Source organism: Lacibacter luteus (assembly GCF_004118265.1).
Lineage (GTDB): Bacteria > Bacteroidota > Bacteroidia > Chitinophagales > Chitinophagaceae > Lacibacter > Lacibacter luteus.
In genome coordinates this window covers 346,029-403,699 of sequence record NZ_SDHW01000001.1, presented here as the reverse complement: position 1 = coordinate 403,699, position 57,671 = coordinate 346,029, and the positions used below count along the sequence as shown (strand labels likewise).

The window sequence follows — 57,671 nt, the reverse complement described above, 5'->3', positions numbered from 1 at the left end:
GTTCAACGAAAATTACAGGCGTTGTTGTTTCCGATCATGCAGAAGGAAATATGCCTGCCGGTTTATTGGTAATGCAGGATCGCCGTCGTTTATCGGAGTTGCGTGGAATTTCAATTGCATTAGGTGCTGCGGCTGCAAACTATGTTCCGGGCGATTCAATTATAGTTGATGTGGAAGGAGCTGTGTTAAAAAGAGAGAACGGTATTTTACAGATTGCAGGAGTAAAAGAACCAGCAGTTACAAAAGTAGCATCCGGAAAAGCAATTGCTGTAAACAGAGTGCCTTCTAATCTTGTACTTGCAAATCCGGATAAATATGAAAGTACATTGATCGTTGTGGTGAAAGGTGGATTTAATCCTGCACCTGCACCAACAGATGTTTTGAGCGGTGATAAATTACTCAACGATGGTTTTGGTGAGTTGAAACTGCACACAGCCTCCACTGCAGCCTTTGCAAATAATGCAGTTCCTTTTCTTGCAAACTTTTATGGCATTGTCTTTAATCAGCAAACAGCTGATAAGGTTTTAGTACCGCAATTGAACATGCGTAAAGCAAGCGATGTGGTTATATTAAGCTCAACCATTGATGTTGCACCGGTTTTAATTACAGGTTTCATCAGCGATGTTGCAGGTGGCGACGGCAACTATGAGTACATGCAGTTTATGGCTACCCGTGATATTGATTTTGCAGCAACACCGTTCTCAGTTGTTGTTACCAACAATGCCAATGCATCCACACCAACCGGTTATCCCGGAAACGGATGGGCTACGGGCAGCATGCGTACCTATAAGATCAATCTTACTTCGGGCACGGCAGCAAAAGGAACCTTCTTTTATGTAGGAGGTACAACTAAAATGATCAATGGTCCATCGTCAACCAGCATCAGCAACGTAAACTGGATCCGTGCATTTGATTATACTGTAAACAATGGCGATGGCTTTGGTACAAAAACAGGTGGATTGTTTGCCAATAGCGGTAACGCATCAGGCCTTGCAGTGTTTGCAGGCACAACTGTTACAGCAGCATCTGTTCCTGTTGATGTATTGTTTGTTGCTACAGGTGGAAGTTTGTATACGCCAACACCTTCTCCTATGGGCTATCGTATTGCTAACACTGATTGGTACGATATAAAAAATCCGATTACACTGGAAGAGCAACCTTTTTACAGAAGCGGATCGAATACGCTTAACATGGCCTACACAACAGCAGACCGTGGTTATTTTTATAAGATGGGTGGGGAGTATAATGTTGCATTAGGCCGTTGGATGAAAGCAAGAGCACAAAATAATATTCTGCTTACAAAAACATCTGTGTTGAGTGAAATAGAAGGCGAAGGAGCAACTAAACTGCAATAACCTGTAAGTGAAAACAATAAAAAAACCGGTTGTATTTCAACCGGTTTTTCTTTTTGTATACTTATTTTGCCAAGAGGAAATTTCGCCACCAGTAACCACTGTCTTTAATGGTTCGTAGTTGTGTGTTGAAATCAACATGCACTAATCCGAACCGTGCATTAAAGCCTTCGTTCCATTCAAAATTATCCATCAACGTCCAGGCAAAATAGCCTTGCACTTTAACTCCTTCCTGTTTTGCTTTGTGTACGGCTGCCAGGTATTGTTTAAAATAGGCAATACGTTCATTGTCGTTAATCGCTCCGTTCTTCACAACATCTTTAAAACTGGCGCCGTTTTCCGAAACAATGATCGATTTTACCGAACCGTAATTCCAGTAACGCTTCAGCATGCGGTAAAACGAATCGGAATTGATTTCCCAACCCAAAGCCGTATGGGGAACCTTTCTTGTTTTTGCGGTTACTTCAGTTCCCTGTATATAGGGTACAAGTGCATTGTGTTTTACCGTTACGGAGAAATAATTCTGTATACCAATGAAATCAAAATCAAACTGCATGCGATCGGTATAGCGCCATGCTTTTGTTTGCATGTGCAGTTTATCCATCAATGGAAAATCATCATGCGGATAATTGCGGCCAAGCGTTGGTTCAATAAACAAGCGGTTCAGCAAAATGTCCAAACGTTTTGCTGCTTCAATATCTTCTTTCTTATTTGTAAAGGGCATAACCTCGCTGCAGGAAAAACTGGTGCCGATCACTGCATTGCGCACATGTTTTCGAACAATACGTCCACCTTCGGCTTGTGCAAGCACAGCGTTATGAATAGCCGGAAAAAAGTTTTCCAATCCTGTTTTGCCCGGTGCATGTTTGCCCAGCATATATCCAAGCGAAGTAAAACCCATCGGCTCATTCAATACGATCCAGTGTTTTACTTTGCTGCCAAATTCTTCTGCTAAAAAAGTTGCATAACGGGTAAACCATTTCAGCATGTGTACACTTGTCCAGCCGCCTTCTTTCTGTAATGCCTGCGGCAGATCCCAATGATAGATCGTAACAAAAGGAATTAAGTCGAGTTGCAAACATTCATCGATCAACTTATGATAAAATGCAACGCCTTCTTTATTTACTTTGCCAATGCCATCGGGAAAAATGCGGCTCCACGAGAACGAAAAGCGAAATACGTTGAAGCCTAAAGCTTTTACGAGCAGAAGATCATCTTTGTAACGGTGATAAAAATCGCAGTTGTCGGTTGGTTTGCCGCCTCCTTTTATTTTACCCTGACGGCGTGCAAATACATCCCAGATAGAAGGGCCACGGCCATCGGTATTCCAGGCGCCTTCGTTTTGTGCAGCAGCAATGGCTACACCCCATAAAAAATCCTTACCAAACGCTGATGCTGTGTGCTGCAAGAAAATATTTTAGCGAAGTTGCCGATTCTATGTCATTGCTATGTTAACGAATTAATATCTTTTACGAACTGCAATTGTTGTTTTGCAGGTTTGTACAAATTGCAGCAAATTTTAAAACAGCAGTAAGCAGTCACACTGCAGTTTAATGCACACAACATTCATCCGGCTTTCATAATGTTTACTACCTTTCGGTTGACATTGAGGTCGGGAATATTCAGGTTCTAAATAATCTTTTATCATGCGATCAGTTAAATTTCTTTTCAGTCTTCTTATTATCGGTCAAACGCTTTTTGCCCAGCAAAGTTCAACGCTTGAGCAGCAATTAAATAAATCGAGAGTGCGTTTGCCGAATGGCTGGCATTTGTCTCCTGCAGGAAGAATGTTGCCGCTGGGTGATCTGCCGTTGAATATTGCCGTTTCAAAAACGCAGAAGTATATAGCTGTTACAAACAATGGACAAAGCGTACAGAGTATTCAATTGATTGATCCGAAATCGGAAAAAATATTGCACAGTATCATTATTCCAAAATCGTGGTACGGTCTTGCATTCAGTGCCGATGAAAAATTTTTGTATGCATCGGGCGGAAACGATAACTGGATACTACAATACAGCATTAATAATAATAAACTGAAACTGACAGACAGTATTGTCTTAGGTAAAAAGTGGCCGGTAAAAATTTCGCCTGCAGGTATCTCGCTGGACGATAAAGCAGGACTGCTGTATGTTGTAACAAAAGAAAATAATGCGTTGTATGTAGTAGATCTGACAACAAAGAAAATTCTGCATCAACAAAATTTGGAGAACGAAGCGTATGCATGTATCCTGTCGCCAGATAAGAAAGAGCTTTACATTTCCTCGTGGGGCGGTGATGCTGTAATTGTTTTTAATACAGTTAACCGCAGCATCGATACAAGGATTCCGGTAGGAGATAACCCGAACGAATTATTGCTGAACAAGAAAGGTTCGTTGCTGTTTGTTGCCAATGCAAACGATAACAGTGTTTCCGTTATTGATGTTAAGCAACGCAAAGTATTGGAAGTACTCAATACAGCATTGTACCCTGATGCGCCTGCAGGATCAACGGCGAATGGCCTTGCACTGTCTGCAAATGAAAAAAGTTTATATGTAGCAAATGCTGATAATAACTGCCTGGCTGTATTTGATGTAGCGAATGCTGGTAAGAGCCGTTCAAAAGGATTTATCCCGGTTGGATGGTATCCTTCCAATATTAAAGTGATCGGTAAGAAATTGTTTGTTGCAAACGGAAAAGGTTTTTCATCTTTTGCAAATCCAACAGGGCCTAATCCAACAAAACCTGAACAGACAGTTGAACACCATGTTGGCGATACGACTGTACGGGTTCGTTCGGGATATATTGGTGGTTTAATGAAAGGAACACTTTTGATAGTTGATGAGCCCAACGATGCAACACTGGCTGTTTATTCAAAAGCAGTTTATACCAATACGCCTTACAGCAAGGAAAAAGAAATGAATGCTGCAGGTGAGGCTGGCAATCCTATACCAATGAAGGTTGGTGGTGTATCGCCGATTAAGTATGTGTTTTATCTTATTAAAGAAAACAGAACATACGATCAGGTTTTGAGCGATGTGCCCGGCGGTAACGGCGATACAAGTCTGTTGCTGTTTGGTAAGCACGTAACACCCAATCAACACAAGTTGGTGAATGAATTTGTATTGCTTGATAATTTTTATGCAGATGGAGAGGTCAGTGCAGATGGACATAACTGGAGTACATCGGCAAATGCAACTGATTATCTTGAAAAGAACTGGGTAACCAGTTATGGTGGCAGAGGCGGTACTTATCCCGGCGAAGGCAACCGTGCTGTTGCAAATCCGAAAAAAGGATTTATCTGGGATTATTGCAAGCGTGCCGGTGTAAGCTATCGTACCTATGGAGAATTTGCAGATGATGGTAAACCCAATATTCCTGTATTGGAGAATCATGTGTGTCCCTATTTTGCAAGCTATGATCTCGCCATACGGGATACAACCCGGTTTTATCAATGGAAACGTGAGTTTGATTCGCTGATTGCAGTTAATGCTGTTCCGCAGTTTAATACCGTTCGTTTTGGTAACGATCATACAGAAGGGCAACGCACCGGAAGACCAACGCCATTTGCACATGTTGCAGATAATGATCTTGCTGTTGGTTTATTTGTTGAGTATTTATCAAACAGTCCTGTCTGGAAAGAATGTGCAGTGTTTATTGTTGAAGATGATGCACAGAATGGCCCCGATCATGTAGATGCGCATAGGACCACCGCTTATGTTGCCGGGCCTTTTGTAAAACGTGGATATGTAGATCATACCATGTATTCCACATCGTCCATGCTGCGTACAATGGAATTGATACTTGGTTTGCCGCCAATGAGCCAGTACGATGCTGCTGCAATGCCTATGTGGAATTCATTTACAGCAAAAGCCGATTACAAACCGTTTGTTGCATTGCCTGCGAACATTAACTTCAATGACCGCAATACAAAAAATACAGCTACTGCTCGTCTCAGCAATAGTTTCGACTTTAAAAAAGAAGACAGCATTCCCGATTTGATCTTCAGTGAAATTGTTTGGAAAACGGTAAAAGGAGAAGATTCGCCGATGCCCGCACCAAGACGCAGCGCTTTTTTAAAAGTGAAAGAAGAGGATGATGAGGAGGAGGAGGAAGAAGAAAAAGAGAAGCGGGGACGAAAAAATAATTAATGCTATAACCGAAATAACCCGTTGAAATTTCAACGGGTTATTTTTTTCAGAATGAGTTTACGGGCACTCTTTTGAAAAGCAGGACGATGTTTTCTGCAAGGATGGATTATCTTATGTTTCTTAACTTGCCTTTACATGGCAAGAAATCAACCAAAACAAGTTAAAAAACAGGAAGGCTTTGAAGGTCAGCGGATGATTGTATTACCCAAAAAAATTGAGCGTGATATTTTGTTACGTGATGCAATTATCCGTCCGTTGTTTATAACAGATATTGGTTATTATCCTAAAGCCCGGCATCATTATGTGCACAGGAAGAATGGATGCGATCAATACATTTTCATCTATTGTACAAAGGGCAAAGGATGGATTGAATATAACCGTAAGCATATGCTGTTGTTGCCCTCACAATTTGTAATCATCCCCGCAAATGCAGCACATAAATACGGAGCGGATGAAAACGATCCATGGAGTATTTATTGGTTTCATTTTAAAGGAAAACTGGCGACAGCAATTGTTGATCTTCTCGTTCAAAAAATAAAAACACAACAACCGCATATTGTACACGCAGAAGAAATGATCAGGTTGTTTGATCTGATGTACGGCAATCTCGAAAAAGGGTATAGCGTTGATAATCTTCGGTTCATTAATATGACGCTGTATCATTTCCTGGCTTCCTTATTATACGAAGATCAGTTCAGGATCGAAAGTCCGAACCGTGAAAACAATATGATCGCCGCAGTAATTGCACATATGCAAAAAAACATCGACAGCGTGTTTACATTGCAGGAGCTGGCCGGGTTTGCCAATCTTTCTTCCTCTCATTTTTCTGCTTTGTTCAGAACGGCAACCGGCTATCCGCCCATGGAATATTTCAACCAGTTGAAAATTCAGAAAGCCTGTCAGTTGCTATTGTTTACAGATCGGTCGGTAAAAGAAATTGCACATGAACTGGGCATAAACGATCCTTATTACTTTTCAAGAATGTTTACCAAGCTGATGGAAATGTCGCCATCCATTTATAGAAGCAGGAAAAGACAACTGGAAGTACTCGTTCATCACAGGTAAGCAACTTTCCGGTTTTGCAATCAGAAGATTGTCCATCATAATCATCAGGAAATGCATGGCTTCTATCATTGAAATCAGGATATTTGAATACAAACGGAATGCTGGCTGAAGAGCCGGTTCTGTTATTACTGATCAACCAACGTTTGCTTTTGTCGTCATGAAAAGTCTTTTAAGTAAAAAATACTTATTGATCACTGCCGCATTGGTAGTGTTGATTGCTGCTGCAGCTTTTCTGTTCAAAGACAATCGACATATTGATTACAACGCCGATGTAAAACCTATCCTCAACAAAAAATGTATTTCTTGCCACGGCGGTGTAAAGAAGCAGGGCGGTTTCAGTTTGCTGTTTAGAGAAGAAGCATTAGCCGATACAAAAAGCGGTAAACCTGCTATTATTCCCGGCGATCCGGATGCAAGTGAAATGATCCGTCGGTTATCGTTGAAAGATGAAGAAGAACGTATGCCGTATAAAGAGCATCCGCTTTCTGAAAATGAAATTGATGTGTTGCGTACATGGATCAAGCAAGGAGCAAAATGGGGAACACATTGGGCCTATGCAACGGTTGAAGAACAGGAAGTGCCCAAAGGAGAAAAACGTTTCTTTGGATTGTTGCCTGCTAAGAAACCGGAGTGGGTACGCAACAATGTTGACTTATTCATCAACGAAAAACTTACTGAACAAAAACTCACAGCTTCACCAGAGGCAGATAAGGCAACATTATTACGTCGTGCAAGTTTGGATATCACAGGTGTTCCTCCTTCGGAAAAACTGGCGCAACAATTTTTGAATGATAACAGTGTTGGTGCATATGAACGCTTAGTTGATAGTTTGCTTGCTTCTCCGCAATATGGCGAACGCTGGACGGCCATGTGGCTCGATATGGCACGCTATTCTGATACCAAAGGATATGAACGTGATGGCTATCGTTCTATCTGGCGTTATCGTGATTGGTTGATACAATCGTTCAATGACGACAAACCTTACAATACTTTTTTAATTGAACAGGTTGCAGGTGATCTCTTGCCCAATCCAACCGATGCGCAATACATTGCCACAGCATTTCATCGAAACACTATGACCAATGATGAAGGTGGTACCGATAATGAAGAGTATCGTACAGCCGCAGTAATGGATCGTGTAAACACAACATGGGAAACACTTATGGGCACAACGTTTGCATGTGTTCAATGTCATAGTCATCCCTACGATCCGTTCAGGCACGAAGAGTATTATCAATTTCTTGCGTTCTTCAATAACACACGTGATGAAGACACATATGAAGATTATCCTGTTTTGCGGGAATATAAAAATGAGGACAGTGTAAAGTTTGAAAAACTCAGTGCATGGTTAACAAAGCATGTATCGAAAGAGAAAAAAACAGAGATCATTCGGTTTGTCAAAACAGGTCAGCCTGCCATTAACTCTGTTGTGTGCGATGAATTTACCAACAGTGCATTAGCCGATACCAAATGGCTTTCACTTCGCAATAACGGAAGTACAAGAATCAAACATGTTGATCTGCGTACAAAAAATCAACTCATGTTTCGTTATGCAACAGGTGTGGAAGGAGGATTGTGGAGTGTTCATCTCGACAGCATCAATGGGCCATTACTTACAAGCATATCGTTGAAAACAACAAAGGGGTGGAATGTTGCAACAGCATCAATCCCTGTTACAGATGGCATACATGATCTGTGGTTAACGTATAAAAATCCCAACCTGAAAAAGCCGGAACAGAACGGTGCAAACTTCAGTTGGTTTTACTTTACACAAACATTTCCGGGCAATGATCGACCTGGTTATGATTCAGCAAAACAACAATATGTCGATCTCATCAGTTCAACACAATATACTTCTACACCCATACTGTTAGATGGTGCAAATGATCTTGCACGTTCTTCAAATGTGTTTGAAAGAGGCAATTGGATGGTGAAGGGAAATGAAGTGAAGCCGGGAGTACCCGGATCGCTCAATTCAATGTCGTCGAATGCTCCAAACAATCGATTAGGATTAGCAATGTGGCTAACCGATAAAAAAAATCCGTTGGTCTCACGCACTATTGTTAACCGCATCTGGGAACAATTGTTTGGTCATGGTCTTGCAGAAACATTGGAAGATATGGGTACGCAGGGTATTCCACCTACGCATCAACAGTTGCTCGATCATTTATCCTGGCAGTTGATGTATAAGTATAACTGGAGTTTGAAAACACTCATCAAAGAAATTGTATTGTCAGCAACATACAGGCAAACTTCCATTGCATCAAAGGAGTTAATTGAAAAAGATCCGTCGAACAAATGGTATGCAAGAGGGCCACGTGTGCGACTGTCTGCAGAGCAATTGCGTGACCAGGCATTAGCGGTGAGTGGTTTGTTAAGTCCGAAAATGTTTGGCAGCAGCGTAATGCCTTATCAGCCCGAAGGCATCTGGCTTACGCCTTACAACGGAGAAAAATGGAAGATAAGTGAAGGAGAAGATAAGTATCGCCGTGCAGTATATACTTTCTGGAAACGAAGTGCGCCTTATCCGTTTATGATGATGTTTGATGGAGTTGCACGCAATGTTTGTGTTGCACGACGCATCAATACCAATACGCCGTTGCAGGCATTGGTAACATTAAACGATTCATCTTATCTCGATATGGCGAGAAACTTTGCTTATACGTTAAAGCAAGAAGGAGTGAAGGATGCAACACAACAGATCAGCAAGGGATATGAACAGATGATGTACAAACCCATCAGCAAAGAGAAATTAAAAGCACTTACCGATCTGTATACTCAATCGCTCAACACATTCAATACAGATAAACTGAAAGCATGTGAAGTGATTGGCATGGATAGTAAACACAACAATCCTGAAACAGCGGCATTGGTGGTGGTGATCAATGCTATGCTGAATTTGGATGAATGGATAACGAAAAACTAAACCATGAAGAGGTGAACCACGAAGACAGAAAGACACTAAGATTCACGAAGAATTTCTTTGTGAGCCTTTGTGGCATCGGGTCTTAGTGGTTCAAAAAATAATTGCTATGACGCAAAAAGAATTAAACAATCAACGTTTAGCTGTGGAAGCAAAACAAAAAGAACTGCAGTTCTTTACCCGCAGGCATTTCTTAAAAGAAAGCGCCATGGGCTTTGGTGCGTTGGCGCTTGGTTCATTGCTGGGAAGTTGCGGCAACAACATGGGAATGGCTTCATCGCCTGTGTTCGATGCAGCACATCCACTTGCACCACGCATGCCGTTCTTTCCTGCAAAAGCAAGATCAATTATATACCTGCACATGGCAGGCGCACCGTCGCAACTGGAATTGTTTGATTATAAACCGGAGCTGGCAAAACTGAATGGACAGGATTGTCCGCCTTCATTACTCGAGGGAAAAAAGTTCGCCTTCATTCGTGGTGTACCAAAGATGTTGGGGCCGCAGGCAAATTTTAAACAGCATGGCAAGAGTGGTTTGTGGGTGAGTGATTACTTACCGCATTTTTCTACAATAGTTGATGATGTGTCGATCATCAAATCAGTAACAACCGATCAATTCAATCATGCACCTGCACAATTGCTGATGCATACAGGCAGTGCAAGATTAGGAAGGCCAAGTATCGGCAGTTGGGTGACCTATGGTTTGGGAACAGAGAATCAAAATCTGCCCGGCTTTGTGGTGTTAACATCAGGCGGTAATAATCCCGATGCAGGTAAAAGTGTGTGGGGTAGTGGATTTTTACCGAGTGTTTATCAAGGTGTGCAATGCAGAAGTGAAGGCGATCCTGTTTTGTTCATCAACGATCCGCAAGGTATTGACAGAGATTTGCGCAAAGCTTCTATTGATGCGATCAATAAAGTAAACCAGGAACAATACAAAGAGTTTAATGATCCGGAGATTCTTTCACGCATTTCGCAATACGAAATGGCGTATAAGATGCAGATCTCTATTCCTGAAGTAATGAACATCAACGATGAGCCGGAATACATTCGTGAAATGTATGGCGCACAACCCGGCAAAGGAAGTTTTGCCAACAATGTTTTGCTTGCACGCAAACTGGTGGAGAAAGGTGTTCGTTTTGTACAACTGTTCGATTGGGGATGGGATACGCATGGCACAAGTGCCGATGGTGCTGTTGATATTGGTTTGATCAATAAATGCAGACAGGTGGACAAAGCCATGACTGCATTAATACTTGATTTAAAACAACGGGGACTGTTAGACGAAACACTGGTTGTTTGGGGAGGAGAGTTTGGTCGTACACCGATGCAGGAAAACCGAGACGGAAAAGAAATGCCGTTTAAAGGAAGAGATCATCATGCAGAAGCATTCAGTATGTGGATGGCTGGTGGCGGTATTAAAGGCGGCACTACTTATGGTGAAACAGATGAGATCGGTTACAGCATTGCAAGTGGTAAAACAGAAGCATTCGATATACAGGCAACCATTTTAAACCAGCTTGGTTTCGATCATGAAAAATTTACCTATGAATTTCAGGGGCGACCGTTCCGTTTAACAGATGTAAGCGGTAAAGTGATCACCGATATTCTTGCATAACAACACACAAGTACAACCAATCATTACAATGAATCAAGACCGACGCAATTTTATTAAATCAACTTCATCAGCAACAGCAGCCGCCATGTTGGCTCCATTTGCATCAATGGCTGAAATGGAAAAGCCATTGTTTCCATCGAACGATAAATTTAAGTTGCTGTTTATGCAAACAAGCTGGGGCTTCAATGGAAACATTGATTCGTTTTGTGCAGCAGCAAAAAAAGAAGGCTACGATGGTATTGAAGTGTGGTGGCCAGCAGATGATAAAAAAGCACAGGACGATCTTTTCGCAGCGTTGAAGAAACACAATTTGCAAATTGGATTTTTATGTGGCGGTTCACAAAGCAACTGGCAGGAACATCTTGCAACATTCAAAAAAAATCTTGATGCTGCCACAAGTAACAGAATTCAAAAGCCAGTGTACATTAACTGCCATTCAGGTAGAGATTATTTTACGTTTGAGCAAAATCAGGAATTCATTTCATACACTACGCAAAAGAAAAAAGAAACGGGCATTCCTATTTATCATGAAACACATCGTGGACGCATGCTATTTGCCGCACATATCACACGACAATTCATCGAAAAAAATCCAGAGCTGCATTTAACACTCGATATTTCGCATTGGTGTAATGTACATGAAAGTTTATTGGCCGATCAGAAAGAAACGGTTGATCTGGCGCTGACGAGAGTAGGGCACATCCATTCACGTGTTGGTCACCAGGAAGGGCCGCAGGTAAATGATCCACGTGCACCAGAATGGGAAGCAACGGTAAAACAACATCTTGCATGGTGGGACAAAGTTGTTGAACGTAAAAAAGCAAACGGCGAACAACTGACGATCTTAACTGAGTTTGGTCCGCCGAATTATATGCCGGTGTTGCCTTATACAAGACAGGTGGTAGCCGATCAATGGGCGATCAATGTGTACATGATGCAAATGTTGCGGAAGAGATATGAATGACGGTGATGAGTAATGAGTGGGTTCTCATCTGACGGGCATCCTTCGAAGAATAAAATAACAATCAGCTTTAGTTAAAGTAAAATATTCGCAGCTTTCTATCATGCTTTTAACTATATCAGAATTTCTTGGTCGTTTTCATCCGGTGCTTGTGCATTTGCCAATTGGTATTTTGTTGATTGCAGCAGTATTTTATTTTTTGTCGTTAAGGGAAAAATACAAAGCATTGCAACAGGCAACAAGCGTTGCGTTGTTACTTGGTATGTTGAGTGCGGTTGGTTCCAGCATCAGCGGTTACTTATTATCCATTAGTGGCGATTATGAAGCCGATATAGTGAGCATACATAAATGGATGGGCTTTGCGGTTGCTGCAATTGCCATTGTATCTTATTTTCTTTACACACGAAAAAGCAATGCTGTAAAATGGACGATCGGTTTAATGACCATACTCATTTTTATTACAGGTCATTCAGGCGGTTCGCTCACTCATGGTTCTGATTATCTTACAAAATCAATTGCTGTTACAGCAACTAAAAAAGAACAGAAACGAATTGCCAATGTTCAGGAAGCTGTGTTGTACAGCGATGTGGTGCAACCAATACTTGAAGAAAAATGTTATAGCTGCCACAATGCTGCCAAACAAAAAGGAAAATTGCGTCTTGATGGCCCTGAATGGATCAGCAAAGGAGGGAAGCAGGGCGAAGTTGTGATTACAGGCAAGGCCGATGAAAGCGAACTCATCAAACGGTTATTGTTGACCAAGCAACACGAAGACCACATGCCACCAAAAGAAAAACCACAGCTAAGTGAAAAAGAAATTGCCTTGTTGCATTGGTGGATCAATTCGGGTTTGTCGTTCGATAAAAAAGTAAAAGACCTTGCACAAACAGAAAAAATAAAACCCTTACTGTTGAGCCTGCAAACCGCAGCAGGCAATGAAGTAAAAGCAAAACCACAGCTGCCGGAAGCTTCTGTTGAACAGGCCGATGTTGCAGCTATCAAAAAACTTACAGACAGGGGAGTGGTTGTGTTGCCTGTTGCACAAAACAGTAATTATTTGTTGGTAAATTTTGTTACAGTACAAAACTTAAAAGAAGAAGACATTAAACTGTTGCTGGGCATTAAAAAACAATTGGTGTGGTTAAAGCTCGGTAATCAACCGGTAACAGACGACATGCTTACATCTATTGCGCAATGCAAAGCATTAACCCGCCTGGATCTGAATCAAACAAAGATTACCGATAAAGGATTTATTCATCTGCAACAATTGCCCAACCTGCAAACACTTAATTTGGTTGGCACTGCTGTAACCATCAATGGTTTGACGCAGTTAAAAAACATCAAAGCCTTACAAGCCATTTACCTCTATCAGACTTCTGTGGATAAGCAATCGTATGCAGCGATAAAAACTGCTTTACCAAAGGTAGCCATTGATACAGGTGGTTATATTGTGCCAACGCTTCCAGGCGACACAACGGTGTTTGTAAAACCCAAGGCAGAATAAGGTTCAAAACTGTTAACCCCACCTGCTTTCGATTTGTTGTAATAACAGTTCATAAAAACGAGCAGACGATTCGTAATCGTTGTAAACCTTCCCCCGAATTTAGGCCATCCCTGTTGTGCAAACGATTGATCATTTTTTGAGCAATCGAACAAGCTGTCCAAAATAAACTTGTGCAATCGCTTGCATAGTTTTATGTATAATGGTTATTAAAAAAAATCTGCCCCTAGGTACTGCTCATAGAAAATTTGCCGATATATACAGTCAGTTGGTTGTCAGTCTCCTCGTTTTTTAAAGATTTTTTTTCAATCGATGACAGGCTTTTATAGCAGTCACACAGAATATGTTGTTCCAGCACATCGTCGAGGCTTTTTTTATTAATTGCTTCCGTTTTGGTTGATCAAATCAAAATATTTTACTTTGGCACTATTAATTGCTGCTGAATGCCGGAGAGTTTGACAGACAAAGTACTGCTGTTAGCAACTGATGAACAGATTGCTTTTGAATTGCTGTATAACCGTTATTGGGAACAGTTATATAAAAAAGCATTCCACAGGCTCGGCAATAGTGATGATGCACAGGATGTGGTGCAGGAAGTTTTTGTAAGCCTGTGGCGTAACAGGCATAAGATTGAAGTGGAGAACACACTTGCTCCTTATCTTTTTACAGCGCTTAAGTATTGTATCATCAGCCAGGTTTACCGCAAAGCTAAAAAGGGAATTACCGTACCATTATCGATTGAAGAATTGGAACGCATAGAAGTATCAACAGAAGAGTTGCTTGAATTTAAAGAGCTGCAGATGATTGTTAACAACGAGGTGGCCAATTTGCCTGACCGGATGCGTGAGGTATATCGTCTCAGCCGTATCGAACACTTGCAGGTTGCTGAAATAGCCATGCGTTTAAACCTTTCTGAACAAACGGTAAAAAATACGTTGACCATCGCTTTAAAACGTTTACGTGAAAAACTTGCACGTTACTCCACCATTTGCCTGTTTATGATCTGAGCAGGAAAAAACTCATCCTCACTTTTCAACCTTAGGTAAGAAGACATAGCAAAGCTCATCTCTGAGTTGATATTATTTAAAAAAAACTTTGATGCACACCGGTACTGTTGATTGTTTTTTGCGATTCTAATAAAGAAGGACACAGGCACCGGCATCTTTCCGTCATTAAAACAAGGCAATGAAAATAAAAAACGGCATACAGTTACTGCATACTTATCTCTATGGCAAGGCTGATCCCGAACAAAAAGCAAGGGTGGAGAAATGGTATGAATCTTTAGATGATTCTGCCGAAATGAACGAAGATCTGGCAGCTGTGAAACAACAGCTCTATGAACGCACAAGAGCGGAACTGGATGCTGACAGCAAGGTTGTTCCATTTTATAAAACAGCTTTCTTTAGAGCAACTGCGGCTGCCATTCTTGTAATGTGCATGGGAGGAATGTACCTGTTAATTAAATCGACCGGAACTAATAACACTACAGTAGAAGTTGCTCCGCAAATTTTACAAGATATAGCTGCTCCCGCAGGAAATAAAGCAGTTTTAACGCTTGCCGATGGAACAACAATTATTCTTGACAGCACTGCAACAGGTGCATTTGCTACGCAGGGTAATGCAACTGTTGCTAAACTCAACGACGGGAAGATAGCTTACAATGCCGCCGGCACCACAAAGCCTGCAGTTGTACAATACAACAAACTTTCTGTACCAAGAGGAAGCAGGCCCATGCAATTGCTTCTTGCCGATGGAACACAGGTATGGTTAAATGTTGCTTCATACATTACTTATCCCACAACATTTACCGGCACCGAAAGAAAAGTAGAGATAACAGGTGAAGCCTATTTTGAAGTGGCTCATAATAAATCAATGCCCTTTATAGTAAAACGGAATGAGATGGAAGTATTGGTGCTGGGAACACATTTTAATGTAAATACTTACGACGATGAAGAATTGTTTCGGGTGACTTTACTTGAAGGAGCCGTGAATGTTTCTGACGGTTCCACCGAACCGAAAGCGATTAAGCCGGGACAGCAGGCAACCTTAAAGCCCGGGCATGTAAAGAGCATAAAGGTGTTAAACAATATTGATATGGATGAAGTAATGGCCTGGAAAAACGGATGGTTCAACTTCAACAGCTTGCAGGTAACTGATATTATGCGGCAGATTGAAAAATGGTACGATGTGGATGTGCATTACCAGGGAAAACCAGGCGATAAACATTTTACAGGTATTGTGAGCAGGGACAACAACGTGTCGGAAGTATTGAAGATTATGGAAAGTGCAGGAATCAGATTTAAAATAGAAAAAAAGAATATTACAGTATTAGCAAAGCAGGAATAATAAAAAAGAAACAGGTTAAAACAAAAAACCGCTCCGGATGCGACCCGAAGCGGAAAAAATTTGGATTAACTCAATTATACAATCCTTGGACAGATTGCTTTCATTAAACCAAAAACCAAAGTTATGCATTTAACGGATCTTTTTGTTCCGACAGTGCCAGCACAGGAGCACTATCGGAATAAATCAAAACAAACCTCCATGTTATTGCGGCGTAAAACCATCAGCCGTATCAGCTGGAGAAAAAAACTGTTAGCGATGAATCTTACAGTAGTACTGTTATTAACTGCTTGTCTGCAACTTAGTGCGGGTGGGTTTGCACAAAATGTAACCCTCACCGAAAAAAACGCTCCATTGCAAAAAATCTTCCGGCAAATTCATAAACAAACCGGTTACCAGTTTTTTTATGAAGATGAATTACTGAACAAGGCTGGCAGGATCAATATCAATGTAAAAGAAACGCCATTGGAAAAAGCATTGGCTATCTGTTTTGAAAATTTACCGTTGACCTATAAAATTGTAAACAAGGCAATCACTGTAATGCACAAAAAAGTGGAAACGCCTGTTGCATCACCGTCAACAGCTCCGGCTGTAATCGAAGTAAACGGACAAGTAACGGATGAAGAGGGAAAGCCATTAGCTGGTGCCTCGGTAAAAATAAAAGGATCTGCATTAGGTAAATCAACTGATGCAGGTGGAAATTTTTCGCTCGAACTTCCAGATGCTGGGGGCGTTTTGATTATCTCCTTTATTGGTTATCAAACCACAGAAATAGCCGTAACAAAAGCGGGGAATATTACTGTGAAATTAAAACCTGAAGAAACCAATATGGAAGAAGTGGTTGTAACAGCACTTGGTATCAAACGGGAAGAGAAACAATTGGGTTATGCTGTACAAAAAGTAAAAGCAGAATCTGTACAAACAGTTAAAGGGGTTGATATGGCCACTTCACTTACAGGTCAGGTGTCAGGACTTGTAATCAAAAATTCAACAGAGTTTTTTGCACGTCCAACTGTTGAATTGAGAGGAGAAGGCGCCTTACTTGTGGTTGATGGTGTTGCGTATGGTAACATGACACTCCGTGATATTCCTACAGATGATATTGAAAGCATCAACGTATTAAAAGGACCTACAGCGTCGGCTTTATATGGCGCACGTGCAAGCGGTGGTGTATTGATGGTAACAACCAAGAAAGCATCTGCCAAAGGTCTTTCGGTGAACATCAACAGCAATACAATGTTTCAATTAGGCTTTCTTGCTATTCCCGAAGTACAAAGTAATTACGGACGTGGACAATATGGCCAGATTGATAATGATTATGTGTGGGGGCCAAAATTAAATGCAGGTAATACTGCAAGAGACTGGAATCCGGTAACAATGCAGTTTGAAGATAACCGTCCCATGCTTTCACTAGGAAAAAACAACCTGAAGAATTTTATGCAAACCGGTATTGTTACAAATAACAATATCAGTGTAGCGCAAGGTGGGCAAAACGGTGGCTTCCGTGCTTCATTTAACCACATTCACAACAAAGGCCAGTTCCCCAATGCCAAACTTAACATGTACAACTTTACGTTGAGTGGTGAGATCAAAGCAAGTGATAAGTTTAACCTTGAAGGTCGTATGGGTGTAAGCCGCAGACAAGCACCACAAATATGGGGTACGGGTTATGGCAACCAGGGCTACCTCTATCAATTGATCATGTGGACGGGCCCTGAATACGACATTCGTGATTACCGTAACTATTGGAAAGTTCCCAACAAAACACAGAACTGGATGTACGATGCATGGTACGACAATCCTTACCTCATTGCTTATGAAAAACTGAATGGTATTGAACAAAACACCATCAATGCGAGTGTAACGGCAAATTACAAGTTTACGAATGACTTAAAATTAATGCTGCGTCTTGGTTACGATGTATACAGCAATACACAAACATGGCGCAATCCTACATCAAATATCTTTTCAACACGTGGTGGTTGGAATGCAAGAGGCTGGTACAGTATTAATAAAACATGGGGTTGGAGTACAGATGATGATGTAATGCTGAGCTATGAAAAGAAACTCGGTCAGTTCAGTATTGATGCCATAGCAGGTGCAAATATTTACCGCTGGGTAGATGAAGGCTTGAGTGCAAGCACAAGGAATGGATTAACATCACCCACTTTCTTTTCATTAAATGGTTCTGTTGAACCTGCTACAATTACACCTGCTTTTCAAAGCTATCAGAAAAACAGTTTATACAGCCGTGCATCTATTGGCTGGAAAAACGGTTTGTTCATTGATTTTACAGGTCGTAACGATTGGATATCGGCTCAGCCCAAAAACAGTCGTAGTTATTTCTATCCTTCAATTGGCTCAAGTGTAGTGTTGTCGGAGTTTATTAAAATGCCTCGTTTTGTTGATATGTGGAAGGTCAGAGGTTCATGGGCAACATTCAAAACGCCGGCTGGAGTGTATGCAACTAATCGCCTGTATTCAACAACAACGCTGGCGTGGAATACAATGAACTCAGCAAGTTATCCTGATAATCTTTTTGGTGGCGATCTGCTTCCTACATCTGCCCGTACATGGGAAGTGGGAACATCAGCTTATCTCTTCAAAAAACGTTTGCATCTGGATGTTGCTTATTTCAATAAATATTATTTCAACAGGCAGGTTTCTTCAACTATCCCGGCTTCATCAGGGTTTAATACAACTCTCATTAATACAAAAGAAACCTATGTACGTAAGGGATTTGAAATTACCGTAGACGGTTCTCTGATCAAGAAGAAGAAATTTGAATGGTACAGTACCGTTAACTGGTCGAATCAACATCGCTATTATGTTGACCTCGATTCAACATTGTCGGCAAAAGATCTCTGGACTAAAAAAGGCGCACGCCTTGATAATTATCTTGACTATTACTGGTTAACAGATGCACAGGGTAATGTTATTCATAACAACGGAAGACCGGTTGACAGTGATTACAGGAAAAGATATGGTTATACCGATCCTGTTTTCAGTTTCGGATTCATCAATACTTTCACATTCGGTCAGTTTATGGCAGGTTTGAATATTGATGGACGTATTGGTGGTTTAATGTATAACTACGTGTACGATAAAATGTGGGATACCGGTACCAACCCTGAATCGGATAACCAATACCGTTATGATGAAACAGTAAATGGTCTCACGAACTATGTAGGTAAAGGTGTAAAAGTTATTTCAGGTTCTGTTACATACGACAACTTCGGTAATATCATCAGCGACACACGCAAGTATGCAATCAACGATGTTCCGGTTTCTTACCAGGACTATGCACAGAATTTCCGTGGCGGCGATTTTGGTGTACAGAAGAAAACATTTGTAAAACTCCGTGAAATTTCTGCGGGTTACCGTGTGCCGGCAAAATTCTTCGGAAAGTCAGGTATAAAAACGTTATCTGTAGCTCTTACTGCACAGAACGTATTGTTACTTACAAAATTCAAATTTTCTGATCCTGATGTTGACGATGAAAATCTTAATGCACCTTCTCAACGGGTAGTAGGTTTTAACGTAAAGATCGGGTTCTGATAACAAACATTATTACAAAGGAGCAGACTTTGAAGCGTAAATAATAAGTGCAGATTAATAAAAACCTGCTCCTGTTTAAACTGAAATAAAAAACGAATTATGAACAAGATGAAATCATACAGTCTCATCATGCTTTCATTGTTGATATTGCTTACAGGCTGTACCAAGTTTGATAAGATCAATACAAATCCAAACCGGCCTACAGAAGTAAGTTCGGCTATGCTGGCAACAACCATGATCCTGAGTATTACAAGAAGCGATATCAGCACACAGAAAGGTTTTGTGCAACCTTACCTGCTGGGCAAATATGTAACATGGGGTGAAGGACAGGAAAATCTCCAGTATAACAGGTTAGGCCGTACAACATTTAACCGTATTGCCTTACTTCGTAATGTAACTCCCATGATTGGCTTTGCTGCAAACGACGGATTGAAAAAATCGTATACAGCACTTGGACATTTTATAAGAGCCTGGCAATTTTTTCACACAACAATGCAGGTTGGTGATATTCCTTATACCGATGCAGTAAAAGGAGAATCGGATAATATTACACAGCCAAAATACGATGCGCAGAAAACTGTTTTCCTGGGAATATTAAATGAACTTGACCAGGCGAATCAATTATTTGCACAAGGTTCCGATTTTGACGGCGATCCCATCTACGGAGGAAAGGCCGATAAATGGCGCAGGCTTGCAAACAGTTTTCAATTGCATGTATTATTACAATTGTATAAAAAACAGCTGATGCCGAACTGAAAGTTGCGCAGCGTTTTAATGATGTTATTACAAGGCCGTTGCTGGCATCCAATGCTGATAATTTTGCATTAGCATATAATGCTACTGCAGGACAAAACTACCCATGGTCGGATATACCGGCAGGTTCTAACCCCAACGTAAAATCGAACTATGCAATGTTAACGGCTACTTTGCTTGAGCCGTTAAAAACCTTGCAGGATCGTCGCCTGTTTTATTATGCCAAACCTTCGCCTGTAAAAATTGCAGCAGGAAAAACACAATCCGATTGGGATGCATATGTTGGTGCAGAACCATCTGCGTCTTTTACAAGTCTGCAACAGTTACGTGTATCGAAAGATTATTCTGATTTTAACAGCCGTTATGTGAATCTTGTGAATGCAGAGCCTGTAAGCGTGTTCAGTTATGCACAACTGCAATTCATACTTGCAGAAGCAACAGTGCGTGGATGGATCAGCGGCACAACTGCTCAAACTTATTATGCAAACGGCATTATGGATGCCATGAGATTTATAGTGAAATACACTCCCGATCTTGCAGATTATCATCATAACATGAAAATGGATGATGCATACATTGCAGCTTACCCGTTAACTCCAGCTGTTGCATTAACTGGTACTGCCGATCAACAGATCGGCCAGATCATCCTGCAAAAATATTTTGCCGGGTTTCTGCAGGGAAGTAATTACAACGCATGGTACGAGAACAGAAGAACGGGTTATCCAACTTTTGTTCTTAACTCATCTTCTAATCTGAATATTCCCAATACGCAATTTCCTGTACGTTGGTTGTATCCATCAAATGAGTTGAACTACAATTCGGCAAACCTTCAAACGGCACTTACACAACAGTATGCAGGCAATGACAATGTGAATGAAAAAATGTGGATACTGAAAGATTAGCGAATAGGCCAATCCCGGCAGAGTTTATAATTAAAGTGCTTCTCATATAGCAGTTAGTTAGTCGCCCCGCAGTATTCTTACTGCGGGTTATTTTCTTGTTACATTTTATAAACGAAACAGCGTAAATTTTTAGTTTTTAACGATTGTTGTTATGTTTCCAAAAGTTTTAAACCCGTAAACTCATTTATGAACAGCAGAAGAGATTTTCTTAGAAAAATGTCATTGGTTTCCGGTGGAGTAGGTATATGGTCGCAATTACCTGCCGCTATTCAGAAAGCATTGGCGATAGACCCAAAAGCAGGCAGTACATTTTATGACGCTGAGCATGTAGTGTTCCTGATGCAGGAGAACAGATCGTTTGATCATTGTTTTGGCACACTGCAAGGTGTAAGAGGATTTAATGATCCCAGGGCTATCAGTTTACCAAACGGTAATCCTGTTTGGTTACAAAGCAACAAAGCAGGGCAAACTTATGCGCCTTTCCGTTTGAATATAAAAGATACGAAAGCAACATGGATGAGCTCACTGCCACATTCGTGGGAAGACCAGGTAGATGCACGCAACAATGGAAAATACGACGGATGGCTCGAAGCAAAACGACCGGGGAAAAAGGAGTATAAAGATATTCCCATGACAATGGGCTATTACACAAGGCAAGACATTCCTTTTTATTATGCACTTGCCGATGCGTTTACAGTTTGTGATCAGCACTTTTGTGCATCGCTTACAGGAACAACAGCCAACAGATCATTCTTTTGGTCGGGTGCAATAAGGGAAAAGAAAACCGATACTGCACGTGTGCGTAATTCTGACCTCTATTATAACAGGGAAGCAAGCTGGAAAACATTTCCTGAACGTTTGGAAGAAAATGATATTTCATGGAAAGTATACCAGAATGAGATTAGTCTTGAAACAGGATTGAATGATGAAGATGATGGATGGCTTTCCAATTTTACCGATAACAATCTCGAATGGTTCAGCCAATACAACGTGCGTTTTCACAAAGAGCATTATTTGTTTTTGCAGCGAAGAGTGAAAGAGCTGCCAACGGAGATTGAGGAACTTGATGAACAGATCAAAACAGCCGATCAAAACAAAAAAACCGGGCTTGAAAAAAAGCAAAAGCAAAAAAATGAACAGTTGCTGAAGTTCCGGGAAGAATTAAACAAGTGGAAACCGGAATATTTTGAACAGCTTTCTTCTTTTGAAAAAAGTATTCATCAAAAAGCATTTACAACAAACAACAATGATGCGTCTTACAGGCAAACAGAGCTATTCAGTTATGAAGAAAATGGTGAACAACGAAGCACACGTTTACCAAAAGGTGACATTCTGCATCAGTTTCGAAAAGATGTTACCGAGGGTAAACTCCCAATGGTATCGTGGTTAGCAGCTCCACAAAACTTTTCTGATCATCCGAGTTCGCCTTGGTATGGAGCCTGGTATGTATCTGAAGTGCTGAACATACTTACACAAAATCCTGAAGTGTGGAAGAAGACAATTTTTATATTGACTTATGATGAAAACGATGGCTACTTTGATCATGTTCCTCCATTTGTTGCACCGAAACCAAATGATGTGCGAAGTGGTAAGGTTTCCGAGGGAATTGATACTTCGGTTGAATATGTAACAATTGAAGAGGAGCTTGCACGCACCGGTCTTGATAAAGAAGATGCAAGAGAAAGCCCTGTTGGTTTAGGTTATCGTGTGCCGCTAGTTATTGCTTCGCCATGGACCCGTGGAGGCTGGGTTAATTCAGAAGTATGTGATATTACTTCCACCTTGCAGTTTCTTGAAAAATTTCTTTCTGCAAAAACCGGTAAGCAGATCAGAGAAACCAATATCAGCGAATGGCGGCGGGCAATATCCGGCGATCTTACTTCTGTATTCAGATCATGGGAGGGAGAGAAAGTGAACATGCCTGCATTTGTAAAGCAACAGCAGTGGGTAAAAGAAATTGTCAATGCAAAGGATAAACAAATTCCTGATGCATATAAACAGTTTACAGAACAGGAGCTTACACAAATACGAGAGCATAAGCATAATCAGCTTTTGTTACCACAACAGGAGGAAGGTACACGACATTCCTGCGCATTGCCTTACGAGTTGCATGTTGATGGTAGTTTGAGCGAAGACAAGAAAGGTTTTGAAATTTTATTCCATGCAGCAAGCAATGTATTTGGAAAAGCTACAGCAGGTGTGCCGTTTAATGTATATGCTCCCGGTAAATATGCTGTTTATAACAAGGGAATAGTAGAGGCATATGAAGCTGTAAAAACATGGGCCTATGCAGTGCGTGCTGGCGATCAGTTAAAAGGACAATGGGCTTTGCATGATTTTGAAATGAGCAACTATCATCTGCAGGTTTATGGCCCCAATGGTTTTTTCCGTGAGTTTAAAGGCGATAAAAACGATCCACAGCTTAACATACTGTTACAGTATGAACAGCAAAAATTTAATTCAAATCAGTTAACAGGAAACATTGTATTGCATTTTACAAACCCGGGACATCATGATTACACAGTTGAAGTAGAGGATAAGGCTTATGGTAAGCAGTTGCGGAAAATTCTTATACCGAAATCGACAAACAGAAAGACAGAAGTATTCAGCCTTGCAGACAGTTTTCATTGGTATGATCTTACGGTAAAAGTAAAGGGCTATAAAGCATTTGAAAAAAGATATGCAGGCCGGGTTGAAACCGGGAAGCATGGTCAAACCGATCCGTTGATGGGCAGGGTTATAAAAGAAGTTGATCGATGATGCAAATAATAACTGAAGTATGCGTCTGCGATGCATACTTCAGTTACATTACTATTTTGTTTTTGCCCTAACCGATTTCACTTCAGCAACTGTAATCAGGCTCGCTTTATTGCCGAAACTGTTGCGTACATAAGTAAGTACATCGCTGATTTGTTGATCAGTTAGGTGATTGTGCGGAGCCATCACATTGTTGTACGTTTCACCATTGATCTCTTCATGCGTATTTAAACCTTTCAGAATAATCTTAATTAACGAAGACTTGTTTCCCAGTACATGTGTTGTTTTCTCCAACGGAGGATTGAGACCCGGAACACCACTACCATCAGCCTGGTGACAAGGTGAGCAGTATTGACTATAAACTTTTTTTCCTCTATCCATTACTTTCTTATCGATCTGTTGTGTTGTCATTCCAATCAACACAATGGAAGCTACAGGAATTAAAAAAAATATTCGTTTCATTGGAGAAAATATTAATTACCCTGGTAAGTTATTTTATAGATTTTTCCTTTTACATCATCTGTTACATACAAGGCACCATCAGGTCCCATAGCTAAACCACAGGGCCGGTGTTGGGCTTGTCGTGGAGACATTACAGTTTCCACCCCAGAAAAGCCGTCTGCAAAAACTTCCCATGCAGCATTTGGTTTTCCATCTTTGAACGGAACAAAAACAACATAGTAACCTTCTTGTTTTTCAGGTGATCTATTCCATGATCCGTGAAAGGCTACAAATGCACCATTCTTATATTTAGCGGGAAACATATTGCCTGTATAAAACAACAGATCATTCGGAGCCATGTGTGCAGGAAAAGCAACTATTGGTTGTACAACACCTTCACATCTGGTAGTCTTTTTACCATCACCACCATATTCCGGTGCCAATACTTTTTTATTTTGCTGCACATCAAAATAGCAATAAGGCCATCCACAATCATCTCCCTTTTTTACCATGAACATTTCTTCGGCTGGTATCACAGCATTTTGTTGAGGCGTGAAAAATTCAGGAAACATATCGAGTTGATCACGCCCATGCTGAACCACAAATAATTCATTTACTTCTTCATTCCATTTAAGTCCCATAACATTACGTAAGCCTGTAGCATATCTTACTCCATCTTTATAGGTCTGGTTTAATTTATCAGCTTTGAATTGCCAAATACCTCCGGCTGAGTCAAGTACAGGACAAGGGTCTTTCCCTTTTGAGCCAACGCCTCTGTCAATTTCCTGGCAGGAATTTGATGGCGAACCGATGTTCACATAAATATTCCCGTTATTATCTAAAGCAAGAGATTTGGTATTGTGCTGTCGGCCATTGATTAGTCCGGTAATAATTTTTTCCGGTTCATCGGGAGAAATTACTTCCTCATTTGAATCAAGCTTATAACGAAATACTTCTGCATTGGAAGAAGCATACAGGTAACCATTTTTTATAGTAATACCGGTGCCAATATAATTTCCAAAGCCGGTAATGTTATCGATTATTCCATCGCTGTTGCTATCCTGCAAACGTAAAATGCCCTTACCGTTTAACAGCTTGCTGAGCTTTACATAAATAACCCCATTTTTGTTGATTATGATATGACGGGCTTTTCCTACGCTGTCAGCCATTACAGTGGCCGAAAACCCGGCGGGTAAACGCAAACCCGAACCAACTGAAAGTTGTTGATTACTTTCGTTTGTAAACAGCTGAACATTATCTTTTAACGGGTTTCCAAAAAATAAAAAGAAAAGAAGCGGTCCAAACATCATTCGTTGCATAGCTATACTTTAAAAGTGAGAAATCCCAAATTGAAGAAAACAGTAATTAAGGATATTTTCCCTTACAAATAAACCCCAATTGCAGAAGGCTGTGGATAGGGACCTTTACTTAGTATTCAGCAATTTTAACTTCCTGCATCGGGCAAAAGCATATCATTTATTTTTCAGTTAATTATCGTTTGAAAAGGAACTTTTTTTTAAGCAGCAATCCTAAAAAAGCATGACATTTGTTGTTGGTTTCATTTTCAAGATTACCTGCGTTGTATGGATAAACTGGATCTTAAAAAATTAGCGAAAGAGCTCAATCTGTCACCCTCATCGGTTTCCCGTGCACTAAGAGATAGTCACGAAGTAAGTAGGGAAACAAAAGAACGGGTGAAAGCACTTGCAGCAAAATGGGGATTTCAACCAAATCCACATGCAAGCAGTTTGCGTCAAAACAAAAGCAAAACAATTGCAGTGATCATCCCTGAAATTCAAAACAATTTTTTTTCGCAAGTATTGAATGGGGTTGAGGAAATTGCAAAAGAAAAAAAATACCATGTATTGATTTATCTCACACATGAAGATGCAGAGCGTGAAAATGAAATTCTCAATTTACTAAGAAACGGCAGGGTAGATGGTATCATGATCTCAGTTTCCAATACCACCATTGAATATGATCATCTCGAGGCTTGTCGTGCTTCAGGAATGCCTTTAGTTTTTTTTGATCGCATTCTCGAAGAGGTGAAAGTGCCAAGGATAACATCGGATGATGAGGAAGCATCTTTCCGGGCAACAGAATTGCTTATCAAAAGAGGAGCTAAAAAAATTGCCTTTTTATCGCTATCAGATAGTCTTTCTATATGCAAACGAAGATATGCCGGCTATGCACGGGCATTAAACAAACACCAGCTGACCAGCTATCAGAAAACAGTTGAATGCGATGCAGTTGATAGCAGTAACCGGGAAAAAATACATGCTTTGCTTGCAGGCGAAGAAAGACCCGATGCTATTTTTGCAGCAGTAGAAAAATTAGCCGTTAACACGTATGAAGTTTGTAAAGAACTTGAATTAAAAATACCATCAAAGCTGAAAGTAATCAGTTTTTCAAATCTTTCAGCTGCTGCATTATTTGATCCGCCTTTATCCACGATTATTCAACCATCTTATGAAATTGGTAAAAAAGCTACAGATGTATTGTTTAAACTCATTGAGAAAAAAGTATTGTTGCCGAACGATAAACGGGTAGCTTTATCCTCAACGATTGTTGAGCGAAAATCTACTTCCAAATAAACAGGGATAGCAATCTTGCAGTTTTATTTTTTATCTACAGCGACACGCCTCTTTTCCATGGAATAAAATCGTCCTGGGCAAGTTGTACCGCTTTGGGAATTAGCTCTCCACTTGCAACCGCTATACAGAACTCAAGAATTTCTTCACCCATTTGCTGAATCGTTTTTTCACCGGATATAATTGGGCCGGTGTCAATGTCAATGATATCGCTCATGCGTTTTGCAAGTGGAGAATTGGTGGCCAGTTTAATGGTAGGAGCAACGGGATTACCGGTAGGTGTGCCAAGCCCTGTTGTAAAAAGAATTAAAGTTGCACCTGATGCTGCTTTTCCTGTTGTTGCTTCAACATCATTGCCAGGCGTACAAACAAGACTTAACCCTGGCAGAATAGCAGGTTCGGTATAATCAAGCACAGATACTACCGGCGATGTGCCGGCTTTTCTTGCTGCTCCTGTTGATTTGATTGCATCAGTTATTAAACCATCCTTGATATTTCCCGGCGAAGGATTCATATGAAAACCGGAACCGACCAACTGCGCCTGCTGATCATAACTCTTCATTAGCTGAATAAATTTATTGGCAGCCTCTTCGTTCGGGCACCTGTCAATCAATTCCTGTTCGGCACCGCATAATTCAGGAAATTCTGCCAGTAGTACTTTTCCTCCCAAGGCTACCAGCAAATCAGAAGTATGACCAATTGCAGGATTTGCCGAAATACCGCTGAACCCGTCGCTGCCGCCGCATTTAACACCAATGCAAAGATGATGCAGCGGTACTTCTTCCCGTTTCTGTTGATTAATTTCAACAAGCCCTTTAAATGTTTGACGGATGGCTTCTGTTACCAGTTCCTCTTCACTCTGTATTGCTTGCTGTTCAAAAACAAAAAGGGGTTTATCAAACCCGGGATTACGATGCTTCAGATCGTTAAGAAAATTATTTACTTGCAGATGCTGACAGCCCAAGCTCAATACAGTAACCCCACCCACATTTGGATGATCGGCGTATGAAGCTAATAAAGCACTTAATGTTGATGCATCTTGGCGTGTACCTCCGCAGCCCCCGGCATGGTTTAGAAATTTGATTCCATCTACATTTTTAAAAAAACGGTCGGATGCATTGGTTTCTGACGGATTTAATTGAATGGAATCGATGTTTTCTCCTGCCCGGTAAGCTGCAAACAACTGCCTGGTAAATTGCTTATAACGATCGGTAACAGCGTACCCAAGCTCGTTCCACATTGCTTCTTTAATAACATCAAGATTTCTGTTTTCGCAAAAAACAGTGGGGATGAACAGCCAGTAATTAGCAGTACCTACACGCCCGTCTTTTCGTTTATATCCCCTGAATGTTTTATTGGTGAAACGGGAAACATCGGGTGCTTCCCACTGATAATTAGCTGCACGATAAGAATAATTAGCAGCAGCATGTTTGGTATTGACTGTGGTCATAAGTTGCCCTTTCTTTACCGCTTGCTGAACTTTTCCAACCAAAACTCCATACATGATCACATCATCACCGGCTTTCATATCATCTGTAAAGAATTTATGTTTTGCCGGTATCGGATCGGCCAGGAGTATGCTGTTTCCGTTGTTATTTATAATAATGCCTTCAGGCAGATCTTTTAATGCAACGAGTACATTGTCCGAGCTGTGAATTTTGAGAGAGGGTTGTCGTTGTTCTATTGTAGAATATTCGCTTACAGATTGCTTTTCCATTGACAGATAATTTTGCCATAACGACTCTTGCACGGAAAGATTTCCGGAAAGCCAAGGGTGATAAATGAGTAACACTTGCAGAGGCAGCTATTATTTCCCTTGGAAGTGGCAAGACAACGGAGGAAGCAAATAACCTGGGCATTACCAAATAAGCTGTCGTAATGCGTTCTTCATGCTGATGTTGGGCTACAAATAAAAAAAGAATGCAAATTGAGTTGGCAGCAACGATTGCCTAATTATTCAGCAATGTTGGCAAACTGAGGCTGCAAAAAGCAGATGTTGCAATAAAAAAGGGGAAATCTGCAGCCGTTAGATGCGTAGAAAAGACGTATTTCGGGAACGATTGCGTAAATTTTTGCTGCAATTTGACAACTTTTTTTGAGACCCCCCTTTTTGCAAAACCTTCATAACATCTTGTTTTTCAATTAAAATGAAAAAATATATTTTACGCAAACGATTGCGCATGTTTTTTTCACAATCGGGTAATCAGTAAGCTAATTTGGCTGTGTAAACCTGTTTTTGCTGAAATACAGGTTAAGATTGCTTAAAAACGAAAACTTGCTGTATGAGACCTCAACTATTGAAAGTGTCAAAAGAGCCGCAACACTCTTTCAGTGTTCGCAGAGATCTTGCTCCTTATGTCAATAACCGTTGGCATTACCATGTAGAAGTAGAGTTGATCCATTTTAAAAAAGGAGAGGGAACCCAATTTATCGGTGATAGTATTCGCAGTTTTAAGGCCGGGGATGTGGTGCTTGTTGGTTCAAATCTTCCACACTACTGGCGTTTTGATGATATTTATTTTGAAGAAAATGCTCCGGTTGAAGCCGATGTAAGAGTGGCACATTTTTGCGAAAACTTCTGGGGCAGCCAATTCCTCGAACTGCCGGAAAACTATCATATTAAAAGTTTACTCGACAGAGCCAAAAGAGGCTTGCAGGTAACCGGCAGCACCCGGCAAAAAGTTGCCGGTTTGCTTGGCTCACTACTAAGCAGCAATAATAACCAACGCATTATTTTGTTGATAGAAGCATTGAACATTATTGCAGACTGTAAACAATTAGAACCATTGTCTTCGATCGGTTTCAAATATGATATGGTTGAAGATGAAAAAGACCGTATCAACGCTATTTATGAATACAGTCTTAAAAATTTTAAACGTCCGATTCAGCTTGAAGAGATTGCAGGCATCGCCAACATCAGTCCCAATTCGTTTTGCCGTTATTTTAAATCCCGTACAAGAAAAACCTATTCACAGTTTTTGATTGAAATAAGAGTAGGACATGCCTGTAAACTTCTCATCGAAAATAACCTCAGCATTAAACAGCTTTGTTACGAAAGCGGGTTTAATAATTTTACCAGCTTTCATAAATATTTTAAACTGATTACCAGCAAAAGCCCCCTTTCTTACCAAAAAGAGTTTATGGGAAAATTAACCGTATAAAAACGGTGTGATGTTCCTGGTTAAAATAACTCAATAAACAGGTAAGTACATAAAAACATGGGTTGCATTAACCCGGTTTCTTTGCAGTTATATTTAAACCGCTGTATGAGAAATTTGCTATTGTTTGTAATACTGCTATTATCTTCTTTTCAATTGACAGCACAGTCGAAAGACGTCATTATCATTGAAACAAAAAATACAGCAATTGTATTAACAGTTGCAGGCAACCAGCGATTGCTACAATCGTACATCGGCAAAAAATTAGTAACAGCAGATTACATGCAAATGAAAGCCGGCAGAGAAGTTTACCTTACTGCCGGTATAGACAATCAGTTTGAACCTGCTCTTCGTATTATCCATGCAGATGGAAATCCTTCGCTTGAACTGCAATATGTATCTTCCAAAACAACTGCTGATGCTTACAGTAAAAGAACAGATATTGTATTAAGAGATCCTGTATACCCTGTAGAAGTGATTATGCATTACGTAAGCTATTACAATGAAGATGTTATAAAATGCTGGACAGATATTGTTCATCGTGAAAAAAAGCCGGTTACACTTACTCATTATGCTTCTTCGCTTCTTCATTTAAATGCAGATGAATATTGGCTTACGCAGTTTCATGGCGACTGGGCAAGAGAAGTGAATATGGTTGAAGAAAAATTGACCAACGGAATTAAATCACTTGAAAGCAAGCTTGGTGCAAGAACAAATTTTTATCAGACGCAAATGTTTTTTGTGTCGCTCAACAAACCCTCTACAGAAACTGATGGAGAAGTAATTGCCGGTACTTTAGGATGGACAGGAAATTTCAAATTTACGTTTGAGATAGATCAACGAAACGGACTTCGTGTACTCTCCGGTATTAATCCATATGCAACGGAATACAACCTGCAGCCGGGTGAGATTTTTCAAACACCTGAATTTATTTTTTCTTATTCAGCTGCAGGTAAAGGAACAGCCAGCCGAAATATTCATCGCTGGGCACGCAACTATGCTGTGCTTGACGGCAACAAACCAAGACTGACCTTACTTAACAATTGGGAAGCTACACATACCAATTTTACAGAAACGAAACTGGTAGAACTTTTTGATGAAGCAAAAAATCTCGGCATCGATCTTTTTTTGTTAGATGATGGATGGTTTGGTAATAAATATCCAAGAAATGATGACAAAGCAGGGTTAGGTGATTGGCAGGAAGACAAAAAAAAATTACCAAGTGGTATTGGATACCTGGTGCAGGAAGCAACGAAGAAAGAAATAAAATTCGGCATCTGGCTGGAACCTGAAATGGTAAACCCTAAAAGCGAATTGTATGAACAACATCCCGAATGGATCCTGAAACTTCCGAACAGGGAAGAAAACTACGGACGTAATCAATTGGTGCTGGATATGGTTAATCCACAAGTACAGGATTTTGTATTCAATCTTGTAAATGATCTGCTGACAAAATATCCTGGCATAGCATTTATTAAATGGGATTGTAACAGGAGTATGACCAATGCTTACTCGCCTTACTTAAAAAATCTGCAAACACATCTTTACATCGATTATACAAAAGGATTGTATAAAGTGATGGAACGCATTCGTGCAAAACATCCGCATTTGCCCATTATGCTTTGTGCAGGTGGCGGAGGTCGTACAGATTATGGGGCGTTGAAATATTTTACTGAATTCTGGCCAAGCGATAATACAGATGGGTTGGAACGCATTTTTATTCAATGGGGTTATTCGTATTTTTTTCCGGCAAATACAATTTCTGCGCATGTAACAAGTATGGGCAAACAGCAATCATTGAAATTTCGTACAGATGTTGCAATGATGGGAAAAATGGGCTACGACATTCGGGTGAATAATTTTACGAAACAGGAGTTGCAGTTTAGTAACGAAGCTGTTAAAACCTATAAACGTATGAGTGATGTAATTTGGTTCGGCGATTTGTATCGCCTTGTTTCTCCGTATGAAGAAAACCGTGCCGTGTTAATGTATGTGAATGAAAATAAAAGTAAAAGCATTCTTTTCAACTATAACATGAACATTCGCAGAAAAGATCTGTTTAATCGTGTATTGTTGCAAGGTTTGGATCCTGAAAAAAAGTACAGAATAACAGAAGTTAATTTGTTTCCCGAAACAAAATCAACGCAACCGGATAATGACAAAGTTGTAAGTGGTGAGTATCTGATGAAGGTCGGGCTGAATTTAACTCCCGGCAGAGTTAATTCACTCACCAGTAATGTTTTTGAAATTACAGCAGAATGAAATGAAGATTCACTAAACATACAATAATCCGTTACCGGTTAATAAAGATTTTTTATCAATGCACATAACAACGAAAATAGGACTGTCTCTTTTTTTAAGCATTTACATACCCTTGGCTGTAGCTGCTCAAAAAACAACTATTCAAAAGATGAGTTGTGAAATTGTTGCAAAGAACGCAAGCCATATTGCAAAAATTGACAAAGACACAATTGTAGTTGTAAAAGGAAGCACGTATTCTTTCTCTGTTGATACACATCCCGACAGCGGGTTAGTTGCTACAACGGCTAATGTTGATCAATTACTGAATCAGATAGCTGCTAAGTATGCAGTTGTTCAGCAGTACAGAATCGTTAGTGAAACTGGCGTTGAAAAAAAACAAGGGATTTTGATTTCAGGCGATCAATTGATTGTGTCTTCAAACGATGGTGCTGAAAAAAAATATACCATCATAACAAAAAAGCTTGCAATCAACAGTCAGCTCCGCATCGAAGAAAAGAAGATAACTGCAAATACGAACAGTGATATTACGCTGCATTTTACTGCCGGGCAACGAACACCCAATGCAACAGTAACCATCTATATTCCGCCCGGTATTTCAATCACAGATGAAAATACATTCGTAAATATTATTGGCCGGGGCGATGTACAGCTAAAGCACCTGCCTTCGCAATCGATTGGACGGGTAGGAACAAAATACGCATATCAAAAAGTGGGAACCTATCGTATTGCAAAATTACCCACAGGTAAAACGATTCTGTCATTACAACAGCTTGATCTTCGGCCAGCAAATGGAACGGATGTAAAGATTGTGATCAAAAATGTAAAACTAAATAAGCAGGGCATTTATATATTCAAAGCCGTTTATAGTACTTCTCTCCCGGAAGTACTCACAAGTACAGGAGCAGAAAGTGAAACAGCAATGCTTACAGTTACAAAAACGGTTTCCGATTTTAAAAGAGTAATAAACAAAGACCCACTGTATAAAGAAGAAAAAAACAGTTATACGGAAGTAGCGTTCCGTTGGGGGCAAAATAAAAATCTTACAGATATCAAGGTGTTACAGTCGTTAGATAATGGAAAAAGCTGGATGCCCTCTGCTGCAACTATTGATAAAAAAAATGCTACTGCAACGGTAAAGAATTTAGTGCCGCACAAGCTTTATACATTCAGATTGTTGATAAACGAAGGCGAGCAAAAAGGAACATCAAATGAAGTGTTTTTCTATTCTGGAAAAATGGACATCAAAGCCTTAGGAGTAAAAGGAGATGGAATAGCTGATGATACGGAGAAGATCAACCAGGCAATTACTTACATGAATCGTATTGGCGGAGGTACCCTGCTGTTCAGCGATGGTATTTACAACGTGAAAACTATTCACCTTAAAAGTAATGTATGGTTATATATAAACAAGGCTGCAAAAATTCAGGCAATAAAAGGAGCAGATGCACCGGAGAGTACCTGGTTCAGCGATAAGAAATACCGTTCAGGGTTATCACCAACCGATACCGGCCCTTATGATGATCCGGAGAATTATATGACCAAGCAAGATGTTGGTCATCACTACTTCCACAACTCCATGTTCTTTGCAGAGAGAGAGGACAACATTAAGATTATCGGCAATGGATTGATCACCGGGAATGGGAATTTAGTAACAGGCGACAGGGTGATGAACAATGCGCCGGATAACCGGGCTGATAAAATGTTTACGTTTAAGCTTTGTACAAATATTGAAATCGGCGGAGACTATCGTGCAGATGATTTGTGGTATGATGCAGAAAAAGATGAACCTTATTATATCGGTAAAGATGCTGCAAAAGATTTTACTACAGATAACATGTTGCAGATCGATCGTGCAGGTCATTTTGTATTACTTGCAACCGGCACAGATCACATAAACGTGCACAACACGTATTTTGCTAAATTCAATCAATCAAATGCCCGTGATATTTATGATTTTATGGCATGTAATGATGTAACGGTTTTCAATATTTATTCTAAAGTAAGTTCAGATGATATTGTGAAACCTGGCTCTGATTGTTCTTTGGGGTTTACACGTCCTGCACGGAACTATAAAGTGCGCAATATTATTGGTGATACCAATTGCAATCTCTTCCAGATCGGTTCTGAAACCGCTGATGATATTATGGATCTGCATGTAGATAATATTTATGTGCTGGGAGCAAACAAAGCAGGTTTTTCTATTTCAACAAATGATGGTGCGCATATTAAAGATGTTCATCTCAATTGTGGTCACACAGGTTCACTTCATTCACGTTCAAAAATGGTAAGAACGTTCACACCTTTTTTTATTTCTATTTCCAACCGGGGGCGCATTCTGGGTGCAACCGTTAGCCGTTTTAAATTTGATGAGAATGGCGTGAAGCACGACGAATTACTTGTTACAAATGTAAACATCGGCGTTGTAGAAAATATCATCATCAACGGAGTTGATGTTTCAGAACTGTATGCAGGAAGTTCATTTGGCGACAAAAACAGAAGATGGAATAGCTACGATGGCTCACAACGCAGGGCTTCGCCGATTGTTGCAGGATATCGTTTGCCTGATGCAGCAGATGTAGAAGGCGGTTTGAATTTTTCTTTACCGAATGGTAAGCATACAGGTTATATTAAAAATATTTTGTTTACCGATGTACACATACTTGTTAAAGGAGGTAACCCGGCTTCAGACTCAGCGGCAACATCTCCAGAACTTGGTGTTGGACAGTACAACGCCTCCAATCTGAAAGTGCAACCCTCGTATGGTCTTTGGGCCAGGCATGTGATGGATTTAACGGTGAAGAACTGCAGTTTTAATTTTGAAGCTACAGATAAACGATATGTTTTATTTTTTGATGATGCAGTGGGCGTTACGTTAAAGAATGTGAAGATGATGAAGGCTGCCGATAATGATGCGCCGATCAGGTACAAAGCATCAACTCCGGTAGCTATTGATTCTGTGATCTCTTATCAGCATGTGTGGGGCGAAAATCCGGTTAAGTTTATACAGCCGGAAAATAAATGAATGGAGTTTGTAATGTTAGTTTTTATTACTTCAATATTATGCAGTGAAAGAAACTATAACTTGAGTTATGCAGCAATTTAGCCTTTAAACTTGTCCGTTTTTAAAGAATAACGGTACGAAAAGAAGTCTGTTACGATATAATTTGTCCCATGTAAAACCGGCTGTTGAATAAGCAGGAAATTGATGTCAAAATAACTTATTAGTTAGTTAATTGATAGAGGTGCCGGGAAACAGGATTGAATTAGTTTGCAATTGTAAACTGGTTTTGTATTTAATAATTACTATTGATTATACCGGGGAACGCATCTGCTTTCTTTGGTTTTGGTTAACGATTTATTTGGATCACGTCTTTAAACCCAACTGCTATATGAGAAAATCTGCAATTTTCACATCGTGGAGAAGCAACTTAATTATAAGTCGCTTGCTATTTTTAATTTTTCTGCTACAGCTGGTTGTGCTGTCAGTTTCCGCTCAAACTAAAAAAGTAACCGGTACCGTTAAGGATGGAAAGGGAAATCCGTTACAGGGAGTTAGTGTTGCATTAAAGTCTGATGAAAAAAGTGGAACAACTACCAACCAGTCAGGTCAGTTTAGCCTTGATGTTCCGGCCGGTAATGCTGTGCTTGTCTTTTCGTTAGTTGGTTTTACTACTAAAGAAGAGATTGTTGGCGCACGTACAACTGTAAATCTTACTATGGCCGAATCAATCAGCAACCTCGATGAGGTTGTTGTAATTGGTTATGGTACGCAAAAGAAACGGGATGTTACAGGAGCTATCAGTTCAATTAACGCAAAGTCTATTGAAGAAAGACAACCCGTATCTGTTTTTGATGCCATACAGGGTGCAGCACCGGGTGTACGTGTTATGAGCTCTTCGGGTGCGCCAGGCGAAGAAGCAGATATTACCATCAGAGGTTTATCTACTTTGTCTGATGCCGGTGTACGGCCATTGTATATTGTTGATGGAGTACCGATGAACAATATCAATGCGATCAACCCAAAGGATATTCAATCAATGGAGATTCTTAAAGACGCAGCATCTGCTGCCATCTATGGATCACGTTCGGCAAACGGTGTAATTATCATTACCACAAAAAGAGGAGAGTCTGGTAAACCGCAGATCAACATCGATCTGTTGAGAAGTTACAATAAGCTTTCAAACCGTATTTCACAATCCAATCGTCTGGAACGCCAAATGTTTGACCGCAGAAGTAATCTTGGGCTCGATCCTAAACCTGTTGATTCAACTGCATTCACAAGAAACACTGATAACGATTATCAGGCGCTCATTACACAGCTTGCTGTCCGTAACCAGGTTGATGTAAGTATCAAAGGTGGAAATCAGAATCTCAATTACTTTAACAGTATTCAGCTTCTGGATGAAACGGGAATTGTTATCAGTAGTTACAATAAACGTTTTACACTTCGTACAAATGTTGAATATCGCCCTTCTAAACGTGTAAGCATGTTTTCACGTTTAAACTTCAGTTACCAGGATAAAAACAATATTAACGAAGGCAATGTTATTCAACAATCATTGCAACGCCCTCCGGGTATGGCGCTTTATTTCCCGAATGGGGAGTACATTTATTTCAATGGAGGAAGACGAAACCCGTTAGCAGAAGCTTACCTGCGTAAAAATGTTTCAACTATTTACAAGGGAGTACTCTTCCAGGGATTTGATTTTAAAATTTTTGATCCACTCACTTTCCATGTAGATGCTTCTGCCGATCTTGAGATTAGAAGAAATTACCAGTTTGCATCTAAATTCTTAAGCAGCAGCAATCCGCCAATAAGTACAGGAAGCGACGCTACACAAATACCGTTGAGGCTACAGGGTAATGCATTCCTCTCTTACAAACAAAACATCAAACGAGACCATAACATCACAGGTTTGCTGGGTATGAACCTGGAGAAAAACAAACTTGAGCAAACCAATATTTCCGGAAGTTTCTTTGTAACCGAAGCCGTTTCAACATTGAATGCAGCAGGTCAATACGATCTTACTGATTTGTATTCTTTGCAAAGCGGTTCTGCACTTGTTGGTTTTTATGCACGTGCCGGTTACGATTACAAAGGAAAATATCTTGTGAATGCTACAGTACGCAGAGATGGTTCATCGGTTTTTGGTCCGGAGAACAGGTGGGGTAATTTTCCTTCTGTATCTGTAGGATGGCGCTTTAGTGATGAAAAATTCATGGGCAAGTTGAGCAATATCATTACAGATGGTAAGCTGCGTGCAAGCTGGGGTATGACAGGTAACCAACAGATCGGAGATTACGATGCAGTACAGCAGTTTGTGTTCGGATCATATTTCTACAATGCTGTAAGTGGTGTACGTACAAACACAAGGTTAGGCAATGCTGCACTTAAGTGGGAAGAAACAACACAAAGCAATATTGGTCTTGATCTTACTTTTCTCGGCGGAAGAATAAGCTTTATCGGAGATTATTACGAAAAACTTACAACGGATCTCCTTTATGATTCTCCTTTGCCAAATGAAATAGGTTTTTCGGGTGGCGTTCGTACAAATGCAGGATCAATTCAAAACAAAGGGATTGAATTAATGCTGTCCGGTTACCCTATCCGCAATAAAGATTTCAGCTGGCAAACATCGGTAAACTGGTCTACTGTAAGAAACAAGATCGTTAGCCTGCCTGTTGATTATATCGATGACATTTGGAGTGTTGAACAAGGCAAAGAAGCAGGAAATTTTTATGGCTATAAATTTTTGGGCATCTATGAGTATGATCAATCAAATGCTTACACGGCAGATTATACACAACGGCTGATTCCGCAGTTTCAGCGTGATGCGCAGGGCAATGTAATCATTCAAAAAAATATGCAACCGATCCTGCTTGGTTATTTATTACCAAACGGAACTCCCTACAGTGGTGTTGTGAAACAAATGACAACAGCCGGTGTGGTTTCAAAAGGCGGTGATGTGATATGGGAAAATCTTCCTGATAGTAAAGGCGATTATAATGGTGATATTGGTAATGAAGATCGTCAGTTCCTTGGCCATGGACAACCACGTTGGAGCATTGGCTGGAATAACAGTCTTTCTTACAAAGGCATTTATTTATCAGTAAACATGTATGGCAATTTTGGCGGAATGGTGTATAACGATAACAGACGAAATCTTGCCTCTTTCTCTAATAGCAATACTACTCCCGATTCTTATTTCGTAAGAGAAATGTGGAAATATCCGGGACAGTTAACCGCTACTTATCGTGGTGGTGATCGTTCAACTGACAACATGCGTCGTGGAGGTAGTCAATATCTCGAAAATGGTTCATTCCTTCGCCTGCAAAGTGTACGTATCGGATACCAGCTTCCAACAAAGATTTCTGCTAAAGCTAAGATGCGTAGCCTTAGTGCATACGTATACGGAACAAACCTGCTTACATGGACTGAATACACAGGCTTCGATCCTGAAGTTGGTCAGCGTAGTGTAATTAAGCCAGGTAACGATCCCGGTCGTTTCCCACGCAGACGTGAATTTGGTATGGGAATTAATATTTCATTTTAATTAATTGAGACATGAAACGAATAAATTTTGCTTCCATTATATTGGGTATAGTTTTCTTTTTTGCTGGAACAGGTTGTAAGAAATTTTTAGATGAAAAACCTGTTTCAACTGTAGCGCCGGATAATTTCTGGAAAGACCGCAACGATGCTGCCACCTGGATGGCAGGCGTTTACAATTCATTGCAAACAACGTTAAGTACCAATTACTATGATTGGGGTGAAGTACGTGCCGATCATATAAGGGTGGGTGGAACAGGTAATGCCCAGCTTACAATGATCACCAATACACTTTCGGCTAATGATGCTGATATCAACGGAATTACAAGGTGGACCAATTTGTACACAACAATTTCTCTCTGTAATTATGGTATCAAATATTTGCCTGCCATGATAAGTGAAAATATTGAAGGTGCTGCATCAACATACCGTGATTATCTTGGTCAATGTTATGCGATCCGTTCACTTATGTATTTCTATGGTCTTCGTGTATGGGGTAAAATGCCATTGCATGTAGTACCCATTGAATCATTAAGTCAACCGATCGAATTGCCACGCTCTTCAATTAATGATATGAAGGCGTTAATTCTTAATGATATTACTGAATCATTGAAAATAATTGGTACTGTAACCACACAGAAGTATTATATGCAAAAGGCTGCTGTGTATGCACTGCAAACAGATGTAGCCATGTGGTTTCAGGATTACGATCTGGCACTAACCGCTTCACAAAATTGTATGACTGCAAGTGGATGTACATGGGTAACAAATATCACAGCATTCAAAAATATATTTACTGATCCGGCAAATTCAACTGAAACCATCTTCAATCTTTTTTGGTCAGTTACTGAAAGAGGCGGTGGTGTAGGTGTTTGTCAGAAAGTAGGTTCCAGCTCAAATACAAATCAGTATGAACCAACTACTGCAATATGGCGTGAAATGAAAGATCGCATTAATCCGGTAACAGGTAAATCAACTGATGGTCGCCTGTGGGCTTACTGGGATACATTAACCTACACCGATGATGTGGTTTATGATGCAGCTGTAGTGCAATTGGGAAAATTTTCACCCTGGAGAGCAGTTCAAACGCCGGGTTCCTTTTTTACATTCGAAGGCAATAGCGATTGTAGTGTAAAGATCCCGATCTATCGTTTTGCAGATGTAATGCTGTTAAGAGCAGAAGCATTAAATAAAAAAGGTCAACACCAACAAGCGCTTGACATTGTGAATATCGTAAGGAACAGGGTTGGGTATATGCAAAATGCATTGTTGGCTGATTACCCGGTTGACATCATGAAAGGTATTGAGCGCACCATTTTAAAAGAACGTCAATACGAATTAATGGGTGAAGGAAAAAGATGGTTCGACCTGTGTCGCATCGACAAAATATACGATTATACAAATGCGGGTTATCAATATCTGCGTGAAACGTTGAATCCCATTTTAGCAACACGTTCCGGTTCCATTCTTTACGAAAATGAAAACATGGGCAGGATACTGTATCCCATCAACGCTGCGATGTTTAACGCTAATTCTAAACTGAGAGGAGACCAGAATCAACCTTACGATGAGTAAGATCGATGTTTTGATTAACTGATTAATTAAACTACTTAGTAATGAAAAAGAATAATCAATTTATATTGTTGATAATGGCAGCTGCACTTGTTATGTCGGGCTGCAATAAGCTCCAGAACGGCTATGACTATAAGCCATCCTACTATTCAACAGAATTAAAAATGAGCGTACTTGAATTTATGCAAACCCGTAAAGATATTTTTTCCGGTATGCTTGCAGCAATTGAATACGTTGATCAGGATCCAAATCTTAAAGATGTGAAACAAATGTATTCGAGCACAGGCAATACATTTCTTTTACTTCACAACACGGCATTAACAAACCTCGAAGATGCAACGAGTTATTGGGCTGTAAATACGGTGATGGGGCCAAATCCTGATAATCCTTCACAAACAATTTCTATGAGAGGATCAGACTGGTCACAGTATCCCAGGGATTCAGTTGCAAAACTGCTCCGTTACCATGTGTTGAAAGGAACACATACCTACAGTACACTTAATTCGAAACCAAAGTGGGTTGAAACGTTTGCAATGAGTGCAACAAATGATTCTGCAAAAGTTTATCTCTACCTCGAAAATGTGCGTGAAGCCAATTTGCGGATCAACAACTACGTAGGCTTGCCTGCATCGTATAAAGGTATAAGCATGGGCTGGAGCAATAATGCGCCACGAACACCGGATTTGCACGCAACAAACGGTGTTATTCATGTAATGAACAAATGGTTCATTTTGCCTACACGTGCTGCTATATTGAATAATTAATTACCAACTAATTCAGATTTTTATGCGGAAAATATTTTACTGTACGATGCTGATAAGCCTCTCTCTTTTGGCTTTCTCCTGCAAAAAAGCTCCGGGAATTACAATAGAATCATTAAATAAATCCGGCGAAGAATTTTACTTCGGCGAAAAAGTTCCTGTATGGGCCTCAACCTCCGGTGATAATAATACGGTGAGTTACGAATGGAACGCAACAGGTGGAACATTTGATGGTTTCAGAACACAAAACCTTTTTGAAAATCTGTGGATTGCTCCAAGCACTGCGGGCGATTATACAATTACAGCAACAGCAAAAAACAGCAGTGGCGGCTCTTCATCAAGATCTGCAAAACTGAAAGTGACAAGGTATTTTTTTGATGAGTTTCAAAGCGCTTATACGTTGAACGGAAATGGCTGGAGCACCAGCAATACATCAAATTCATTGATCACAAATGTTGATACAGCTTCTTCAAGATTAGAGTTGACCGCCAGTTCAACAACTGCTCCCAATGTGCGCAGAAACCTAGATCTGTCGGAATTAAAAATCCCGTTTTCAGTTCGTACCCGTTTGGGCTGGAAAACTTATTTCAGAGCTAACTCAACAATTGTTATAAGCTTATTTTTTAATCAACCTTCAAATCCAACATATCCTTATATCCGGGAAATCCGTTGGGAGATTTGGCCAACTGTGAACCCTGCAACAACTGATAACTTTCAGATCCGGTACGAAACATTTGTACCTGCTACCAATGTTTCAAAATTCAGTACTGTGGGTAACACCGCTCCCAATCCTCTTCCGCTTATCAGTCCTGTAAAAGGTCGTTATCCCGGGCTTGCAATGGCAAACGGAGCGCTGAAAAATCTTAGTTTTTCTATTGATGCAAATGATGTTTTTCATGCGTATGTTGGAGGAGAGTTGTGGTTTACCAGCAACGGTATAAAAGATTGGTTAGCTTATGCAAGGGCAACTTATTCCGGTTTTCAGGATCCATCACCTAAGGAATACCGTGTGGCATTCCCGGCTAAAGAATCAAATAACGTTGGAACAACGCTAGTGATGAAGCATGTGTATATTAATAACGACAACCAGATATTAAAATAAGGATAAAAAGTCGGCTTGTTTTGATCTCTGAAACCGGCTTGCAATGGTTGTTGCAATATGCAGTGCAACAACCATTGTTGTTTTTATTCTCTATTCAGTCGAATAACTTCATTTGATCTGTAACCTGCAATAAATAAACCAATGAAATTGAGACTTGTTTTTTCGCTCATGATCCTGTTATTTACTGAAATCATTTCTGCCCAACAAGCAACACGACTCAACAGCAACTGGCAATTTCTTAAACAGGATATTGGCGGAATTTGGGAAGCAGTGAGACCGGTGAAAGCAGGAAATCCTGAAGATGTTCCGTTATGGACGAACGTTTCATTGCCGCATTGTGTGAATGCAACAGATGCTGTTGATCCTGATGTAAATTATTACCAGGGACCTGCATGGTATCGCACACAATTAACGATTCAAAACCCTTACACGAATGGCAGAACCTTATTGCACTTTGAAGGAGCTGGGCAAAAAACAGATGTGTATGTCTATGATAAAAAAGTTGCTTCACACATAGGAGGCTATGATGAATTCACGATTGATATTACAGATGCAGTTGAAGCATTTAAAAAAATCGATACATTTCAAAACCAGTTCAAAGGAAAAATTCCGGTATCTATACGAACAGATAATTCACGTGATCTTGAATTGATCCCTTCTGATCTTTCGGATTTTAATTTATATGGAGGGATTTACCGTTACCTCAATTTGGTGTATGTGCCTGCTGTTTCCATTGACAAGGTTTTTGCTTTTGCAGAAACAGATAAGATGGGTAAAACAGGAAAAGTAAATATCCGCACAAGGTTTTATAATCCAGCTAAACAAACAACTACTGCTGTTACTGTTAAGCTGTTTGATCCAAAAGGAAAACTTGTTCATGAGTTTACGAAAAATGTAACGATAGCGAACGATGGGGTAGTGATTGGAGATATTAATGTTACGAAGCCAATGCTATGGTCAACCGATCAACCGCAGTTATACAGCATTGAAGTTACAGCAGGCGAATACAAACAAACGGAAAAGATCGGCTTCCGTCATTTTGAGTTTGTGGAGAAAGGGCCTTTCATGTTAAACGGGAAACGTTTGCTACTAAGAGGAACGCATCGCCATGAAGATCATGCAGGCGTTGGAGGCGCAATGACAGAAGAACAGATGCGTACTGAAATGATCATGATGAAAGAGATGGGCGTAAATTTTATTCGCTTGGGGCATTACCAGCAATCGAGAATTATTTTAAATCTATGTGATAGCTTGGGCATTGTTGTTTGGGAAGAAATTCCCTGGTGCCGTGGTGGTTTGGGCGGTAATGTATATAAAGAACAGGCAAGACGAATGCTCACCAATATGATCGAGCAACATTACAATCATGCTTCAGTTATTATTTGGGGGCTTGGTAATGAAAATGACTGGCCCGGTGATTTTCCAGAGTTTGACAAAGAAAAGATCAGAACTTTTATGAAGGAGTTAAATGATCTTTCACACAAACTTGATCCATCACGCAAGACAGCGATACGCCGCTGTGATTTTTGTAAAGATATTGTTGATGTGTATTCGCCTTCAATCTGGGCCGGATGGTACAGGGGCATTTATACCGAATACAAACAGGTATCGGAAGAGGAGATGAAAAAAGTAAAACACTTTTTACATGTAGAGTGGGGAGGCGATAGTCATGCCGGTCGTCATTCAGAAAATCCGGATAATGGATTGCGTAATATAAAAACAGGCGGAGGTGCAGATGAACGTGCTGGTGATGCATCGTTAATTGGTGGTGCAGCAAGAGCATCAAAAGATGGAGATTGGAGTGAATCGTATATCTGTAATTTAATTGACTGGCATTTGAAAGAACAGGAAACCATGCCGTGGTTAACGGGTACTGCACAATGGCCTTTCAAAGATTTTTCTACACCTGTGCGTCCGGATAATCCTGTGCCGTACATGAATCAGAAAGGTGTGGTGGAAAGAGATTTCACAAAGAAAGAATCCTATTATGTTTTTCAATCGTACTGGACTGCGCAACCAATGGTTCATATCTATGGTCATTCATGGCCGGTGCGTTGGGGAAATGAAGGTGAAGAAAAAATGATCAAAGTATATTCAAATTGTGATGAAGCAGAACTGTTTGTGAATGGAAAAAGTATGGGTATTAAAAAACGCAACAGCCAGGATTTTCCTGCAGCAGGCTTGCGTTGGAATGTGGTGTTGAATAAGGGAAACATTGATGTAAAAGTGATTGCAAAAAAAGGGAAGATCATTGTTGAAGATGCAATTCGTTTTAGGTATCAAACAGAGAAATGGAGCAAACCTGCAAAATTGCTGATTGAAAAGGTAAAAGAAGAGAACGGCATCATCACTTTAGAAGCGAAATTGCTTGACGATAAAAATGTGCAATGTCTCGACGCAACTAACTGGATACGCTTTGGTTTAACAGGCGATGGTGAGTTGATCGATAACCAAGGTACATCCTCAGGTTCAAATTATGTACAAATGTACAATGGCCGTGCAGTGATCTCTTTAAAAACAAACAATGGTAAATCAGCTGTCAGTGCAAAAGTAGTAGGGATGCCAACGGTGTTTATTAATTTATAGAATGATGAAAAGAAGTTTTAGCATAGTTCTGTTGTTCATTACACAAATTGTTTCAGCACAAACAACTGTTGATCCCAATTTAAAATTATGGTACAGCAAACCTGCTTCCATTTGGGAAGAAGCATTGCCATTGGGCAATGCAAAAACAGGTGCAATGGTTTTTGGCGGTATTGCAAAAGAACGGTTTCAGTTAAATGATAATACACTGTGGTCTGGTTACCCGAATCCAGGCAATACTGTTGGCGGTCCGGCTGTTGTTGCAGATGTTCGCAAACAGGTATTTGAAGGCAATTACGACAGTGCTGCAACTGCCTGGCGAAAAATGCACGGACCTTATTCTGCACGTTATTTAACCATGGCTGATCTGTGGATTGAAAATAAATTAAGTGATACTGTTCCTTCATCCTATTACCGTGATCTGAACATCAGCAATGCAACTGCTACAGTAAAGTACAGGATCAATGGCGTGAATTATCAACGGGAAACATTTATCAGTCATCCTGATAAAATAATGATCATCAGAATAACGGCTGATAAGAAATCAATGATCAGTTTTTCAACATCACTCACAAGTAAACTTAAATTTAAAACAGCAGCTGTTGCCGATAATTATCTTGTATTAAAAGGAAAAGCGCCCATGTTTGTTGCCAACAGGGAAGCAGAACCGCAACAGGTGATTTATGATGAAACAGAAGGGATGAATTTTGAAGTGCATGTGAAAGTGATTGCTGAAGGTGGAACAACCAAACAACAGAACGATCAGTTGATCGTAAGCAATGCCAATGCTGTTACCATTTATCTTTCAGAAGCAACAAGTTTTAACGGTTACAATAAATCTGCAGGTAAAGAGGGCAAAGATCCATCCATTGAAGCAAAAGCAAATCTCAACAAAGCATTGCAGAAATCATTTGCACAATTAAAGTTGGCGCATGTAAAAGATTACCAGGCATTGTTTAACAGGGTGCAATTAAATCTTGGTTCAAGCGCTGATAAATTAAAACAACCAACTGATGAAAGATTGAAACAATATGCAGCATCGCCGGATGATTACCAGTTGCAGACCTTGTATTACCAGTTTGGAAGATATTTAATGATCGCTTCATCAAGACCCGGCTCAAGACCAACAAACCTGCAGGGAATCTGGAACGATCATGTGCAACCACCATGGGGTAGCAACTACACAACCAACATCAATACAGAAATGAATTACTGGTTGGCGGAGAATAGCAATTTATCCGAATGTCACCAGCCTTTATTTGATTTCATGAAAGAACTTGCTGTGAATGGAGCCGTTACTGCCAAAGTAAATTACAATATCAACGAAGGTTGGGTTGCCCATCATAACGCTGATCTCTGGGCCAAAACATCTCCACCGGGTGGATTATGGAACGATCCAAAATCAATGCCACGCTGGAGTTGCTGGCCAATGGCAGCAGGTTGGTTCAGTACACATTTGTGGGAACATTATTTATTTACTGGTGATAAAAAGTTTTTAAAAGAAGAAGCTTATCCGTTGATGAAAGGTGCAGCGCAATTTTTATTGCAGTGGTTGATTGTTGATCCCAAGTCGGGTTATCTCATTACCAATCCATCTACTTCACCGGAGAATACAATTAAGATAAAAGGCAAAGAATACCAGTTAACGATGGCCAGCACAATGGATATGTCCATCATCCGTGAATTATTTACAGCAGTGATAAAATCTGCTGAGCTGTTGAACATTGATGCTGCATTTAAACATGAACTGATCGAAGCAAATAAAAAACTATATCCGTATCATATCGGCCAATACGGACAATTGCAGGAATGGTTTAATGATTGGGATGATCCGAAAGACAAACATCGTCATCTTTCGCATTTGTTCGGATTATATCCCGGCAGCCAGGTGAATGTAACCAGCACACCGGAACTTGCGGCAGCAGCAAAGCAATCATTATTTCATCGTGGAGATGTAAGCACAGGCTGGAGCATGGCATGGAAAATTAACTGGTGGGCACGTTTGCAGGATGGGGATCATGCATATAAAATTTTAAGTGATGCGTTCACTTATATCAATCCCAGGGAAATAAAAGAAACGATGGGTGGAGGTGGAACTTATCCCAATTTGTTTGATGCACATCCGCCATTCCAGATCGATGGAAATTTCGGCGCAACAGCTGGCATCACCGAAATGTTATTGCAAAGTCATAATGGAGAATTGACTTTATTGCCAGCTTTACCAACAGCATGGAAAACAGGATCAGTAAAAGGAATTAAAGCAAGAGGGAATTTTACGTTAGCGATCAACTGGAAAGATGGCAAGTTATCACAGGCAAAAATTTATTCCGCTAACGGAGGTGTATGCCGTGTAAGTTCATTGCAACCGGTGAAAATAGTTGAAGTAAAATCGAAACCTGCACAAGGAAATAACAGCAATGAGTTGAATACTTCGTATGGTAAACCGGTTTATAAAAAGAATGAAACAGCAACATTGGTTGAACTGCCCGTTGCAAAAAGATATGTGATTGATTTTATAACAGAGAAAGGAAAAACTTATACGGTTGTTCCTTTATAAAATGAGACATCCCCTCCCTGGAGGGGCGGATATCAGACTCCTATAATTAAAACGACCCGGGGTGGGTTGTTGAGTAATAAACCAGGCGATGAACTGAGTGACACAACGAAGTTGATTGGAAACATGTAGCAGATAAAAACAAAATGACTAAGATGCGATTATTTAAAACTTTTTTGTTTTCGTTGTTGATTGTAACTACACAAAAAGCATTGGCGCAAACTACTTCTTTTCAATGGACAGAAGTAGCCCCCGGTGTATGGAAAGGAATTGTCGGCCAACCCGAAGCCTATGATCTGCTGAAAGCATCTGGTGCCACACCCAATAAAGAGGCATTGGCAAAAATTGTTGCAGCAGCATTTCCATTTACTCAAAATGATATTGCAGGAACTATCAGTGATGGAAAGACTTTCTTACGATTTCCTTTAGAGAAAGAAGAACAACTCTATGGTTTTGGTTTGAATTTTCAAACGGTTCATCAAAGAGGAAAGATCTTACAACTGCACATGGATCATTACGGCGGAAAAGATAATGGACGGACACATGCACCTGTTCCGTTTTATGTTTCATCGAAAGGCTATGGTGTGTTTATCAACTCTGCACGCTATATAGATGTGTATGCAGGAACAGGAGTGAAAAAGGATAGTAAGAACCCTCCTGTTGAAAAAGACCGCAACAGCGATAAATCATGGAGCTCACGACCTTACTCCGATGCAGTTGAAATTTCAGTGCCAGCAGCAGGAGTTGAAGTATATGTTTTTGCCGGGCCAACAACATTAGATGCTGTACGTAGGTTTAATTTATTCAATGGAGGCGGTGTGTTACCTCCACGCTGGGGTTTGGGTTTTACGCAACGTGTAAAATCATTATTTACTGCCGATGAAGTAAAAGCGGAAGCTGATGCATTTAAAGAAAAAGGTTATCCGTTGGATTTTATTGGTCTTGAACCGGGCTGGCAAAGCAGGGCTTATCCCGGAACATTTGAATGGGACAAGAAACGTTATCCCGAACCGGCGAAGTTTGTAAAAGAAATGCAGGACAAAGGCATACGGTTAAATCTCTGGATCAATCCTTATGTTTCAAAGCAAGCTCCGTTTTATAATAGCATTACAAAATATACAGGATCGCATACCGTATGGGTTGGAGAAGTGCCGGACTTTACCATTCCTGAAGCAAGAAGAATTTTCTTTGGTCAGTTGCAGAAAGACCAGGTAGATATTGGTGTAAGCGGATATAAGATCGATGAAGTAGATGGTTATGATCATTATCTCTGGCCCGATGTTGCAACATTTCCTTCAGGCATCAGTGGTGAGCAGATGCGAAACACGTATGGTGTGCTGGCAATGCGTTATGCAGCTGAGATGTATCATCAAAAAAATCAACGTACTTATGGATTGGTGCGTGCAAACAATGCAGGTGGCGTATCACTTCCGTTTGTGATCTATAACGATTATTACAATCACGAAGATTTCATCACAGCATTAATTAATAGCGGGTTTGCAGGTGTGCTGTGGACACCCGAAGCAAGAGCTTCCAAAACAGGTGAAGAATGGTTGCGTCGTTTTCAAACAGTTGTGTTTTCGCCAATGGCGATGATCAATGCATGGAGCAGTGGTACAAAGCCTTGGTCATATCCAGAGGTGGCAGCACAGGTAAAAGAATTTTCATTGTTACGTATGCAGATGCTGCCTTACTGGTATAGTGAGTTTGCTAAATATCATTTTGAAGGAATACCGCCTTTCCGTGCAATGGCATTGGAAGAAGGTTTTAAACAGGAAGTAAAGAAAGAAGCTGTGAATACAAACCTGGAAGAGAATCCTTATGCCGAAGCAACCTCAAAAGAAATCAAGGATCAATACATGGCGGGAGAGTATTTATTGGTTGCACCTGTTTTCACCGGGCAAACAACAAGAAAAGTTGTGTTGCCAAAAGGCAGGTGGTATGATTTCTATACCGGAGAATATGTGGGTGATGGTGAAATTATTTCTGTTACACCCGGTCTTGATAAAATTCCGGTGTATGTAAAAGATGGTGGCATTATTCCAATGATGACAGCAAGACTGCAAGCACCGAAAGCAGGAGAGAAAGTTGATCTTGAAATAAGGGTGTATGGTGAAAAGCCCGGCATCTATAATTTGTATGATGATGATGGAGAAACATTCAATTATGAAAAAGGGGAATACAGTTTTCGTGAAATAAAAACTGTAAAAGATAAATCAGGAAAATGGAAAGGAACAATTGCTGCACCGGAAAAAAACAAACCGAACTCAGTTGGGAATGTTACCTGGAAGTTTATGACGAAAATCTCTAAAGGGTAGTGAAGCAAATGAAAATTTTATACTTAGTCATATCGTTTTTTGCAATTACCTGTTCAGCGCAACAAAAACTTGTTCGTTCTCCTTTCAATAAAGAAGTGAAAGAAGTGTTGCGAAAACAGGTGCTAAGTAAAGCTGCATGGGCTCTACAACAAGAACCAATTACTGTAACTGCACAATCATCCCCAAGAAGTGCCGGAGGCAAACATGATTTTTACAGTGAAGGTGATTACTGGTGGCCCAATCCTGCCAGTGTTGATAGTCCTTATATTCAGAAAGACGGCATGACCAACCCTGATAATTTTGTTGCACATCGTCATGCAATGATCCGGCTGAGTGAAGTGGTAGGCGCATTGGCATCAGCATACAAAGTAACAGGCGATGAAAAATATGTTCGTCATGCAACAACACATTGTAAAGCATGGTTTGCTGATACAGCTACGATGATGCATCCGCATTTGTTATATGCACAGGCAATTAAAGGTCGTTTTACAGGAAGAGGTATCGGTATCATTGATGCCATTCAATTGATGGAAGTAACACAGGGATTAATAGTGATGCAAAAAGCAGCATCACTGGATAAGGCGGTGTTGACTGCTACAAAGAAATGGTTCGCTGAGTTTCTCCAATGGCTTATCACACATAAATATGGAAAAGATGAAATGAATGCCACGAACAATCATGGCACTTGCTGGGTAATGCAGGTGGCAGCATTTGCAAAATTCACAGCCGATGATACGTTGATGAAATTCTGCAGCGACCGTTATAAAAATGTATTGCTGCCAAACCAGATGGCGGCTGATGGAAGTTTTCCGCAGGAGTTGCGCAGAACAAAGCCTTATGGTTATTCCATTTTTAATTTGGATGCCATGACAACCATCTGTCAATTGCTATCATCTGAAAAAGATAATCTCTGGGAGTATCAAACAGCAGATGGACGTTCGATCAAAAAAGGAATCGAGTATTTATATCCATTTGTTGCAGATAAAACAAAGTGGCCGTTGAAACCGGATGTGATGTATTGGAATGAATGGCCTGTAGCACAACCTTTTTTATTATTTGGAGCAAATGCGTATAAGCAAACTAATTGGTTTATTACATGGAAGGGACTTGAACATTCTCCCAAAGTAGAAGAAGTTATCAGGAACTTGCCTGTAAGAAATCCTTTAATCTGGATCAATTAAATGAAACGTTTTTTATTCTATACAATTTCTATTCTTGCTGTTCATTATACTTCAGCACAAACAGCAGGTGATGAGGACAAAGAAATGTTTAACCGTGCAAAGCAACGGGATCAGAAGGCTATTGAGGAAGCGATCAATGGATGGTGGACTGCATCCATGAAAACACAGGAGCAACGGATCGCATGGTGGAGAGAAGCAAAGTTTGGTATGTTCATTCATTGGGGTATTTATTCGTTGCCCGGCGGTGAATGGAAAGGAAAGAAAGTAAGTGGCTATGCAGAACATTTGATGCGCAAAGAAAAAATTTCACGAAACGATTATCTCGATCTTGCACATCAGTTTAATCCTGAAAAATTCAATGCAGAAGAATGGATACTGAATGCCAAGAAAGCCGGGATGAAATATTTTATCATCACAGCTAAACATCATGACGGCTTTGCATTGTACGATTCAAAGTTTTCTGATTTTGATATTCTTGAGCAAACTCCTTTTAAAAGAGACCCGATGGCTGAGCTGGCAACAGCAGCTAAAAAGCACGGAATGAAGTTTGGATTTTATTATTCGCATGCATTTGATTGGGAGCATCCTGATGCACCGGGAAATGATTGGGAATACAACAACCCTGGCGGTGATAAATTAATTGGCGGTGCCAATTGGTACGATGCACATCCGGAATGGTTGCCGAAAGCAATAAAATATGTTGATGAAAAAGCAATACCACAGATAAAAGAATTGTTGACTAAATATCATCCTGATATTTTATGGTTTGATACGCCGCATAAACTTCCGTTGTCTGAAAACATACGCATCTTAAAAGCGATCAGGGAAACAGATCCCAATGTTGTGGTGAATGGACGATTGGTAAGAAATGCTGCTGCAAATTTTGGTGATTATAAAAATACGGCCGATCGACCGGCTGAATTTTATCCGGTTACAGGAGATTGGGAAGCCATACCAACAACCAATGAAAGTTATGGTTATCATAAGTACGATAGCAGTCATAAATCGGTAACACATTTTATCCAACTGATCGCAAGCGCTGCATCAAGAGGTGGTAATTTATTAATGAATATTGGCCCGAAGGGAGATGGCAGCTTTGATGAAAAGGACAAGGAGATATTAAACGGCATTGGTGCATGGATGCAAACAAATGGCGAAAGTATTTATGGTGCAGATGCAGGCCCTCTTCCTTATCATAGCTGGGGAGTTTCAACCGTTAAGAAAAATAAACTTTACCTGCATGTGTTTCATTGGCCAACTGATAGAAAGTTATTCGTGAGTGGTTCTGTACAAATCAACAATGGTTATTTGTTAGCAGACCCAACACAAAAAATAAAGGTGAACAAACTTGCCAATGGTGATCTGCAACTGAACATTCCAAAGAATGCACCTGATAAAAATAACACGGTACTCGTTTTTGATTATAAGGGAAAGCTGTATCCCGATTCTACACACTTTATAACAAATAATACAATGAAGGAACGTTTCCTGGCATTTGATGCCAGCCAGCACGGAACAGGTTTCAGCTTTGGCGATGGTAAGACCAACCGCTATTACCTTGATGGATGGAAATCGAAAAAGCAAAGTGTAAGCTGGCAGTTCCGATCGGGGAATGATATGCCTGTAAAATTCAAGATCGTTGTACGCTACCTTGCTGTACAGGAAACCAGTGGCGGTTCGTTTGTTGTTGTGGTGGATCAGCTCAATTCAAAAACTTCAAAAGAACTTTTTCATTCACTGCATGGTGTTTCAACTGATGCACGGAATGTGATTATCCAGGAGGTGGGAAATATTTCATTAGGTGCAGGAACATTCCGGTTAAGTATTCACCCGGAAAAAATAGACAAACAGGAGTTGATGAAACTACTGGAAGTAGAACTTATTCCAATCAATAATTAAACGTGTTTATAGATACTATGAGATCAAAATCAAATAAAAAAGAACGCATGAAAATCCGAGTTATCAGTAGTGCAGTTGCATTGATCAGTTGTTTTTCTTATAGTAATGCACAAACTGCCGATCTCAACAAAATTTTTGCTGATGCGGAAAAGCAAACCAAAGTGATGTTGGCAGAAATTCCAAAAGCCAAAACAACAGGTTCTGCTGCAACGGTAGGTGTAACACCCGGCAGTGCAGGACAAGAACTTGTTTCACCAAGAACATTAGATAGCAGTAAGTTGAGATTAGTTTCTTCCAGGGATTGGACCAGCGGATTTTTCCCCGGCGAATTATGGTTTTTATATGAGTTTACAGGAAAGAAAGAATGGAAAACTGAAGCTGAAAAATATACAGCCAGCATTGAACGGGAAAAAACAAATGCCGGCACACATGATATGGGCTTTAAAGTCTATTGCAGTTTTGGTACAGGTTACAGGCTTACAAAAGATGCACACTATAAAGAAGTGATCATTGAGTCAGCAAAAACATTATCTACAAGATTTAATAAAGTTGCAGGCGTCATCAAATCGTGGGATAACCGTACAAAATGGAAATACCCGGTGATCATTGATAATATGATGAACCTTGAATTGTTATTTGCTGCAACAAAACTCACAGGTGATTCTTCTTTTTATAAAATTGCTGTCAGCCATGCCAACACAACAATGAAAAATCATTTCAGGGAAGATTATAGTTCCTATCATGTAGTTGATTACGATACTGTATCAGGTAAGGTGACACAAAGAACAACACATCAAGGTTATGCAAACGAATCGGCATGGTCAAGAGGGCAAGCATGGGGCTTGTATGGATACACGATGTGCTATCGCTTTACAAAAGACAAAAAATATTTACAGCAGGCAGAAAAAATTGCTGCTTATATGACAAAGCATAAAAATTTTCCAAAAGATTTTGTTCCGTATTATGATTATGATGCACCCGGTATTCCCAATGAACCAAGAGATGCATCGGCAGCAGCTGTCATGGCTTCGGCATTGTATGAATTAAGTCTTTACAGCAAAAACGGAGTAGCTTATAAAAAGATAGCTGATGCTGTTATTGTAAATCTCACCAAAAGTTATCGTTCGGCAATAGGAGAGAACAGGGGTTTTCTTTTATTGCACAGCACAGGTTCCAAGCCCTCAAACAGTGAAGTTGATGTGCCACTCTGTTATGCCGATTATTATTACCTGGAAGCATTACTTCGTTCAAAAAAATTAAAAGAAAAGAAACAGTTGTTTTAAAAACATCCCAAGCATATGAAAAAAAAGTTGACAACCGTTTTGTTTTTTTGCTTGCTTGCAGGAAACCTGTTTGCAAATCCTGTAACTGTAAAATCTATTGCAGAACTTCAGCAGGCGATCAATACTGCAAAACCGGGTGATGTAATTGTGTTGATGAATGGAGTTTATACAACCACTGCAGATATTCTGATCAATGTTACCGGAACAAAAGAAAAACCCATCATCATTGAAGCAGAAGTTGCAGGTAAAGCAGAGATCACAGGCGCTTCCGGTTTTAATTTAGTAAGTCCTGCTGCACATATCATTATCCGTGGGTTTAAGTTTACGCATGCAGCATCAAAGGCAAGATGTTCTGCCGGTTCAAGTTTTTGCCAGTGGACAAACAATATTTTTGAGACACCCGGCACAGGCGATTATCTTACCATAGCCGGTAGCGATCATGAAATTCATTACAACACATTTCAGAATAAAGATTCACTCGGAAAATTTATTGCTATCAAAGGAGTGGGCAGCCAGATCGCTGAACGGCTTCATATCCATCATAACTATTTCAAAAAGCAAAAGAACCAGGGAAACAGAAATGGCGCAGAAGCATTACAGTTTGGTTTGAGTGGCTTCAGCTTGTCATCAAGCAACAGTCTTGTTGAGTATAATTTATTTGAAGATTGTGATGGCGAAAATGAATTGATCTCAGTAAAAGCATCAAGAGTAACAGTGCGATACAATACCATACGAAATTGTCCTGCGCAATTCACCTTACGGCATGGAAATTTTAACCAGGTGTATGGCAACTATTTTATCAACACACCCGGTCTGCGCATTTTTGGTGATGATCATTTGATCCATAGCAATCATTTTGAAAATTGCAGCATCGGTATCAATATCGGCAATGGCGGCGCAGAAGTGGCCGATGGCGCACCACTTACTTCGCATGATCGCCCAGACAGAGTGCTCATTGCATTTAATACATTGGTCAATAACAAAACAAATATTGTACAAACAGCAAGAACAAATGGTTTGGGTTCAACATTTATTACCATCGTGAATAATATTATTGTGGGTGGTGATGCTGCGGTTTCAATTGTTGGCCCTTATTTAAGTTTCACCTACGAAGGCAATATTATTTTTAATACGAAAGGAGCTGGCAATATCCCGGATGTAAGTTTTATCAATACTGATCCAAAATTGCTGAGAGACGCTTCAGGTGAATATCATTTACAAAAAGGGAGCCCGGCTATTGATGCAGCAAAAGGAAATTATGCAACTGTTACTGTTGATATGGATGGTCAGCAGAGAAGTGGAAAATTGGATGTAGGTGCAGATGAATTTTCTGATGGTCCTGTTAAAGCAAGGATATTAAATCCAGGTGATGTCGGATTTCTTGCTGGGAAGAAAGGCTAAGCAGAATCTTTTTCAGAGAGAATAAGATAAGATGTCCTGCCATGCCAAAATGATTGAATGAAAGGTGATTTTGTTGTGAGCAATCAATCGTATTATTCGGTTAGTTGCAGTTAATTACTACTATTTCTGATTAATAAAAAATATTGCCTGCGAATATGAAAAGAAAACTCGTATTACTCTCGCTATGCTGTTATGCATTTTTTTCACTGCGTGCACAAACAACCTCAAATGATGAACGTATGGAATGGTGGCGTGAAGCCCGTTTCGGCATGTTCATCCATTGGGGAGTGTATGCAGTGCCTGCCGGTACTTACAATGGACAAAAAATAGATCGCATTGGTGAGTGGATCATGAACCGTGGAAAAATACCGGTGAAAGAATACCAGGCATTTGCAAAAGATTTTAATCCTGTTAAGTACGATGCGGAAGCATGGGTGAAAATGGCAAAGGATGCAGGTATGAAATACATTGTGATCACAGCTAAACATCATGATGGTTTTGCTTTGTTTAAATCAAACGCAAGCAAATGGAATATTGTGGATGCTACTCCTTATGGAAAGGATCTGATCAAACCACTGGCGGAAGCTTGCCGTAAGTATGGTATTAAACTTGGGTTGTATTATTCACATGCACAGGATTGGAATAACCCGGGTGGTGCGGCTGCAAGAAAAGTAACAACTGAAGGATGGGCCAATCCTGATTCAGCAAAAATTGATGCCTATACTGCCGCAAACAATGGTCATTGGGACCCATTGCAAACAACAAAAACAATGGCGCAATACATTGATGAGGTGGCTGTACCACAGGTGCGTGAAATACTCACAAATTATGGTGATGTGGCAGTGCTTTGGTGGGATACACCAACAGGTATGACGGATGAGTTTGCAGAGAAACTGAATGCAGTATTAAAACTGCAACCAAATATTATCACAAACGACCGCTTAAAGCGACCCAACTTTCCCGGCGATTTCAAAACACCTGAACAACGCATACCTAACCTTAGTGAACTTGATGGAAAAGATTGGGAAACATGTATGACCATGAATGAAACATGGGGTTATAAAAGTTATGCCCACAACTGGAAGAGTTTAAAAACATTGATTCAAAATACCGTTGACATTGCATCAAAAGGTGGCAACTATTTATTGAACGTTGGGCCAAAAGCAGACGGAACATTTCCACAAGAAAGTATTGATCTGTTGAAAGGAGTGGGCGCATGGATGAAAGTAAATGGTGAATCAATTTATGGAACAAAGGCAAGTCCGTTTGGATTATTTACATGGGGACGTTGTACCAAGAAAGAAAGCAATGGAAATACAACCCTATATTTTTCTGTGTTTGAATGGCCAAAAGACGGCAAGCTTTCTATCCCGGGTTTAAAGAATGAGATCGTTTCTGCAAAATTGCTGGCAAATGGTACGGGTTTAAAAACAGAAAAAAATGCTGATGCTTTGCTGATCAGCGTTCCGGAAAAAGCAATCGACGCAAATGCTACCGTTATTAAAGTTGAAGTAAAAGGAATAGTGGATGCTGCATCGCTCAAACCAAAAGAAAAAATGAAAGCAGGTGAAATTGATTAATGAATGAGGTTTCAATTTTCTTCAACTATGTTCAGAAAAACCAGCTTAATAGTAGTCGCTTTAATTTCAGCAGTTGTTTCAACAGCTGCTGATTTTGATATTACAAAATATGGAGCTGTTGGTGATGGTAAAACACTCAATACAGCATTTATTCAAAAAGCAATTGATGAATGCACAAGGAGTGGTGGAGGAAAAGTGATCTTCCCTGCAGGTATTTATTTATCAGGTACCATCGAATTAAAAAATAATGTCACACTCCATTTCAACAAAGATTCCCGTTTGCTTGGCAGTACTGATTTAGAACAATACCGAAACCTTGATCCGTTTACGGAAGGATTGGGCATTGATGTTGGCTGGGCTTTATTGGTAGCAGTTGATGCAAAGAATATCGGTATAGAAGGTGAAGGAGCAATTGACGGACAGGGATCGAAATTGAAAGCAGAACATATTTTAAAAGATACAAGACCTGAAGGTCAACGTTGGGGACGTCGCCCGTTTTTAGTTCGTATTGTAAGATGTACAGGTGTAACGGTAAAAGATATTACACTCAACTATGCTGCTGCATGGACATC

The 57,671-nt window shown here is 40.2% G+C and carries 34 protein-coding genes (2 of these 34 cut by a window edge); 30 read left to right on the top strand and 4 right to left on the bottom strand.

Annotated elements, in window-relative coordinates:
- On the top strand, positions 1 to 1,355 hold the 3' portion of the coding sequence (locus ESA94_RS01440; RefSeq protein ID WP_129129078.1) for a DUF5689 domain-containing protein. 172 nt of this gene lie to the left of the window's left edge; only the last 1,355 of its 1,527 coding nucleotides appear in the window; the start codon falls outside the window, past its left edge; the stop codon is at positions 1,353 to 1,355.
- A 61-nt stretch (positions 1,356 to 1,416) separates the two neighbouring features.
- Here the strand turns inward: ESA94_RS01440 and ESA94_RS01435 are convergent, their stop codons facing one another.
- The gene (locus ESA94_RS01435) at positions 1,417 to 2,760 is read right to left on the bottom strand and encodes a GH1 family beta-glucosidase (RefSeq protein WP_129129077.1); all 1,344 of its coding nucleotides are present in this window, start codon (positions 2,758 to 2,760) and stop codon (positions 1,417 to 1,419) included.
- A 238-nt stretch (positions 2,761 to 2,998) separates the two neighbouring features.
- Here ESA94_RS01435 and ESA94_RS01430 point away from each other — a divergent pair, with 238 nt between their 5' ends.
- The 12 genes from ESA94_RS01430 to ESA94_RS01380 all read left to right on the top strand — a co-directional run bounded on the left by ESA94_RS01430 (position 2,999) and on the right by ESA94_RS01380 (position 23,866).
- On the top strand, positions 2,999 to 5,482 hold the full coding sequence (locus ESA94_RS01430; protein ID WP_129129076.1) for a bifunctional YncE family protein/alkaline phosphatase family protein: 2,484 nt from the start codon (positions 2,999 to 3,001) through the stop codon (positions 5,480 to 5,482).
- Positions 5,483 to 5,617: 135 nt separating this feature from the next.
- Positions 5,618 to 6,547 carry an AraC family transcriptional regulator gene (locus ESA94_RS01425; protein ID WP_129129075.1) on the top strand — a complete coding sequence of 310 codons (930 nt, stop codon included), beginning with the start codon at positions 5,618 to 5,620 and terminating at the stop codon, positions 6,545 to 6,547.
- A 157-nt stretch (positions 6,548 to 6,704) separates the two neighbouring features.
- A complete protein-coding gene (locus ESA94_RS01420; RefSeq protein WP_129129074.1) occupies positions 6,705 to 9,473 on the top strand; it encodes a DUF1553 domain-containing protein in 2,769 nt (922 codons plus the stop codon).
- Positions 9,474 to 9,579: 106 nt separating this feature from the next.
- Positions 9,580 to 11,088 (top strand): DUF1501 domain-containing protein, encoded by a 1,509-nt coding sequence (locus ESA94_RS01415; protein WP_129129073.1) that lies wholly within the window; start codon positions 9,580 to 9,582, stop codon positions 11,086 to 11,088.
- 28 nt (positions 11,089 to 11,116) lie between these two features.
- Positions 11,117 to 12,052, top strand: coding sequence for a sugar phosphate isomerase/epimerase family protein (locus ESA94_RS01410; protein ID WP_129129072.1), 936 nt, complete (start codon positions 11,117 to 11,119; stop codon positions 12,050 to 12,052).
- A gap of 100 nt (positions 12,053 to 12,152) precedes the next feature.
- The gene (locus tag ESA94_RS01405) at positions 12,153 to 13,553 is read left to right on the top strand and encodes a c-type cytochrome domain-containing protein (RefSeq protein WP_240670954.1); all 1,401 of its coding nucleotides are present in this window, start codon (positions 12,153 to 12,155) and stop codon (positions 13,551 to 13,553) included.
- Between the two features lie 452 nt (positions 13,554 to 14,005).
- On the top strand, positions 14,006 to 14,557 hold the full coding sequence (locus tag ESA94_RS01400) for an RNA polymerase sigma factor (RefSeq protein ID WP_164972593.1): 552 nt from the start codon (positions 14,006 to 14,008) through the stop codon (positions 14,555 to 14,557).
- 178 nt (positions 14,558 to 14,735) lie between these two features.
- Entirely contained in the window at positions 14,736 to 15,896 is a 1,161-nt protein-coding gene (locus ESA94_RS01395) for a FecR family protein (protein ID WP_129129069.1), read from the top strand.
- Positions 15,897 to 16,094: 198 nt separating this feature from the next.
- Positions 16,095 to 19,451 carry a SusC/RagA family TonB-linked outer membrane protein gene (locus ESA94_RS01390; protein WP_129129068.1) on the top strand — a complete coding sequence of 1,119 codons (3,357 nt, stop codon included), beginning with the start codon at positions 16,095 to 16,097 and terminating at the stop codon, positions 19,449 to 19,451.
- 99 nt (positions 19,452 to 19,550) lie between these two features.
- On the top strand, positions 19,551 to 20,207 hold the full coding sequence (locus ESA94_RS21730; RefSeq protein ID WP_262708010.1) for a SusD/RagB family nutrient-binding outer membrane lipoprotein: 657 nt from the start codon (positions 19,551 to 19,553) through the stop codon (positions 20,205 to 20,207).
- A 38-nt stretch (positions 20,208 to 20,245) separates the two neighbouring features.
- The gene (locus ESA94_RS21725; RefSeq protein WP_262708009.1) at positions 20,246 to 21,106 is read left to right on the top strand and encodes a SusD/RagB family nutrient-binding outer membrane lipoprotein; all 861 of its coding nucleotides are present in this window, start codon (positions 20,246 to 20,248) and stop codon (positions 21,104 to 21,106) included.
- Positions 21,107 to 21,292: 186 nt separating this feature from the next.
- Positions 21,293 to 23,866, top strand: a complete 2,574-nt coding sequence (locus tag ESA94_RS01380; protein ID WP_129129067.1) for a phosphocholine-specific phospholipase C — start codon at positions 21,293 to 21,295, stop codon at positions 23,864 to 23,866.
- A 51-nt stretch (positions 23,867 to 23,917) separates the two neighbouring features.
- Here ESA94_RS01380 and ESA94_RS01375 read toward each other — a convergent pair whose 3' ends face one another.
- Both ESA94_RS01375 and ESA94_RS01370 read right to left on the bottom strand, forming a co-directional pair.
- On the bottom strand, positions 23,918 to 24,325 hold the full coding sequence (locus ESA94_RS01375; RefSeq protein WP_129129066.1) for a c-type cytochrome: 408 nt from the start codon (positions 24,323 to 24,325) through the stop codon (positions 23,918 to 23,920).
- 11 nt (positions 24,326 to 24,336) lie between these two features.
- Positions 24,337 to 25,623 (bottom strand): PQQ-dependent sugar dehydrogenase, encoded by a 1,287-nt coding sequence (locus tag ESA94_RS01370; RefSeq protein ID WP_240670953.1) that lies wholly within the window; start codon positions 25,621 to 25,623, stop codon positions 24,337 to 24,339.
- Positions 25,624 to 25,887: 264 nt separating this feature from the next.
- Between ESA94_RS01370 and ESA94_RS01365 the strand changes: the two genes are divergently transcribed.
- Positions 25,888 to 26,898: a LacI family DNA-binding transcriptional regulator gene (locus tag ESA94_RS01365; protein ID WP_129129065.1), complete on the top strand. Its 1,011-nt coding sequence runs from the start codon at positions 25,888 to 25,890 to the stop codon at positions 26,896 to 26,898.
- A gap of 34 nt (positions 26,899 to 26,932) precedes the next feature.
- On the opposite strand, the gene ESA94_RS01360 is transcribed toward ESA94_RS01365, so the two are convergent.
- Entirely contained in the window at positions 26,933 to 28,612 is a 1,680-nt protein-coding gene (locus tag ESA94_RS01360; protein ID WP_129129064.1) for a UxaA family hydrolase, read from the bottom strand.
- Between the two features lie 565 nt (positions 28,613 to 29,177).
- On the opposite strand from ESA94_RS01360, the gene ESA94_RS01355 reads away from it, so the two are divergent.
- The 16 genes from ESA94_RS01355 to ESA94_RS01280 form a co-directional block, all read left to right on the top strand.
- Positions 29,178 to 30,056 carry an AraC family transcriptional regulator gene (locus tag ESA94_RS01355; RefSeq protein WP_129129063.1) on the top strand — a complete coding sequence of 293 codons (879 nt, stop codon included), beginning with the start codon at positions 29,178 to 29,180 and terminating at the stop codon, positions 30,054 to 30,056.
- A gap of 105 nt (positions 30,057 to 30,161) precedes the next feature.
- Complete coding sequence (locus ESA94_RS01350) at positions 30,162 to 32,315, top strand: alpha-galactosidase (protein WP_129129062.1); 2,154 nt, start codon at positions 30,162 to 30,164, stop codon at positions 32,313 to 32,315.
- 148 nt (positions 32,316 to 32,463) lie between these two features.
- A complete protein-coding gene (locus ESA94_RS01345; RefSeq protein ID WP_129129061.1) occupies positions 32,464 to 35,337 on the top strand; it encodes an endopygalactorunase in 2,874 nt (957 codons plus the stop codon).
- Positions 35,338 to 35,704: 367 nt separating this feature from the next.
- Positions 35,705 to 38,869 carry a SusC/RagA family TonB-linked outer membrane protein gene (locus tag ESA94_RS01340; RefSeq protein ID WP_129129060.1) on the top strand — a complete coding sequence of 1,055 codons (3,165 nt, stop codon included), beginning with the start codon at positions 35,705 to 35,707 and terminating at the stop codon, positions 38,867 to 38,869.
- Between the two features lie 11 nt (positions 38,870 to 38,880).
- Complete coding sequence (locus ESA94_RS01335; RefSeq protein ID WP_129129059.1) at positions 38,881 to 40,440, top strand: RagB/SusD family nutrient uptake outer membrane protein; 1,560 nt, start codon at positions 38,881 to 38,883, stop codon at positions 40,438 to 40,440.
- 41 nt (positions 40,441 to 40,481) lie between these two features.
- Entirely contained in the window at positions 40,482 to 41,201 is a 720-nt protein-coding gene (locus ESA94_RS01330; RefSeq protein ID WP_129129058.1) for a fasciclin domain-containing protein, read from the top strand.
- 22 nt (positions 41,202 to 41,223) lie between these two features.
- A complete protein-coding gene (locus ESA94_RS01325) occupies positions 41,224 to 42,300 on the top strand; it encodes a hypothetical protein (RefSeq protein WP_129129057.1) in 1,077 nt (358 codons plus the stop codon).
- A gap of 141 nt (positions 42,301 to 42,441) precedes the next feature.
- Positions 42,442 to 44,886, top strand: coding sequence for a glycoside hydrolase family 2 TIM barrel-domain containing protein (locus ESA94_RS01320; protein WP_129129056.1), 2,445 nt, complete (start codon positions 42,442 to 42,444; stop codon positions 44,884 to 44,886).
- 1 nt (position 44,887) lies between these two features.
- The gene (locus ESA94_RS01315) at positions 44,888 to 47,440 is read left to right on the top strand and encodes a glycoside hydrolase family 95 protein (protein WP_240670952.1); all 2,553 of its coding nucleotides are present in this window, start codon (positions 44,888 to 44,890) and stop codon (positions 47,438 to 47,440) included.
- 152 nt (positions 47,441 to 47,592) lie between these two features.
- Positions 47,593 to 49,755, top strand: a complete 2,163-nt coding sequence (locus ESA94_RS01310) for a glycoside hydrolase family 31 protein (RefSeq protein ID WP_129129055.1) — start codon at positions 47,593 to 47,595, stop codon at positions 49,753 to 49,755.
- Positions 49,756 to 49,763: 8 nt separating this feature from the next.
- Positions 49,764 to 50,936 (top strand): alginate lyase family protein, encoded by a 1,173-nt coding sequence (locus ESA94_RS01305; protein WP_129129054.1) that lies wholly within the window; start codon positions 49,764 to 49,766, stop codon positions 50,934 to 50,936.
- A complete protein-coding gene (locus ESA94_RS01300) occupies positions 50,937 to 52,835 on the top strand; it encodes an alpha-L-fucosidase (protein ID WP_129129053.1) in 1,899 nt (632 codons plus the stop codon).
- Positions 52,836 to 52,882: 47 nt separating this feature from the next.
- A complete protein-coding gene (locus ESA94_RS01295) occupies positions 52,883 to 54,118 on the top strand; it encodes a glycoside hydrolase family 88 protein (protein ID WP_129129052.1) in 1,236 nt (411 codons plus the stop codon).
- A gap of 15 nt (positions 54,119 to 54,133) precedes the next feature.
- Positions 54,134 to 55,519: a polysaccharide lyase 6 family protein gene (locus tag ESA94_RS01290; RefSeq protein WP_129129051.1), complete on the top strand. Its 1,386-nt coding sequence runs from the start codon at positions 54,134 to 54,136 to the stop codon at positions 55,517 to 55,519.
- Positions 55,520 to 55,674: 155 nt separating this feature from the next.
- Positions 55,675 to 57,099: an alpha-L-fucosidase gene (locus tag ESA94_RS01285; RefSeq protein WP_129129050.1), complete on the top strand. Its 1,425-nt coding sequence runs from the start codon at positions 55,675 to 55,677 to the stop codon at positions 57,097 to 57,099.
- Between the two features lie 27 nt (positions 57,100 to 57,126).
- On the top strand, positions 57,127 to 57,671 hold the 5' portion of the coding sequence (locus tag ESA94_RS01280; RefSeq protein ID WP_129130221.1) for a glycoside hydrolase family 28 protein. The gene runs 1,024 nt beyond the window's last position; the window shows 545 of its 1,569 coding nt (coding positions 1-545); its start codon is at positions 57,127 to 57,129; its stop codon lies beyond the right edge, outside the window.

Bases quoted from the DNA above. Each gene is read 5' to 3' on its own strand.
- ESA94_RS01405 (WP_240670954.1), top strand. From the start codon at position 12,153: ATGCTTTTAACTATATCAGAATTTCTTGGTCGTTTTCATCCGGTGCTT.
- ESA94_RS01285 (WP_129129050.1), top strand. From the start codon at position 55,675: ATGAAAAGAAAACTCGTATTACTCTCGCTATGCTGTTATGCATTTTTT.
- ESA94_RS21730 (WP_262708010.1), top strand. From the start codon at position 19,551: ATGAACAAGATGAAATCATACAGTCTCATCATGCTTTCATTGTTGATA.
- ESA94_RS01315 (WP_240670952.1), top strand. From the start codon at position 44,888: ATGATGAAAAGAAGTTTTAGCATAGTTCTGTTGTTCATTACACAAATT.
- ESA94_RS01335 (WP_129129059.1), top strand. From the start codon at position 38,881: ATGAAACGAATAAATTTTGCTTCCATTATATTGGGTATAGTTTTCTTT.
- ESA94_RS01300 (WP_129129053.1), top strand. From the start codon at position 50,937: ATGAAACGTTTTTTATTCTATACAATTTCTATTCTTGCTGTTCATTAT.
- ESA94_RS01390 (WP_129129068.1), top strand. From the start codon at position 16,095: ATGTTATTGCGGCGTAAAACCATCAGCCGTATCAGCTGGAGAAAAAAA.
- ESA94_RS01310 (WP_129129055.1), top strand. From the start codon at position 47,593: ATGCGATTATTTAAAACTTTTTTGTTTTCGTTGTTGATTGTAACTACA.
- ESA94_RS01295 (WP_129129052.1), top strand. From the start codon at position 52,883: ATGAAAATCCGAGTTATCAGTAGTGCAGTTGCATTGATCAGTTGTTTT.
- ESA94_RS01305 (WP_129129054.1), top strand. From the start codon at position 49,764: ATGAAAATTTTATACTTAGTCATATCGTTTTTTGCAATTACCTGTTCA.
- ESA94_RS01340 (WP_129129060.1), top strand. From the start codon at position 35,705: ATGAGAAAATCTGCAATTTTCACATCGTGGAGAAGCAACTTAATTATA.
- ESA94_RS01365 (WP_129129065.1), top strand. From the start codon at position 25,888: ATGGATAAACTGGATCTTAAAAAATTAGCGAAAGAGCTCAATCTGTCA.
- ESA94_RS01425 (WP_129129075.1), top strand. From the start codon at position 5,618: ATGGCAAGAAATCAACCAAAACAAGTTAAAAAACAGGAAGGCTTTGAA.
- ESA94_RS01330 (WP_129129058.1), top strand. From the start codon at position 40,482: ATGAAAAAGAATAATCAATTTATATTGTTGATAATGGCAGCTGCACTT.
- ESA94_RS01290 (WP_129129051.1), top strand. From the start codon at position 54,134: ATGAAAAAAAAGTTGACAACCGTTTTGTTTTTTTGCTTGCTTGCAGGA.
- ESA94_RS01420 (WP_129129074.1), top strand. From the start codon at position 6,705: ATGAAAAGTCTTTTAAGTAAAAAATACTTATTGATCACTGCCGCATTG.
- ESA94_RS01395 (WP_129129069.1), top strand. From the start codon at position 14,736: ATGAAAATAAAAAACGGCATACAGTTACTGCATACTTATCTCTATGGC.
- ESA94_RS01350 (WP_129129062.1), top strand. From the start codon at position 30,162: ATGAGAAATTTGCTATTGTTTGTAATACTGCTATTATCTTCTTTTCAA.
- ESA94_RS01380 (WP_129129067.1), top strand. From the start codon at position 21,293: ATGAACAGCAGAAGAGATTTTCTTAGAAAAATGTCATTGGTTTCCGGT.
- ESA94_RS01320 (WP_129129056.1), top strand. From the start codon at position 42,442: ATGAAATTGAGACTTGTTTTTTCGCTCATGATCCTGTTATTTACTGAA.
- ESA94_RS01345 (WP_129129061.1), top strand. From the start codon at position 32,464: ATGAGTTGTGAAATTGTTGCAAAGAACGCAAGCCATATTGCAAAAATT.
- ESA94_RS01410 (WP_129129072.1), top strand. From the start codon at position 11,117: ATGAATCAAGACCGACGCAATTTTATTAAATCAACTTCATCAGCAACA.
- ESA94_RS01355 (WP_129129063.1), top strand. From the start codon at position 29,178: ATGAGACCTCAACTATTGAAAGTGTCAAAAGAGCCGCAACACTCTTTC.
- ESA94_RS01360 (WP_129129064.1), bottom strand. From the start codon at position 28,612: ATGGAAAAGCAATCTGTAAGCGAATATTCTACAATAGAACAACGACAA.
- ESA94_RS01325 (WP_129129057.1), top strand. From the start codon at position 41,224: ATGCGGAAAATATTTTACTGTACGATGCTGATAAGCCTCTCTCTTTTG.
- ESA94_RS01415 (WP_129129073.1), top strand. From the start codon at position 9,580: ATGACGCAAAAAGAATTAAACAATCAACGTTTAGCTGTGGAAGCAAAA.
- ESA94_RS01375 (WP_129129066.1), bottom strand. From the start codon at position 24,325: ATGAAACGAATATTTTTTTTAATTCCTGTAGCTTCCATTGTGTTGATT.
- ESA94_RS01430 (WP_129129076.1), top strand. From the start codon at position 2,999: ATGCGATCAGTTAAATTTCTTTTCAGTCTTCTTATTATCGGTCAAACG.
- ESA94_RS01370 (WP_240670953.1), bottom strand. From the start codon at position 25,623: ATGCAACGAATGATGTTTGGACCGCTTCTTTTCTTTTTATTTTTTGGA.